Genomic DNA, 55,392 nt, shown 5'->3' on the forward strand with positions numbered 1-55,392 from the left:
CTCGATCGCCCGATCCAGGTCGTCCGGGTAGATGCCGAACTCGACGCGCAGAGTGTCGAACCCCTCGGCGACGCGCCGCTGCCAGTCCGCGTGGTTCCAGCGCATCTCCAGATCGACGATGCCGACGACGCCGCGCGCCGCCGCGTCGGCAGCGGCCTGCGCGACCCAGCGGTCGAGCTCCTCGTTCGTCGAGGCGTCGATCATCGCCGTCACCGCGAAGGCCTCCTCCTCACGGAGGATGCCGTCGGGAGACTCGAAGCCGTAGCGCTCGAGCGCGAGCGTGTTGAGCCACGCGCAGTGCACGTCGCCACTGATGAGAACGACCGGCCGGTCGGGCACGACAGTGTCGAGCAGCTCCGCCGTCGGCTCGTCCGGCCAGAGCCCGTCGCGGAAGCCTCCACCGATGATGACCGACTCGTCCTCGAACTCGCCGTGCACGATCGCCGAGCGCACGATCGCGACCGCCTCGGCCGCCGTCTCGGCGCCGGAGAGGTCGAGCCGCGTGAGGTGCTGCGCCCACTGCGTGAAGTGCACGTGCTCGTCCCACAGGCCCGGCAGCAGCCAGCGCCCCTCGACGTCGACCGCCTCGCCCTCGGCGAAGCCTCGAGGGTCGACCGTGCCCGCGGGTGCGATGCTCGCGATGAGGCCGTCGACGATCGTAACGTCGATCGGGTCGTGACCGCCCAGCGGTCGCGCGTTAAGAATCGCGCGGATCATGCACTGTCCTCTCTGGCCGGCCTCGGAAGATCGTCACGTGGCGTTCCGCGACGACACTACCCGCACGCGTGGGGTCGCCCGCGCCATCGCTGAGTGCCCGCTCCAGAGTCACTGCTGGCACGACGGGCAGTAGTAGAGCTTGCGGGCCGCGGCGAGCTCGAGCACGACGTGCGTGCCGCAGATGCGGCACGGCAGGCCCTCCCGCTTGTAGACCCAGTGCCGGTCGGCACGGTTGCGCCGAGCGCGACGTTGGCCTTCCTCGTCGAGACCGTCCATCGTGAGCATCTGCCCCGTCTCGACACCGACGCCGAGCAGGTACCGCCAGTCGCGCCACAGGTCGCGGATGACCTCCTCCGGCAGGCTCGCCCCCGGCGTGTGCGGGTCGAGCCTGGCCCGGAACAGAAGCTCGGCGCGGTACACGTTGCCGATGCCGCCCACGACCGACTGATCCATGAGCAGCAGGCCGATCGGCACGCGCCGACGGCGCACGCGCGCGAGCATGCGCTCCTCCCCCTCGTCGGGGTCGTCCACGAGAGGGTCGGGCCCCAAGCGATCGACGACCTCCTGCACGGCGGCGGCATCGAGCACCTCGCACGCTGTCGGGCCGCGCAGGTCGGCCACAGCACGATCGGTGAGCAGGCGCACGCGCACCTGGCCCACGGGCTCGGCCGGGAAGGACTCGTGGGCCTCTGTCGTGCTCGACTCCTCGCCCATGCGCAGGCGCGCGCGGCGCGGCGCCCCGATGGAGGCGAGGGAATCCTCGTGCTCGCCGACGACCGTGCCCGGAGCATCCTCGTCGTCATCGACGACGCCGTGCTGACCGGTTTGGCCCATGCGCCCGCGCGCCGCCCGCGTCACCGGGTCCTGTTCGAGGGCGCCAGCGAAGTCCCATGCGCCGTAGATGCCGAGGTGCACGCGCAGGTAGAACGCCTCGTCGAACTCGAGGAACAGCTGCTTGCCGACCGCGCGCGAGGCCGTCATCGTGCGGCCGTCGAGGAGCGCCGCGCCCTCGACGAAGCGGCCCTGCGGCGAGCTCGCGCTCACGCGCTCGCCCACGAAGTGCCGCGCGAACTGCAGCGCGATGCGATGAACGGAGTGACCCTCGGGCACGGCGGCGTCAGTGGATCTCGTGGCCGGCGATGGCGCCCGTCGACTCGTACTCGGCGAGCTGCGCGATGCGGCGCGCGTGACGCTCCTCACCGGGGAATTGCGTCGCGACGAAGACGTCGATGAGACGCAGCACCTCGTCGACCGGGTGCTGACGCGCACCCACCGCGATGACGTTCGCATCGTTGTGCTCGCGCGCGAGGCTCGCCGTCGCCTCGCTCCAGACGAGGGCAGCGCGGATGCCCTGCACCTTGTTCGCCGCGATCTGCTCACCATTGCCCGACCCGCCGAAGACGACGCCGAGCGCCTCCACCCCGGCCGCCTGATCGCGAGCGACGGCGCGAGCAGCGTTGATGCAGAAGCTCGGGTAGTCGTCGAGGGCGTCGTACTCGACCGGGCCGTGGTCGACGACCTCATGGCCCTGCGCCGCCAGGTGGGCGCGCACCGTGGCGCTGAGCTCGAGGCCGGCGTGATCGGTGGCGACGTGGATGCGCATGGCCTCGATTCTAGGCCGGGACGAAAGGCCCTGGACTCGTGGCGCCAGCGGTGGCACCGTGGGGCACATCGAGACGAAAGGAGTCACCTCATGACTCGCACCTACGTCATCACCGGCGCTGCGAGCGGCATCGGCGCCGCCCTCGCCGAGCTTCTGCGCGGCCAGGGCCACACCATCATCGGGGTCGACCTGCACGACGCCGACGTCACCGCCGACCTCACCACGCACGAGGGCCGCGACGCCCTCGTGGCCGAGGTCACGCGGCTCAGCGGCGGCACGATCGACGCCGTCGTCGCCAATGCGGGGCTCGCGACGGAATCCGTCGCGACCGTCGCCGTGAACTACTTCGGCGCGATCGCGACACTCGAGGGGCTGCGCCCGCTGCTGACGGGCGCGGATGCTCCGCGAGCGGTGGCCACGGCATCCATGGCCTCGCTCTTCCCCGTCGACGATGAGCTCGTCGACGCGTGCCTCGCGCACGACGAGAAGGCCGCGCTGCACCGCACGCAAGAGCTCATCGATGCCGAGCAGGGTGGGCTCATCTACGGCTCGACCAAGCGGGCGCTCGTGCGCTGGATTCGCCAGAACGCGGCGACCGGCGACTGGGCGGGGGCGGGCATTCCGCTCAACGCCGTCGCGCCGGGCGTCATCCGCACGCCCATGACGGCCGACCTCACGGCGACCGAGGAGGCGACGAAGGGCCTGCTCGAGATGGTGCCCATGCCGCTCAACGGCATCGCCGATCCGGCGGCCGTCGCGAACCTGCTCGCCTACCTCGTGAGTGTCGAGAACACCCACCTGTGCGGCCAGGTCGTCTTCGTCGACGGTGGCAGCGACGTCGTCATCCGGGGGGATTCGACGTTCTAGGGGAGAGCACGGAGCGCTACGCGATGTAGATCTTGCGCAGCGTCTCGTGCACCTCCCACTCGGTCTCCTCGCCATCCTCGAGCCGGCCGACCGTGCCAGCGACGAGCTCAGACTCGCTGCCGTCCTCACGGCGCAGGGTCGCGTGGCCGCTCAGTACGACGAAGACCTCGTCGACCTCGACATCGGTGACGACGCCCGGAGTGATCTCCCACACCCCGATCTCGATGTCGTCGAGCTCGGCGAGCGCCGCGATGCCCGTCGTCGGGCTGCCCGAGACGACCTGATCGTCGTCGACCGGCTCGTGCTCGAGCTCGATCGACAGCGCCTGCAGCACGGTCGCGGCGTCGAGCGGTAGTCGGGTCACGAGTCGAACCCTAGCCCTACTGCGTCGAGCGTGCGAAGGAAAAGATTGCGGCGGCCCTCACGGTGGTCGGCGCGGTCGAGCGCCCAGCGCACCGACTGCACCGCCGGGTAGGTCGCGGGCTCGGGCGGGAACGGCAGCGGCAGCTCGTTCACCATGCGCAGCGAGGTGCGCTCGGTCTGCTCGCCGGCGAGCTGGTCGAGCATGACGTTCGCCGCGAACCGGGTCGCCGCCACCCCGAGCCCCGTGAAACCCGCCGAGTAGGCGACGCGCCCCTGGTGGGCGGTCGCGTGGAAGGCGCAGAACCGGCTGCAGGTGTCGATGACGCCCGCCCAGCGATGGCTGAACCGCACGCCCTCGAGCTGCGGGAACGTCGTGAAGAAGTGGCTCGCGAGGGTCTCGAAGCTCTCGCGGCGATCGTCGTACTCCGGCTTGATGCGCCCGCCGAAGTGGTAGATGGCGTCGTAGCCGCCCCACAGGATGCGGTTGTCAGCGCTCAGCCGGTAGTAGTGGAACTGGTTGGCGCTGTCGGCGATGCCCTGCCGCCCCTCCCAGCCGATCGAGGCGAGCTGCGCGTCGGTGAGCGGCTCCGTCATGAGCACGTAGTCGTACACCGGCACGGTGTGCAGGCGGTAGCGCTTGAGCAGGGAGGGGAAGGCGTTGGTCGCGAGGGCGACACGATCGGCGCGCAGTGCACCTCCGGCGAGGATGCTCAGCTCGACCCCGTCCGCCTCCGCACGCAGGCCACCGACGGCCGAGAGCTCGAACACCTCGACGCCGGCATCGAGGCACGCTCGCAGCAGGGAGTCGGCGAGCTTGCCGGGGTGCACGAGCGCGGTGTCACGCGTCGACCACAGCCCGCCCTCGTACGTGGGCGAGTGCACCTGCTCGCGCATCGCGGCCGCGTCGTAGAACCGCTCGGTCTCGCCGTCGTGGGCGGCGGCGAGCTCGGCCACCTGGTATGGCTCGGTCGCGACGGCGAAGGAGCCGACTCGCTCGAAGTCGCAGGCCCACGCGCGATCGTGCACGGTGCGCTCGATCGCATCGAGGTTCTCCATGCCGAGGCGATCGAGCGTGTCGAGCTCGGTGGGGAATCGCGCTTCGCCGTTCTTCTCGCCGTGGGTGAGGCTCGCTTCGACGAAACCGCCGTTGCGGCCGCTCGCGGCCCACCCGACGCGCTTGCCCTCGACAAGCACGACCCGCGCGCTCGGGTCGCGCTCCTTCGCGAGCAGCGCCGTCCAGAGCCCCGTGTAGCCGCCGCCCACGACGGCGAGGTCGGCGTGCAGCCGCCCGGTGAGGGCGGGCAGCGCCGGTCGCTCGGGCAGGTCGTCGAGCCAGAAGGGGGAGAGTCGCGAGCCCTCGAGGGCATCGGCGATGAGGCGGGCATCGGGGCGGGCGCGCTCGAACACGGTCGTGGCCATGACTCCATCGTCGCACGCGTTATCCACCTGGACAACACTGTGCTGCGCGGGATGCTCACCGGAGCCGACCTAGACTGGCACCCGTGCCGCCCCTGACGAGCTGGCCGCGCGCGCTCGACGAGGTGCGCCGCCCCGAGACGACCGAGCAGGAGTGGGCCGGCTTCACCGCCCGCGTCGAGCGTGAGCTGCCCCGCCTGACGCGCCTCTTCACGCGCGTCTACGGCGACTCCGACCGCACGAGCCAGCACCTGACGGCCTTGCTCGTGCAGCTCGCCGAGTCATGGCAGGAGCGCCCCGACGACCTGCGCGCCCTCGACGCCGCCCGCGAGGACGACCCCGACTGGTTCCTCAGCAATCGCATGCTCGGGGGCGTCTGCTACGTGGACCGGTACGCGACAGACCTCGAGGGCGTGCGCGCGCGCATCCCGTACTTCCAGGAACTGGGCCTCACCTACCTGCACCTCATGCCGCTCTTCCTCGCCCCCGAGGAGAACAGCGACGGAGGCTACGCGGTGTCGAGCTACCGCGAGGTGAGCCCCGCACTCGGCGACATGGCCCAGCTCACGTCGCTCGCCGCCGACCTGCGCGCGAGCGGCATCGCCCTCGTCGTCGACTTCATCTTCAACCACACCTCGAACGAGCACGAGTGGGCGCAGCGCGCTCTCGCCGGCGAGAAGGAGTTCGAGGACTACTACTGGGTCTTCCCCGACCGCACGATGCCCGACAGGTATGAGCAGACGGTGCGCGAAATCTTCCCCGACGACCACCCCGGCTCCTTCGTGCCGATCGGCGACGACAGCGGCCGCTGGGTGTGGGCGACCTTCCACTCGTTCCAGTGGGATCTCAACTACTCCAACCCCGCGGTGTTCCGCGCCATGGCCGGTGAGATGCTCTTCCTCGCGAACCAGGGCGTCGAGATTCTGCGCATGGACGCGGTCGCGTTCATCTGGAAGCAGCTCGGCACGAGCTGCGAGTCCTTGCCCGAGGCTCACCTGCTGCTGCAGGCCTTCAACGCTGTGTGCCGCATCGCCGCGCCCTCACTGCTGTTCAAGTCGGAGGCCATCGTGCACCCCGACCAGGTCGCCGAGTACATCTCGCTCGAGGAGTGCCAGCTCAGCTACAACCCCCTGCAGATGGCGCTCATCTGGAACTCGCTCGCCACGCGCGACGCCCGCCTGCTGCAGCAGGCGCTCGACCGGCGCCATGCTCTGCCGCCGGGCACTGCGTGGGTCAACTACGTGCGCAGTCACGACGACATCGGGTGGACCTTCGCTGACGAGGATGCCGCCGAGCTCGGCATCAACGGGTTCGAGCACCGGCGCTTCCTCAACAGCTTCTACGTGGGGCGGTTCCCGGGCAGCTTCGCTCGCGGCATCCCCTTCCAGGACAATCCGGCCACCGGCGACTGCCGCATCTCGGGCACCACTGCCTCGCTCGCGGGCCTCGAGACCGGCGACGCGGGCGGGCTCGACCGCATCCTGCTCGCCCACTCGATCGTGCTCTCGACCGGCGGCGTGCCGCTGCTGTACCTCGGCGACGAGGTCGGTCAGCTGAACGACCCCGACTGGGCCGAGGAACCGGGCCACGCCGACGACAGCCGCTGGGCGCACCGCCCCCACTACCCCGCCGATCGCTACCGTGACCGTCTCGATACGACCACCGAAGCCGGGATGCTCTACTCGCGCCTGCGCGCCCTCATCGAGCTGCGCGCCCGCACGCCGGAGTTCGCCGGCGGCACCCTCATCGGCTTCGACGCGAAGGTACCGAGCGTCGTGGGGTACCAGCGGCCGGGCTCGGCCGACGGCGTCGAGACGCTCGTGCTGTGCCTCGCCAACGTCGGCGACGACCCCGCGCGCATCGACCCGCTCACGCTCTCGGGAATGCCGTCGAGCGCCCTCGACCTCGTCACGGGCGAGCATCACGACCTGAGCCGCGGCCTCACGATCGCCGCGCACGGCTTCGTCTGGCTGCGCATCGTGCTCGAGCCGGCCGAGACGGCACCCCTCAGCGGCCCCGACGGTACTCGCCGCTAGGCTGAATCGTCGCGGCCACGAACCGCGCATCGCCCTGCAGCCGAAGGAGGCCACACCCGTGCCCGGAGACAACCTGACCCGCGCCGAAGCGCACGAGCGCAAGAGCATTCTCGAGACCGAGAGCTACCAGGTCGCCCTCGACCTGACGACCGGAGACGAGGTGTTCCGCTCGACGTCGACGGTCACCTTCACCGCGACGGCGGGCACGAGCACCTTCATCGATGCGATCACCCGCACCGTGCACAGCGTCGAGCTCAATGGCGAGCAGCTCGACCCGAACGCGGTGGCCGACGGCACGCGCATCCAGCTGCCGAACCTCGACGAGCACAACGTGCTCACCGTCGTCGCCGACCACGAGTACACCAACACGGGTGAGGGTCTGCACCGCTTCGTCGACCCCGTCGACGGCGAGGTGTACCTGTACTCGCAGTTCGAGGTGCCCGACAGCCGACGAGTCTTCGCGGTCTTCGAGCAGCCCGACCTCAAGGCCACCTTCCACTTCACTGTCACGGCGCCGCAGAACTGGGTCGTCGTCTCGAACTACCCCGTCGCGACCCGCACCGAGCAGGGTGACGCCGCCACGACCGTCTTCGAGCCCACGAAGCCCGTCTCGAGCTACATCACCGCCGTCATCGCGGGCCCCTACCAGAGCGTGCACAGCGAGCTCACGAGCAGCGACGGCCGTACGATCCCGCTCGGCATCTACGCGCGCGCCTCGCTCTTCGAGCACCTCGACGCCGACTACATCTTCGACATCACGCGCAAGGGCTTCGTCTACTACGAGGAGCAGTTCGGCGTCGCCTACCCCTTCGACAAGTACGACCAGCTCTTCGTGCCCGAGTTCAACGCGGGCGCCATGGAGAACGCGGGCGCGGTGACGTTCACGGAGACCTACGTCTTCCGCAGCAAGGTCACCGACGCCATCAAGGAGCGCCGCGTCGTCACGATCCTGCACGAGCTCGCCCACATGTGGTTCGGCGACCTCGTGACCATGAAGTGGTGGAACGACCTGTGGCTCAACGAGTCGTTCGCCGAGTGGGCCTCCACGATCGCGACCGCCGAGGCGACCGAGTGGACGGAGGCGTGGACGACCTTCCAGGCCATGGAGAAGAGCTGGGCGTACAAGCAGGACCAACTGCCGAGCACCCACCCCGTCGTCGCGACGATCAACGACCTGGAGGACGTGCAGGTCAACTTCGACGGCATCACCTACGCCAAGGGCGGCAGCGTCCTCAAGCAGCTCGTCGCGTGGGTCGGCCGCGAGGCCTTCTTCGCCGGTGTCTCCGCATACTTCCAGAAGCACGCCTGGGGCAACACCGAGCTGAAGGACCTCCTCGCCGAGCTCGAGACGACGAGCGGGCGCGAGCTCGGCACGTGGTCGGAGCAGTGGCTCGAGACCGCGGGCGTCAACACCCTGCGCCCCGAGCTCGAGGTCGACGAGTCGGGCGTCATCACGAGCTTCGCCGTGCTGCAGAGCGCGCACCCCGACTACCCGACGATCCGCCCGCACCGTATGGCGATCGGCTTCTACGAGCTGCAGGATGGTGCGCTCACGCGCACCCACCGCCACGAGCTCGACGTGGATGGCGAGCGCACCGACGTGCCCGAGCTCGTCGGCCGCGCGCGCCCCGCGCTCGTCCTCCTCAACGACGACGACCTGGCCTACGCGAAGATCCGCCTCGATGAGGCCTCCCTCGCCGTCGCGATCGAGCACCTCGCGGCCATCGAGAGCCCGCTCGCCCGCGCTCTCGTGTGGGGTGCCGCCTGGGATGCCACGCGCGACGCCGAGACGCCTGCGCGCGACTACGTGCGCCTCGTGCTCAACAACATCGCGACCGAGACCGAGTCGACGACCATTCGCACGACCCTCATGCAGCTCGCCGCCGTCGCCCGCACCTACGTCGACCCGGCGACGCGTGCGGCGATGATCGAGGAGGTCGCCGACGCGCTGTGGCAGCTCGCCCAGGGTGCCGAGGCCGGCAGCGACGCACAGTTCCAGTTCGTGCAGTACTTCGCGAACCTCGCGGCAACTCCCGCGCACGGCGACGTGCTCGCGGGTCTGCGCGAGGGCTCGATCACCCTGCCGGGGCTCGAGATCGACACCGACCTCGACTGGCTGCTGCTCGAGGGCCTCGCTCTCGTCGGCGCCGCGACGGCCGACGACATCGACGCCGCCCTGGCGAAGGACAACACGTCTAACGGCCAGCAGGCCGCCGCACGTGCGCGTGCGGCCCTGCCCGACGCCGCGAGCAAGCGCGCCACCTTCGACCACCTCGTGGGCGACGACACCGTGCCCAACGCGATCGTGCGCATGACGTGCCTCGGCTGGCAGCACGCCAACGACCCGAGCGCGTTCGACGAGCTCGTCGATCCGTACTTCGCCTCGCTCACGTCGATCTGGAACGACCGCAGCTACAAGATCGCCGAGTACCTCGTGCTCGGTCTCTACCCTGCTGCGCTCGCGAACCAGACCCTCGTCGACGCGACCCGTGCGTGGCTCGACGCGAACCCGGGCATCCCGGCCCTGCGTCGACTCGTGACCGAGAACCTCGCGGGAGTCGAGCGGGCGATCGCGGCGCAGGAGCGCGACGCGCGCGGCTGAGTTTCCTGAGGGGCCTGAGTAGGCTGAGCGGCACATGAACGACATCGACTGGGCCGCGATCTGGCAGAACCTCGTCACCTTCGCCGTCACCTACGAGGCACCCCTGCGCATCGTCGGCGTGATCGTGGGGGCTGTCCTGCTGCGCTGGATTCTCCTCCTCTCGATCGGGCGCGTCGTCGACCGTGTCGTGTACGGCGTCAAGAAGGCCCAGAACGTCGAGCACACCACGGAGCTCTCGGCCTCGCCGCTGCACGCAGTGCGCGTCGTGCAGCGCACCCGCACGATGGGCAGCGTCACGCGCAACCTCGTCACGTGGGCGATCGTCTCGGTCGCCTTCGTGCTCGTGCTCAGCGAGCTCAACTTCTCGGTCACGGCGCTCATCGCCTCGGCGGGCATTCTCGGCGCCGCGCTGGGCTTCGGCGCGCAGAGTGTCGTCAAGGACATGCTCAACGGACTGTTCATGGTGTTCGAGGATCAGCTCGGCGTGGGAGACATCGTCGACCTCGGGGAGGCGACGGGCGTCGTCGAGAATGTGGGCGTGCGGGTCACCCAGGTGCGCGACGTCAACGGCACCCTGTGGTTCGTGCGCAACGGCGAGATCCTGCGCGTCGGCAACAAGTCGCAGGGCTGGGCCCGCGTCATCATCGACCTGCCCATCCCTTACTCGAGCGACGTGCACGCCGTCGAGGAGACGATGCTCGCCACCGCCAACGGACTCGCGCAGGACCCGGCGTGGAAGCGCAAGGTGCTCGAAGCCCCCGAGATCTGGGGAATCGAGTCGATCTCGGCGGAGGCGCTCGTCGTGCGCCTGGTCGTGAAGGTGCGCACCGCCGATCAGTGGGAGATCGCGCGCGAGCTGCGACTGCGCCTCAAGCTCGCCCTCGACGACATGGGCGTGAGCCTGCCCGCCCTCAACCGCGTCGTCATGGACGGCCTCGACCGCCCCACGGCGCGCAAGGGCTCGCCGCGCACGAAGCCCATCCCGCTGCCCGACGACGAGGCGCGCTCATGAGCCCCTCCTCGATCCCCGTCGGCCCCCCTGACCCGTTCTTCGAGCAGGTGGGCGGCCACGCCACGTTCGAGAAGCTCGTGCGGCGCTTCTACGAGGGCATCCGCGACGACGAGGTGCTGCGACCCATGTACCCCGACGACGACATGGAGGGCGCCGTGTGGCGCCTCACCGCGTTCCTCGAGCAGTACTGGGGCGGGCCGACCACGTACAGCGAGCAGCGCGGCCACCCCCGGTTGCGGATGCGCCACGCGTCGTTCCACGTCAACCCGGAGGCGCGCGACCGGTGGCTCGCCCACATGCGCGTCGCGGTCGACGAGCTCGAGCTCTCGCCGATGCACGAGGCCGCCCTGTGGGAGTATCTGGAGCGCGCCGCGCACGCCATGGTCAACACCTTCGAGGAGACTCCGTGACCGGACGCTCCGACGCGATCGTCATCGGCGCTGGCCTCGCCGGGCTCGTGGCCGCCGCCGAGCTCGTGGAGGCCGGCAAGCGCGTCACGATCGTCGACCAGGAGCCCGAGGCGACGTTCGGCGGGCAGGCGTGGTGGTCGTTCGGCGGGGTGTTCCTCGTCGACAGCCCCGAGCAGCGACGGATGGGCATCCGGGACTCGATCGAGCTCGCCCAGCAGGACTGGGCCGCCACGGCCGGATTCGACCGACCGGAGGACGACCACGCACAGCAGTGGGCCGAGTCGTACCTCGACTTCGCCTCGGGCGAGAAAGAGGTCGTGGCTGCGCGCGAAGGGCGTGCGGTTCTTCCCCGTCGTCGGCTGGGCCGAGCGCAGCGGCGACACCGCCACGGGGCCCGGCAACTCGGTGCCGCGCTTCCACATCGTGTGGGGCAGCGGGCCTGGCATCCTTGAGCCGTTCATCGCGACCGTGCGCCGCGGTGTCGAGGAGGGCCTCGTGACCCTGCTCTTCCGGCACCGCGTCGACGCCCTCACCGTCACCGACGGTCGCGTGACCGGCACGAGCGGCAGCGTGCGCGCGGCGTGGCCCGAGCGCCTCGGCACTCCCCGACGCGCATGATCAGCGGCGTGCCCGCCCACGTCGACGGGCGCGGGCTCGGCATCGCGGAGGCCGCCGGCGCGCGCCTCATCAACGGCGACCGCATGTGGCACTACGTGGAGGGCATCCAGAACCACAGCCCTGTGTGGGAGCGCCACGGCATTCGCATCCTGCCCGGCCCCTCCAGCCTCTGGCTCGACGCGACCGGGCGCCGCCTGCCTGCGCCCCTCTTCCCCGGCTTCGACACCCTCGGCACCCTCGAGCACCTGCGGCACACCGGGTACGACCACAGCTGGTTCGTCACGACGCAGACGATCATCGAGAAGGAGTTCGCCCTCAGCGGCAGCGAGCAGAACCCCGACCTCACCGGCCGCAGCGTGCGCGAGCTGCTGCGCCAGCGCCTCGGCAAGGGCGCGACCGAGCCTGTCGAGGCCTTCAAGAGGCTCGGCGCCGACTTCATCGTCGCCGACACCCTCCCCGACCTCGTGGAGCGCATGCGCGCCCTCGAACCGGATGCCCCGCTCGACGCGGTGCGCGTCTGCCAGGAGATCGAGGCTCGCGACCGGATGCTCGACAACGGCTTCGGCAAGGACGCCCAAGTCACGGCGATCCGCGGCGCGCGGGCCTACCGGGGCGACAAGCTCATCCGCGTGGCCGCGCCGCACCGCCTCACCGACCCCCAGCACGGCCCACTCATCGCCGTGCGTCTGCACGTGCTCACGCGCAAGAGCCTCGGCGGGGTGCAGACCGACCTCGACTCGCGCGCGCTGACGCCCTCCGGCGACGTGCTGCCCGGTCTGTACGCCGTCGGCGAGGCGTCCGGGTTCGGCGGCGGCGGCGTGCACGGCTACCGCTCGCTCGAGGGAACCTTCCTCGGCGGGTGCCTGCACTCGGGCCTGCGCGCGGGCCGCGCGATCGCGCGCCTCTAGCCCCGCGTCGAGAGTGGCGTCAGCTGCCGAGCGACCAGGCACCCTGCTTGACGAGCACGTGGCCGCGCTGCGTGCTCAGGCGAATCCACGGGCCAGCCGCGAACTGCTGCACGGGGTCATCCCCCAGGAACCCGAGCGCCTCCGCTGCGAACGCGACACCCGCGGGAAGGTGGTCGTGGCCCTCGAGCGGGCGACCCCACACCTCCGAGCGCACACGGTGCACGATCTGCTCCCCCGTGTTCTCGGGAATCGTCGCAGCGACCTCCTCGATGCCCGCACGAGCCGCAGCCGCGAGCGGGGCAGGGTCGAGCGACGTCATCCGCTGCCACCCCCCGCGGGGCGGCGAGATGCCCGCCCAGACGACGGTGTGCACGGCGGTCGGCACGCGCACGGCGACGGGACCCTCCTCGGCAGACGTGAGCGCAGCATCCACTCGCGCCTGCAGCGACGCGATCGGCACGACCGTGTCGAAGGAGCCTTCGAGGAGCGCGGTCGTGCGCAGTCCCAGCACGGTCGGGCCGCGATCGAGGAGGCCCTTCGGCGTGATGACCGCGACGTACATGGCCAGCACCCCCGAGTCGGCGATGAGGCGCACGGCCGCCGCGTCGTCGAGGCGCGCGGCACGCCCGAGCAGCACGGCGAGATCCTGTGCGGCGGCGGCAGTGGGGAGGGTGAACGAGTCGTTCATCGCTCTCTAGACTACGACGGATGACTGATGCGCCTCGCGACCCCGTCGCCGACCTCCTCTCCGCCCTCACGCTCACCGACACGGGGGCGCGCACGAGCGAGGACATCTTCACGGCGCCGAGCCTCTGGACCCCGCAACGTCGCGTGTTCGGCGGACAGGTCATGGCGCAGGCCGTGCTCTCGGCCATGCGCACCGTCGAGCCCGACCGGTTCATCCACTCCATGCACGGCTACTTCCTGCGGCCCGGCGACATCGACCAACCGATCACGTTCTCGGTCGACCGCATCCATGACGGCCGCTCGTTCTCGACGCGTCGCACGCAGGCCTATCAGGACGGCCGCCCGATCCTGTCGATGATCGCGAGCTTCCAGGACGACGACCCCGGCCTCGAGCACCAGGCGGCCATGCCGATCGACGTGCCCTCCCCTGAGACCCTGCCGAGCGCCGCCGACATCCTCGGGGCGATCGATCACCCGGCCGCACAGTACTGGGCGAAGGGCCGCCCCTTCGACATGCGCCACGTCGATACGCCCGTGTACCTGCACGCGAGTGGCGACCAGGTGGCGCACCAGGCCGTCTGGCTCAAGTGCCTCGAGCGCCTCCCGGACGACGAGAACCTGCACCGCGCTGCCCTCGCCTACGCGAGCGACTACTCCATCCTCGAGCCGATCCTGCGCCGGCACGGCCTCGGCTGGTCGACCCCTGGCCTGAAGATGGCGAGCCTCGACCACGCCATGTGGTGGCACCGCTTCGCCCGTGTCGACGAGTGGCTGCTGTACGTGCAGGAATCCCCCAACGCGATCGGCGGGCGCGGCCTGTCGACGGGGCGCATCTTCACGCACGACGGGATGCTCGTGGCCTCCGTCGCTCAGGAGGGAATGGTGCGCGTGCCGGAGTCGCGCGAGTAGCGCGCGCTCACGCCGTTGCTGCGCTCACTCTCGCCTCGAAGTCAGTCGCGGAAAGCGATCGGCGGCTCGACGTAGGGCTGCCAGGCCTCCCGCACCTCGTCGCCGAGTCGGCGGGGAGCGCCCGTCGCACGATCCACGAGCACGATCGTCGAGGCCGCGCGCGTGTAGAGGGTGCGGGGCTCCGCGACCGGAGGGCTGTAGATCTCGTAGCAGACCTCGAGGCTCGCACCCCCGAGCCTGCCGATCCACAGCTCCACGTCGAGCGGCTCGCGGTGGAACGGGATCGGCGCGAGGTACTCGATGCGCTGCGCCGCCACGAGCGTGATCAACGGCGAGCCCGGACCGGTCTCGAGCACCGCGGTGGGCGCGCCGCCCGCCGGGTCGCTCCAGAACGCCGCAATGCGCGCCTCCTCGAGCAGGGTGAGCATGCGCGCATTGTTGACGTGATCGTAGGCGTCGATGTCGCTCCAGCGCACCGGCACGGGCACATGCAGTCGCGTCACGAGGTTCTCCCTTCCAGGATGGTGCGGGCCGCCCTCAACCGCTCGAGGTCGTGCGGCAGCATCGCGGAGGCGTCCGCGCCCTCGACCACACGATCCGCCGCCGCGAGCAGGGCGACCCGCCGCTCGGGGTCCGTCGTGCGCCTCAGCAGGCGCCCGACGCAGTCGATGAGCCGCTCGCCCACCACCGGCTGAGTCGCCGCGTAGACCCGCAGCGTGTCGATCGTGTCGGCAACGAGGTCGATCCACGCGCGGCTCGACGCCCGCGTGCGCACCGCGCCGTCGTCGTCGACGAGCACCGGGTGCGGGTCCGGGTGAGCAGCGGTCGGTGCGAAGGCCGCACTGAGCGCGTCGATGGCGTTGAGCGCCGTGTACGGATCGTTGACCCCCGGGCTCAGCGATCGGGCCGCGACATCGATGAGCTGCCGTGCCAGGTGCTCCACATCCTGATACGGCGTGCGCTGGTCACCGATCGACACCCGGCCCACGGTCGCCCGGCACAGCTGCTCGAGCCGCTCCTCGGCCGTCGCCCGCTCGCGGTCAGCATCGTCGTGTTCGGCGTCGGCTTCCACGGTCACGAGGGCGATCACGTCGCCCCCGCAGACGAACGTCCCGGGGTGCACGAGCACGTCCACTCGCCCCTCGTGGCGCGTCGCGGCCGACACCAGATCGTCGAGCGCGACGCTCGTCACGTATCCGTCCGCGTCGGCGAGCGCCTCGCGGGCGACGCCGCCGCTCGGCCACGAGTCCGCGGGCCGACGACGCGCATCCGCCGTCGCTGGATACTGGTCCGCGAGGCGACCCGCCAGCTCGCGGCGCACTCCCCCGGCGAGGTTGGCGATCTGGATGCCCGCGCTGATGTGATGGATGAAGTAGATGAGCACGCACACGCCGACGAGGGCGAGGGCGAGACCCACCGTGACGGCGAGCTCCGGTACGAACGCCTCAGAGCCGGAGCGGATGCGCCGCAGCACCATGAGCGAGTACAGCGAGCTCGACACGAGCACGGCGAGCACGAGCTGGTTGCCGCGGTCGGCCATGAAGTTCTGCACGAGCCGCGGGCCGTACGCCGAGGAGGTGAGCGCGAGCACGGCGATCGTGATCGAGAACATCGTGGCCGCGGCCGACAGCATCGAGGTCGCGATCGCGGCGAGGAGCCCCCGCGCACCGTCCGGGCCGACTCCGAGCAGCGGCAGCCACTCCCAGTCCGCCGACAGGTCGACCGCCACGAGCGCCTCGGCGAGCGCGAGGGCGAGCGCGATGAGGACGGCGGGGACGAACCAGAACGAGTCGCGGATGCGCGCGAGCCAGTAGGCGATGCGGTTCACGACTCCCCCTTCGATCGATCTGCCGGCCGACCCGGCGCCGGGTCAGTCGCGCGTGAGCTTGCGGTAGGTCGAGCGGTGCGGCTTCGCCGCGTCGGGGCCGAGTCGCTCGATCTTGTTCTCCTCGTACGCCTCGAAGTTGCCCTCGAACCAGTGCCAGTAGCTCGGGTTCTCCTCCGTGCCTTCGTACGCGAGGATGTGCGTCGCGATGCGGTCGAGGAACCACCGGTCGTGCGTGATGACCACCGCGCAGCCGGGGAACTCGAGGAGCGCGTTCTCGAGGCTGCCCAGCGTCTCGACGTCGAGGTCGTTCGTCGGCTCGTCGAGCAGCAGCAGGTTGCCACCCTGCTTGAGCGTGAGCGCGAGGTTCAGACGGTTGCGCTCACCGCCCGACAGCACGCCCGCCTTCTTCTGCTGGTCGGGGCCCTTGAAGCCGAACTGCGAGACATATGCTCGCGAGGGAATCTCCGTCTTGCCGACCTGGATGTAGTCGAGGCCGTCGCTCACGACCTCCCACAGGTTCTTGTTCGGGTCGATGCCGCCGCGACTCTGGTCGACGTACGAGATGTCGACGGTGTCACCGATCTTGAGCGTGCCGCCATCGAGCTCCTCGAACCCGACGATCGTCTTGAACAGCGTCGTCTTGCCGACGCCGTTGGGCCCGATGATGCCGACGATGCCGTTGCGCGGGAGGGTGAAGGAGAGTCCATCGATGAGGATGCGCTCGCCGAAGCCCTTCTTGAGGTTGGACGCCTCGATGACCTGCGAGCCGAGTCGCGGCCCCACGGGGATCACGATCTCCTCGAAATCGAGCTTGCGCGTCTTCTCCGCCTCCGCGGCCATCTCCTCGTAGCGGGCGAGGCGCGCCTTCGACTTCGCCTGCCGGCCCTTCGCGTTCGATCGCACCCAGTCGAGCTCGCCCGCGAGCCGCTTGGCGAGCTTCGCGTCTTTCTTGCCCTGCACCTCCAGGCGCGCGGCCTTCTTCTCGAGGTAGGTCGAGTAGTTGCCCTCGTACGGGTACAGGCGGCCGCGGTCCACCTCGGCGATCCACTCGGCGACGTGGTCGAGGAAGTACCGGTCGTGCGTGATGGCGATGACGGCGCCCGGGTACTTCTGCAGGTGCTGCTCGAGCCAGAGCACGCTCTCGGCGTCGAGGTGGTTGGTGGGCTCGTCGAGCAGGAGCAGATCGGGCTTCTCGAGCAGGAGCTTGCAGAGCGCGACGCGGCGCTTCTCACCACCGCTCAAGTGGGTGATCATCTCGTCTCCGGGCGGGCAGCGCAGAGCATCCATCGCCTGCTCCAGCTGGCTGTCGAGATCCCAGCCGTTCGCCGCGTCGATCTCCTCCTGCAGCGTGCCCATCTCGGCCATGAGGGCGTCGAAGTCGGCCTCGGGGTCGGCCATCGCGAGCGAGATCTCGTTGAAGCGGGCGAGCTTGTCGCTCAACTCGCGCACGCCGTCCTGCACGTTCTCGAGCACCGTCTTCGACTCGTCGAGCTCGGGCTCCTGCATGAGGATGCCGACCGAGTAGCCGGGGCTCAGGCGCGCTTCACCGTTCGACGGCTGGTCGAGACCGGCCATGATCTTGATGATCGTCGACTTGCCAGCACCGTTCGGGCCGACCATGCCGATCTTGGCGCCGGGGAAGAACGACATCGTGACGTCGTCGAGGATGAGCTTCTCCCCGACCGTCTTGCGGGCGCGGACCATGGTGTAGATGAATTCGGCCATGCCTACCAGTCTAGGGAGAGCGTGCGGCCCACCAGGCACCGCCCGGTGCTCAGGGCCGCCGCATCGTCGGCGACGGCAGCACCGTCGGCGACTTGGCCCAGCAGGCAGTCCTCGCCCACGCGCACCGCGACGAGAATCGAGTCGGCCTGCATGCCCGTGGGGGTCGTGTCGGCCGTCACCTCCATGGCGGCCCTGTTGAAGCCCGAGGAGACGAGCTCGTCGACGAGCTCGCGACTCGACGGCGACGCGTTCTGGGCGAGCAGGGCGTCGAGGCGGAAGGCGAAGTAGTCGAGGTTCTCGGCGGCGGTGCCGCCCTCCACGAACTCGGGAACCACCCCGGGCGTGACGCGAGGCTGCTCGACCGGATCGACGGGAGCGTCGCTCGATGGGGTGGGAATCGGGTCGCGTTCGGTGGCACAGCCGGCAAGGGCGAGGCCGCCGACGAGGATGCCCGCCGCGAGCGTCACGACTCGGAGGCTGCGCGGCGACGGGCGCGAGAGCATCCCGAACCTCCGTGATCTGCCTGCGGCGACGAGGCCGCGTCGCGACCCGCGTGCGAGTCTACGCAGGCCGCGTTCGGTAATCGAACACGCCCCACGGGCAACGGTTGCGAGCATCTCGCCGGCTGGAGCAGACTCATCTCAACGCAAGCGGTTGGTGATCGGGGGATCACCGGGGGACCGCGAACCGTGGCAGCGTTTCGGCCCGTTCGGGTCGGGCCAGAAGCGCTGAGACAAGTGCCGGTGGCCTCTGATCTCTTCGGGTGAGATCAGAGGCCACCGCCTTCCTCAAGCTCAGTGGCGTCGAACCGAGTCGGCCTACACTCCCTCTCGGACAAGGGAGGTGAGCGGCGTGGGCGGTCTGACGATCCGCAACGCTCTCGGCGGCCCGTGGGCGTCGCACTGGCTCGTCTGGGTGAGCCTCTACCCGCCGACGACTCTGCTCGTCCTCCTGCGCGAGACGGTCACGCCCTTCCCGCACTGGTGGTGGCCGCTCCTCTCGGCGACCGCGCAGCACCTCGTGGTCGGCGTCGTCATCGCCCTCGGCGCGGCGCTCGGCCGTCGCCGCCATACGGTGCTGCCGCTGGCCGTCGCGGGTTCCATCTGGGGCCTCGCGGCGATCGTTCGCGGTGTCATCGGGGGCGCGGTCGCGGGTAGCGTCGCCGGCGTCGACCCCGAGTACGTGTTCCGCATCGTCACCTGGGTCGTGGCGAGCGCGCTCTGGGTACCGGTGTTCGTCTACACGCTCGCGCAGTTCGATCGGCGGCGCCTTCTGCTCGGTTCGCTCGACGCGGCTCGACGCGAGCTCGACAGTGCGCGAGACATGACCGCCGAGTCGGCCGACGACGTGCAGCGCAGGCTCCGGGAGTCGGTGCGGCAGACGCTGCAGCCCGTTCTCGACGACTTGCAGGGGAGCCTGTCGAACTCGCGCGAGTCGCTGTCGCGTCGTCGTCTGGAAGAGTTGAGCGCTCAATTGAGCCGCGTGCACGATGAGGTCGCGGCGGTCGTCGACGCCGCGGGCAACGGCAGCGCCGAGAGAACAGACTCCGGCGAGCGGGCGTCGGTGCGGCGCGCCTTCGACGTGCGGCCGGGCAGGCCCGCGGTCACCGCCCTGCTCGTGACGGTCGCGACCATCACGCTCATCGTCCCCGATGCATGGCGCGTGTTCGGGCACCTCGCGGCCATCGAGGTCATCGTGGCGACCGTGGTCGCCGGCCTGTTCCTCGGCGTCGGGCCCGCCATCGCGCTGCGCACGGGTCATCGCGTCTCGGTCTTTCCGGGGCAGGCCGTGACCGTCGTCTCCCTCGTCTTCGCGCTCGGTGCCATGACACAGGTCATGCTCGCGAGCGGGATCGATCCGATCACCTGGCACGGACTCCTCATCACCCCGCTCCTCGCCGTATCGCTCATCCTCGCGAGCGTCGTGTTCGCCCTCGCCTCGGCGCTCTTCCGCATCAACGAGGAGGCGTGGCAGCTGATCTCCGAGACCCGCGCCACGATCGAGGCTCTCACGGCCGAGAACGATGAGGTTCGAGAGCGAGAGGGCCGACGGCTCGCCATCCTGATGCACGGCCCGATCCAGGGGCGGCTCGCTGCGTGCGTCATGGCGCTCAACTTCCACACGACTGCCGCGGCCGACCCGGCCGACGAAGACCGCGTCCCCGCGATGCTGGACTCGATACTGGCGCACCTCACCGATGTCTCTGCCGATCTCGTCGCGCTCGCATCGCTCGACGACCGCGCGGCAACCCCCGAATAGGGGTAGTTCTCCCTCCCTAGACGGGCCCCGTAGCGCCATCATGGCGCTTAGACTTGCGCGCATGGCTGACCCGGAGCCGACCGACATCGTCGTTCTCGTCGCGGACGACGACGCCCTCGTGCGATCGGTCCTGCGCATGGCGCTCGCCTCGCGGGGGCTCGCCGTGGTCGAGTCCTCCGACGTCGAGGAGACTCGCCGTGCAGCACAGGCGCAGGCTGTGCACCTGGCGGTGCTCGATATCAACATGCCGGGAGGCTCCGTGCTCGACGCGGTCGCAACGCTGCGTTCCGCGCACGCGCACCTGCCGGTGCTCGTGCTGAGCGGCGACATGTCTCCCCCCGCAGAGTTGGACAACGCCGACTACGAGTTCGCGCGCAAGCCCATCGAACTCGACGACTTCCTGGAGCGTGTGGAACGCCTCCTCTCTCCGACGCGCAACGGCAGCCGGCCATGACGTCGCCGCTGCGCGACCCGGCGGTTCTCGCGGCCGTGCTCGACAGTGCGATCGCGGACCTCGCCGACATCGCGTTCGTGGTCGACATCGAGGGCACGGTCATCGCGGCGAACAAGACTCTGCTGGCGCGGTCCGGTCTCTCACGCGACGATGCCATGGGGCAGTCGTTTCTCGACATCATCCATGGCGAAGACCGCACGATCACCAGCGAGCACCTGAATCGCGCACTGCAGGGCGAGGTGGCGGCGTTCCGCATCGTGAGGACGCTCAACGAGGAAGCCCAGTACGTCTCCGACGTCACGCTGCACCCCGTGCGCGACGGTGACGACGTCGTGGCAGTGCTCGGCACCGCCCGTGACGTCACCGAGGCCGTCACCGTGGCCCGCGAGCGCGAGTCCGCTGAAGAGCTTCTGCAGATCGCCGGCCGCATGGCAGGGTTCGGTGGCTGGTCGATGGATGCGAACGACCGGGTTCTGCGACTCTCCGACGAAGCGCGCACGATTCTCGCGATCGCGCCCGACGCGGAGATCGTGCTCGGCGCGCTGCTCGACGCACAACCTTCTCGCACGCGTGACGAGCTGAGGGGAGCCATGCGCGAATGCCTAGAGGAAGGCCGGGGCTTCGATCTGCAGCTGAACATCGTGACGATCACCGGCTCGCAGGTCGTCGCGCGCATCCTCGGCCGACCAGAACGCGACCACACGGGGGCGGTCGCGCGCGCGCTCGGCGCCATCTGGGACGTGACCGAGGTCGAGGCGGAGAAGGCCAAGCTCGTGGAGTTGGAGGAGCGCTTGACGATTGCGCTCAACACCATCAGCGACGGCATCATGTTCCTCGACCGCGACTGGATATTCACGTTCGCCAACCCTCGAGCACTCGAGCTCACCGGGAAGTCGGAAGCTGAACTGCTCGGGAAGTCGTACTGGGAGGCCTTCCCCGAATCGGAAGGGTCCGAGTGGGAGCAGACATACCGTCGCGCCCTCGAGACGGGTGCTCGCCAACAGGTGAGATCGCTGGACGAGAACCGTGACACGTGGTTCGACATCACCGCGTATCCCACAGCGTCGGGGCTCGCACTGTACGTGCGCGATGTGACCGAGGACGAGCTCACACGCCAGCGCATGGTCGCGAACCAGCGCCGTCTTTCCGACCAAGCCAGATTGCTCGACGCCTCGCGGGACTCGATGATCGTCCGCGGACTAGATCACCGGGTCCAGTACTGGAATCGCGCCGCGACCGAGCTGTACGGGTGGGACGCTGGCGAGGCCATCGGGCAGCCGATCACCGCGCTCATCTTCGACGACACGACCGCTTTCGACAATGCCACCGCTGCGGTTCTGCGAGATGGCTTCTGGAGCGGAGCTCTCGAACAACGGGCCAGGGACGGCCGGTCGCTCGTTGTGGACAGTCGTTGGCAGCTCGTGCTGGACGAGAGCGGTGAGCCCTCTGCGATCTTCGCCGTCAACAGCGACATCACCGAGCAGCGGAAGGCGGAGGAGGCGCGCTTGCGGGCGCAGCGCATGGAGAGCCTCGGAACGCTCGCCGGAGGGATCGCGCACGATCTCAACAACGTGCTCACGCCCATTCTCATGTCGGTTCAGCTCCTCACGCGCCGCACGCACGACACCGACGAGCGTCAGATACTCGACGGCATGGAGGCTGCCGTCAAGCGGGGTGCCGACATGATTCGCCAGGTGCTCGCCTTTGCCCGGGGCGTGGAGGGTCGACGCATCCGCGTCTCCGTCAGCGACCTGCTCGACGATCTCATCGTCTACGCGCGCAATGCGTTGCCGAAGGAGATCACCGTCACGATCGAGCACGATGTCGCCGACGGAGACACGATGGGCGACCCCACGCAGCTGCTCCAGGTGCTCATCAATCTCGTCACGAACGCCAAGGACGCCATGCCTGAGGGCGGCCAGGTGCGCATCAGGGCCAGCCGTGTCTCCATCGATGAGCAATACAGGTCAGTCAGCCACTCCGCCTCGCCCGGTGAATACCTCACGATCGAGGTCGAGGATGACGGATTCGGCATGCCGCCGGACGTCGTCGCCAAGGTCTTCGAGCCGTTCTTCACGACGAAGGAGCCCGGCCGCGGAACGGGGCTCGGGCTCGCGAGTTCGCTCGCCATCGTGCGCAGCCACGGAGGCTTCATGCAGGTGTACAGCGAGGAGGGCAATGGGACGAAGTTCCAGGTGGCTCTGCCCGTTGCGGAAGGCGGTGAGGTGTCGCGACCTCCCGAGATCGCAGGCGAGGAGCGCGCTCCTCGCGGCGGAGGCGAGCTCATCCTCGTCGTCGACGACGAACCGATGATCGTGAAGGTGACGACGCAGACGCTAGAGTCTCACGGCTACCGCGTGGTCACGGCACGAAACGGGCAGGAGGCGATCGACCTCGTCGATCGGGGAGATCACGATATCGACCTCGTGCTCACCGACATGATGATGCCCGTCATGGATGGTGCGGCGGCGAGCGCGTACCTCGAGCATCACCGTCCCGAGATACCCATCGTCGCCATGAGCGGGCTCAACTCCCACGGATCGGCGAAGCGCGCTGTCGGCATGGGCATTGCCCGCTTTCTGCCGAAGCCGTTCACCACGAGCCTTCTCCTCACAACCGTGGCTGAGACCTTGCGCGGCATCCCGCTCGACCTAGAACAGGAGCACGAGCTGTGACCGATTCCGAGAGCCGCGCTCTGCGGGTAGTCGTCGCCGACGACGACCCCTTCACCCTGTCTCTCGTCACGGGCGGGCTCGAAGCGCAAGGCTTCGACGTGACCTCAGCGACGAGCGCTGAGGAGGCCCTCAGTGCCGTCGCCCGCGTCGACCCTCACGCCCTCGTGAGCGACCTCAACTTCGGGCCGGGCCGGACGGGTGCCGCACTCCTCGATCGTGTCGCCGAAGAGTTCCCCTGGATCGGGCTCGTCGTACTGACCTCCCACCGCTCCCCCGAGCTTGCCGTGCCCAACCCCGAGCTCATACCGGCGAGCGTCGTCTACCTCGTGAAATCGCAACTGAGCCGCGTCGACGAGCTCGCCGGCGCCGTTCACCGGGCGATCAGCGGCCAGATCGACGCAGACGTGGTGCGTGACGACGACGATGTGCCCACCGTGACCGCCGCGCAGGCGGAGGTGCTGCGCATGCTCGCCGAGGGTGCGTCGACGCGCGCGCTCGCCGAGCACCGAGGGACGACGGTGCGCGCGGTGGAGACGATGCTCAATCGCCTCTTCCTCGCGCTGGGCCTCGACACGGGCGAGAACGCGAGCCCCCGGGTCGCCGCGGTCACCCTGTGGCAGCGCGGAGGCATCCGCGTGCGTCGGGCGGGCGACTGATCCGAGGGCCCAGCATCATCGGCAGTACCTAGAACGGGGTCGCGGCAAGCGCCTCCTGCCCGCTCTGGTCCGCTGACTCCTCGGCGGGCGACGCATCCTCCTCGGTCGGCCCCTGGGCGGTCCCGTCACTCGACTCCGAAGGGTCATCACGCGTCGTGCTCTTGGCGATGACGCTGCGCGTGAAGGTCGCGCGGCCCCAGGTGAGGTCGTGCCCGATCGCGTCGGCGTCGATCTCGATCGACGTGCCCGATTTCTCGTCGGTCTCCCAGTCGCGGATGCGCACGCGCCCCGTGACGATCACGCGCTGCCCCTTCTCGAGTGAGGTCGCCACGTGAGTGCCGAGCTGTCGGAAGGCGGTCACGGTGTACCAGTTCGTGTCGCCGTCGATCCAGGCGTTCTGGCCGCGGTCGAAGCGGCGCTGGTTCGAGGCGAGGCGAAAACTCGTGATCGTGAGCCCCTCGCTCGTGACGATATGACGAGGGTTCGTCGCGACGAGCCCCGTGAGCGTGATGGTGTCGGTCATGGTGTCCTCCGGTCTGCCAATGGTGGGCGAGACGCCGGACGGTTCGTGCCGGAAGAGCGCCCGGCGTCTCGTACCGGAGAGTGTGGTGGGTCGGGAACCATGCAGAGAGGAGACGCAGCGGCCTGCGGAGGCACGACCGCCACGCGCAACCTGGGGAGGAACGGCCGGGCGGGACCGTCGAGGCGCGCCCTAGACTGGGGCGATGTCGAACCACACGCCGGATCGACACGTCGATGGTGATGCCCCCAGCCCGGTCGACTGGTCCGCGACCCCCGAGCAGGTGCGCTCCTCGATCGAGCAGTTTCCGCACCCGGTGGTGCTCGTCACCCCGGACTGGCGCATCAGCTTCGCCAATGCCGCCGCCATCGCGCAGGCCGGTGTTCCGACCCACGTCCTGACACGCGACGCCATCTGGGAGATCTACCCCGAACTCGCCACGGAAGCCTTCCGTCCCGCGCACGAACGAGCGATGCACGAACGTGAGTCCGCGAGCGTGAGGGCTTTCAGCGAGCACTACGAAGCATGGTTCGAGATCACGGTGCACCCGATCGACGGCGGCATCGCCAGCTATCTGCGAGATGTCACGCGAGACCAGCTCACGCGCCTCAAGCTCGAGGAGAGCATCCGGAGCCTTCGAGAGCAGGCGGCACTCCTCGATGCCACGCGCGATGCGATGATCGTGCGCGACCTGGATCACACGATCCGCTACTGGAACAGTGGGGCGAGCGCGATGTACGGCTGGAGTGCCGATGAGGCCATCGGCCGTTCGGCACGAGACATGCTGTATCACGACGTGCGCGAGTTCGACTCGAGCTGCACCGCGGTACTGCGCGACGGCTACTGGTCAGGGGAGATCCGTGAGCGCGCGCAGGACAACCGTCTCATCGTCGGAGATGGACGGTGGCATCTTCTGCAGGATGACGAGGGTGACCCCATCGGCATCTTCACGGTGACGTCGGATATCACCGACTTTCGGCGGGTGGAAGACATGCGCGAGCGCGCGCAACGCATGGAGAGCCTCGGCACTCTCGCCGGCGGCATCGCCCACGACCTCAACAATGTGCTCACACCGCTCCTCCTCGCTACCCAGGTGCTGCTCGCCGACGACCGCAGCGACCGCGATCGGGAGATGCTGACCACCATCGAGAAGAGCGCACGGCGAGGCGCCACGATGATCCGTCAGATGCTGACGTTCGCCCGTGGAGTGGATGTCGAGCGTGCGCCCATCGACCTCGCCGATCTGCTCGCCGAGGCGCACCGGTTCGCGCGCGACACCCTGCCGGACTCGGTCGACATACTCGTGCGGCACGAGGCGCGCCACGGCACGCTCGGCAGCACCACCCACCTCATGCAGGTGGTGCAGAACCTCATCCTCAACGCCCGCGACGCCATGCCCGACGGCGGCACCTTGACGCTCGCCACGCACAGCGGCTCGCCGCACGAGCCGCCCGAGCACGACCCCCTGCCGCACGCGGTGCTGGAGAAGGACCACGTGGCGCTCTCCATCATCGATAGCGGCGTCGGCATGACTCCCGAGATCGTCGAACGGCTGTGGGAGCCCTTCTTCACCACCAAGCCACTCGGCGAAGGCACGGGGTTGGGCCTGCCGACCTCCGCCGCGATCATCGAGCGCCACGACGGCCGAATATCCGTGCGCACCGAGCCAGGGAGAGGTACGCGATTCGATATCGTCCTCCCCGCGGCCGAGCTCGCCCCCGCCTCAGCGGAGCGCGATGATGATGCCGTGCCGGGCCACGGCGAGACGATCCTCGTCGTCGACGACGAGCCCCTCATCCTGGCCACCACGGCGGAGGCGCTGCAGGCCCACGACTACCGCGTGCTGACCACGAACGACGGGCACGAGGCGCTGCGCATCCTCCGCGACGACGGTCACCGCATCGATCTGGTCTTGACCGACATGATGATGCCGGGCTTCGACGGGGCCTCCCACGCCGCGCATATCGCCGCGTCACCCCACGACATCCCCGTGCTCGCCGCGAGCGGACTCGCCGCAGGCGCCGAGCTCATCCCGAGCGCCACGAGCGGCATCACCGCATTCCTCGCCAAGCCGTACACGGTGCCGACCCTGCTCGGCGCGGTGCGGCTCGCCCTCGACGGCACCGCGTGATGCTGCGCGAGCGTGTCGCCTAGTGCTCCGTGAAGTCGGGTCGCTCAGCACCCGGCCCCAGCGCGGCGTGCAGCGCGCGCTTGGCGACATCGAGCGATTCGTACGGCCCGCGCCGGGCATCCTCACCGGGCAGTGACACGTAGAAATCGTCACCGCTGCGCTGAACGGAGCCGACGGCTCCCGCGGGGCCGTGCGCGGCCCACGTCTGGTCGATCTCGATCGGTGTGCTCATGGTGCGCTCCCTTCGGTCGATGGACGCCTCGTGGTGCGTGATACGAGAATACGCCTGAAGGCGGGCGCCTGTCGAGGGCGCCGAGGAGTCTCTCAGCGCGCCTTCACGTACGGCGCGTAGGCCTTGCGCACCTTGTTGACCTTCGGCAGGGCGACCGCGAGGCAGTACCCCTGGCCGGGGTTCTTCGCGAAGAAGTCCTGGTGGTAGTCCTCGGCGATGATGTAGCGGCCGAGTGGCGAGATCTCCGTCACGATGCCGCCATCCCAGATCTCGGATGCGCGGTCGCGGGCCGCCTCGAACAGCACCTTCTGCTCCTCATCGGCGTAGAACATCGCCGAGCGGTACTGCGTGCCCACATCGTTGCCCTGCCGGTTCAGCTGGCGAGGGTCGTGGAGCGTGAAGAAGACGTCGAGGATGACGTCGGCGGGCACGACATCGGGGTCGAAGGTCACGGCAACAGCCTCGGCGTGCCCCGTCGAGCCGGTGCAGACGAGTTCGTAGCTGGGGTTCTCGACGTGACCGCCCGTGTAGCCCGAGACGACGTCGGAGACGCCCTCGATCGTGCGGTAGACGGCGTCGAGGCACCAGAAGCAGCCTCCGGCGAGGTGGAATGTGCGCATGGAGCGAGTGTACGACCGTCGCCCGTGCACGGGCCGAGCGCTCCCCGGTCGTACGCTGGACGCATGCCCACCGAACACACGCCGTACGCCGCCGCCGATGACCGCTACGACCAGCTCGAGTACGCCCGCGTCGGGCGGAGCGGCCTGAAGCTTCCGCGCATCTCGCTGGGGCTGTGGAACAACTTCGGCGACGACAAGCCGATCGAGACGCAGCGCGCGATCCCGCGCCGCGCCTTCGACCGCGGCGTGACGCACTTCGACCTCGCCAACAACTACGGCCCGCCCGCCGGCAGCGCCGAGAGCAACTTCGGCCGCATCCTCGCCGAAGACTTCCTGCCGTACCGCGACGAGCTCGTCATCTCGTCGAAGGCCGGCTACTTCATGTGGGAGGGGCCCTACGGCGAGTGGGGCTCGCGCAAGTACCTGCTGAACTCCCTCGACGCGAGCCTCAGCCGCCTCGGCCTCGACCATGTGGACATCTTCTACTCGCACCGCCCCGACCCTGACACCCCGCTCGAGGAGACCATGGGGGCGCTCGCCACCGCGGTCACGAGCGGCAAGGCGCTCTACGTCGGCATCTCGAACTACGACGCTGATCAGACGCGCGAGGCGCACCGCATTCTCGGTGAGCTCGGCATCCCCCTCGTCATCCATCAGCCCCGCTACAACATGTTCGACCGGCGCATGGAGGACGGGCTCCTGGATGCTCTGGCCGACCTCGAACTGGGCAGCATCGTGTTCTCCCCCCTCGCGCAGGGCCTGCTCACCAACCGATACCTCGACGGCATTCCCGCCGACTCGCGTGCCGCCGAGGGTCGCTGGATCTCGAGCGACACCATCGACGACACGTATCTCGGGCACGCACGGGCCCTCAACGCGATCGCGGAGGCCCGTGGGCAGTCGCTCGCGCAGATGTCCCTGCTGTGGGTGCTGCGGCACCCGCAGGTCACGAGCGCCCTCATCGGTGCGAGCAGCGTGCGCCAGCTGGACGACAGTCTCGACGCGCTCCACGGCGACGCGCTGACCGACGACGAGATCGCGGCGATCGAGCCGCACGCCGTGCACGGCATCGGCATCCGGTAGCCCGACGGTGGGATACGTCTACGCGCTGCTCGCGGCAGTGCTGTTCGGCGCGAACGGCAGCGTCACGAAGCTCATCATGGAGGCGGGTCTCACCCCCGCGCAGGTGACGCAGTTCCGCCTCGTGGGCGCCGCGCTCATCGCTGGCGCTGTGCTGCTCGCGATCGACCGTCGCGCCTTCCGCATGCCGCGCCGGCAGTGGCCGATCATGATCGTCCTGGGCGTCGTCGGGGTCGCCTTCCTGCAGGGAACCTACGCAGCCGCCGTGCAGCTGCTGCCGGTCGGCATCGCTCTGCTGCTCGAGTACCTGGCGGTGCTCCTCGTCGCCCTCGTGGCGTTCTTCTTCTTCCATGAGAAGGTCAAGGCGCGGCTGTGGGCCGCGATCGGCCTGGTGCTCGTGGGGCTTGCCGTGGTCGCCCAGGTGTGGGCGAGCACGCTCAACGCGCTCGGCGTGCTCTTCGGCCTCGCGGCCGCGATCTGCCTCGCCACCTACTTCCTCGTGGGCGAGAAGCAGGTCGTGCGCACCTCGCCGCTCGCCGTGTCGTTCTGGACGATGTCGTTCGCCGCGATCTTCTGGGCGTTCGTGAGCGGCTGGTGGCAGCTCGACCCGACGGTGTTCACGGCTCACGTGGACCTCGGCGGCCAGGGTGCGGAGCTTCTCGTACCGATGTGGCTGCCGCTCGCCTGGAACGTCGCGCTCGGGTCGTTCGCCCCCTTCATGCTGAGCCTCGCCTCGCTGCGGTACCTGACGGCGACAGCGGCGGGCGTCGTCGCCTCCTCAGAAGTGGTCTTCGCCTTCGCCGTCGCATGGGTGTGGCTCGGCGAGACCCTCGGGCTCGTGCAGATCGTCGGCGCCGCGGTCGTGCTCGCGGGGATCATCCTCGCTCAGACGGCCCGCAGCACGAAGACGGTCGTCGACGCCGATCTGGCCCTCAATACGGGGCCGATCACGACCGTCGACGTATCCCCTCGCTGACCTTTCGTCAGCTCGGGGCTCGCCACGACCCCCGTTCGGGGGTACAGTGCAGGGCATGACATGGGGGAACGACGTCGTCCAATGGTGGGCCTCTGACGAGGGCTGGCGCGTGCTCACGGGCGCGGTAATCCCCGCGCTCGCGATCCTGGTCGCCGGGGTGGTCGCCGCGCTCATCGCGCGCGGCTCCACGAAGCGCCTGCTGAAGCACCATGATCGGGATGCCCTGACCAGCGCCGTCGGAGCGTTCGTGCTCGCGGGACGCACCGCGGCCGAGTGGCACGACCACAGCGACACCGAGCGCCGACACGTCGACGAACTCATCTCGGAGGCCGAGACGCGCCTGCGCCTCCTGCCCATACCCGGCGCGGCTCTCGCCGCGAACTGGGCGACCCACCAGCTCGAGTCAATGAAGGGGCACTCCTCGGGCTTCCGGTTCCAGGCCCAGCAGACCCTCGGCGACTATCGGGATGCGCTCATCGCCTGGTCGCAGAAACCGCGCACAGCCAAGAAGCTCTTCGGCGCCGACCTCGAGCGGTGGCGATACGAGACCGATGACACCGCCGAGCCGCCCGCGGAGGCGCCCTCTGCCCCCTCTTCTGCCTCTGCCTCTGCTTCTGCCTATGCTTCTGCCGAGGCAGCGCCGGAACCTTCGCCCGTGACGACCCCGCCCTCTGCGTCGGTGTTGCCCGAACCGCCCGCCACGACGGGCCCCGTGCGCGACCCGGCCCTGGCGGCGGCCCTCGCGGCGGCGCCCCCGCCGAGCACCCGCACGGCAGCGAGCCCCGCGATCGTCGACGACGCGGAGGACGCCCCGCGCCCGATGGCCGCGTCGGTCGTGCGCGAGCGCATCGACTCGACCGACCACGACTGACGATTGGCACAGCGGGCGCAAGCGCAGCGTCGCGACCGCGCTCGTGACGCGGAGCGTGGTGCGCCGCAGGAGCGGCGGCGCACCCAGGAATCGGCACAGCGCCCCCGGCAGGAGTCGAACCTGCGACCAAGAGATTAGAAGGCTCCTGCTCTATCCGCTGAGCTACGGGGGCATCCAGCTCCCCCAGGATACTGGTCGAGTAGCGCCACTGGCCGAGCCGCGCATCGATTACGTAGCCTCGGGGGATGACCTACGCTCACTGGACCCGCGTCTCGGAGTGGCCTCTCGCGGCCGCCGCCCTCGTCTTCTTCGGCATCTACGCCTGGCTCGTGATCGGCGAGCCTCCTACCGCGCTGGAGATCACCATCGAGGTTGTTCTCGTGATCATCTGGGCAATGTTCGTTGTGGATTACGTGGCGCGCCTCGTGCTGACCACGAACCGGCTGCAGTGGTTCGTGCGTCACCTGCATCTGCTGGCGATCGTGATCCTGCCGTTCTTCCGCCCGTTGTACCTCATTCGCCTCGTGAGCCTCGTGGGGCTGCTGAGCAAGGCGAGCGCGTTCCGCGGCCAGGTGACGATGTACTTGGTGACGGCGTCGAGCATGCTCATCCTCATCGCGTCGGTCGCGATCCTCGATGTGGAGCAGGATGCTCCCGGGGCGCTCATCACGTCGTTCGGCGACGCCATCTGGTGGGCGTTCGTGACGATCACGACGGTCGGCTACGGCGACCTGTACCCGGTGACCACGGCGGGGCGACTGGTGGCCGCGGGGCTCATGGTGGCGGGCATCGCGCTGCTGGGCTCGGTGACGGCGACGTTCGCCTCGTGGTTCGTCGAGCGCGTCGCGGCGCCCGCGACCTCGGAGTCGGCGACCGCGGCGGTGGCGCGTGGCGACGAGCCCGACCAGGAGGCCGGGAACGCACCTCAGTCGGCGGCGGAGGCGAGCGCGGCGAGCAGCCGCGGCAGCGGGGGAACGCCCTCGGCCTGAACGACGACGGCACCCCCGTCGTCGAGGACGACGACGGTGGGGGTGCGGGTGACACCGCGCGCTTCGGCGCGCTCGAGGTGGTGGGCCACGTCGAGCTCGTCCCACTGCAGGGTCGGCACGAGCCGCGCGGCCTCGGCGACGACCTCACGGGCCCGGTGGCAGGGCTCGCAGAAGGCTGAGGTGTAGAGCTCGAGGCGCATGCGTGAAGCCTAGAGGCGGAGCATCCGTGCCCCCTGATCGCCGCGGGCGACGCGAACGGCCGGACCTTCGCGTTCCGGCCAACGCCGGGTGAATTCTGCGTGACGTCTGCCCCACGGTCGCGCGCGCGTCGCCGCATGTTCACCGTCGCGGGCGAGACTCCTGCAATGGCACGGTGGGGGAATTATCGCGCGCTCGGCGACTCGGTGAGCATGATGCGCCGCGACGCGAGCGACCTCACCTTCGATTCCCCGACCTGGTCGTGGACCGATCGGGTCGCCCTCGCCGTCGAGAGCGTCGCCCGGCTGCGCGGGGAGGCTGCGCAGGGATGCTCGCTCGCGAGCCCCGGCGCGACCGTCGAGCAACTCGTGCACGACCAGGTGCCGCGCGCGCTCGAGGCGGGCGCCGACCTCGTGACGATCCTCATCGGCACGTCGGAGCTGCTCGACGGCTCCGCGCGGCCGGCCGCGCTCGCCCGTCGTCTGGAGTCGGGCGTGCGCACGCTCACCGCGGCAGGCGTGGACGTCGTGCTCGCGACGTGCCTCAACCCGCCGACGGCGATCGTGCCCAGACGGCGGCGCGTGCGCACGGCCGAGTTCACGGCAGAGCTGTGGTCGATCGCCCGCACGCACGACGCCTCGGTCGTGGATGCCTGGTCGTTGCGCGATGCGCGCCTGCGCCCGCTCGGCACGGGTGATCGCGTGCATCTCGGCGAGGAGGGCCACCGCCAGCTGGGCACGCGGGCCGTGCATGTCCTGGGGCTGCCGTTCGTCGAGCTGGGCGGCCGCCCTCGAGCGTCGGCGGCCGGCGGCTAGACTGCCGGAGTGAGTGCCGCCACTGATCGTCTCGTCTGGATCGACTGCGAGATGACGGGGCTCGACCTCGCCGTGGACGACCTCATCGAGGTCGCCGTGGTCATCACGAACTACGACCTCGAGCCCGTGCACGAGGGCTTCTCGATCGTCATCGCCCCCACCGAGCGGGGGATGGCGAACATGAGCGACTTCGTGCGCGACATGCACGCCTCCAGCGGGCTGCTCGACGAGCTGCCGCAGGGCGTGCCGCTCGAGGATGCTCAGGCGCAGATCATGGCCTACCTCACCGAGCACGTTCCGACCGCCGGGCAGTCTCCCCTCGCGGGCAACACGATCGGCACCGACCGCGCCTTCCTCGCGCGCTCTCTGCCGCAGGTCGACGCCCACCTGCACTACCGCAGCGTCGACGTCTCCTCCATCAAGGAGCTCGTGCGCCGGTGGTTCCCCCGCATCTACTTCAACGCGCCCGCGAAGGATGGCGGGCACCGGGCGATGGCCGACATTCTCGAGTCGATTCGCGAGCTCGACTACTACCGCAGGGCGGGGTTCGTCGCCGAGCCGGGGCCCAGCTCTGACGACGCTCAGGCGATCGCGGCCGACATCGTGCAGAAGTGGGAGCCCCGGCTGTAATACACTGGGGCGGCAGCGTGCGCGAGCACGGTGACACGGTGGGTATAGCTCAGCTGGTAGAGCGCCTCGTTGTGGTCGAGGAGGCCGCGGGTTCAAGCCCCGTTACTCACCCCACTGGCCGATCGGGTCCGGGTTCTTCCCGGGCCCGATTGGCGTCTCTGGGGCACCCTCGTGCGGCGCCACCCCCGCGTCCTCCCCGCATGTTCAGTCGCCTGCGCGACACTAGGAGCGTGACTCCCCCCGCCGGCACCTCCTCGTCCGTGGCCGAGAGGCTCGACGAGCAGACCCTGCACGCCTCGCAGGTGCCGTGGTCGACGGTCATCTGGAACGACCCGGTGAACCTCATGAGCTATGTCTCGTGGGTGTTCCGCCGCCACTTCGGCATGACGCGACAGGACGCCGAGCGGGCGATGCTCGCCGTGCACCACGACGGTCGCGCGACGGTCGCGGAGGGGAATCGTGAGGCCATGGAGCGCCACGTGGAGGCGATGCACGAGTACGGATTGTGGGCGACCGTCGAGAAGGCTCCGCGATGAGGGGCTTCCAGGCGACGGAGGCGGGCTGGCAGGCGATCCTCGAGCCGGAGGAGGCGCGCATCCTGCTCTCGCTGAGCCGTCAGCTGCAGTCGCTGCTCGCCGACAGTCTCGAACCGGATGCCCTCGCCGACGGCGCTGTGCGTCGCCTGCTGCCCGATGCCTACCGCGATGACGCCGAGGCCGCCGAGGAGTGGCGCCGCTTGAGTCGGCGCAGCCTCGTCGAGCGCAAGGTCGCGCACGCTGCGACCCTGAGCCGGGCGCTCGCGGCTCCCGCGGTCGCCTCGGAGCCGACGACGATCACCCTCGACGCCGACGACGCCCTCGACTGGGTGCGGGCGGTGGGCGACCTGCGGCTCGTGATCGCCGACCGCATCGGGATCGTCGTCGACGGCGACGAGGGCACGACCTCGGAGCCGGGGCTGCGAGAGCTCTACGACTGGCTCGCGTGGATTCAAGACGACCTGGTGCGGGTGTTCGAGGCGGGCGAGAGCGGTGCCGACGGTGGCGAGTGAGCCCGCCGAGCTCGACCTCGACGAGGCCGCGTTCGAGCGGCTCGTCGTGGAGGAGCTCGACGCGCTGCCCGACGAGATGGTGGACGGGCTCGACAACGTCATCTTCGTGACCGAGGCGAGGCCCGAGGACGGCTCTCTCGACCTGCTGGGGCTGTACGAGGGGGTCGCGCTCACCGACCGCGGCCAGTACGGCTTCGGCGAGCTTCCCGACCGCATCATCCTCTACCGGGAGCCGCTGCTCGCCGCGGCCGAAGGGGACCTCGAGGAGCTGCACGAGCAGATCCACATCACGCTCGTGCACGAGATCGCCCACTTCTACGGGATCGACGACGACGAGCTGCACCGGCTGGGCTGGGCATGAGCAGAGGTGCGCGTCGGGCGCGGGCGATCGTGAGCGGCGTCGTCACCGTCGTGATCGTCGGCGGCGCCGCCTACGCGGCGGCCGCGCTGCTCAGCCCGCTACCGGCGCTCGAGGTGCAGCCGCGCGACCTCGACACGAGCGCCGTGGGCGCCTCGCTCGACCAGCTCGTGCTGCCGGACGCCGGCGCGACGGCCGTCTCCCTGCCCTCGGGCGAGCCGATTCTCGCCGGCGCGCAGGAGCCTCGCCCCATGGCGGGCGTCGCCAAGCTCGTGCTCGCGCACGTCGCCCTCGACGCGGAGCCTCTCGAGGCGGGGCGCACGGGCGAGACGGTGCAGATCGATGCGGCGACAGCATCCCGCTACCGCGAGCTCACGACGGCGGGTGCTCGTACCGTGCCCGTGGTGCAGGGTCAGGTCTGGACGCGCCGCGACCTGCTCGCGGCGACCGCCATCGGTTCGGGCAACAACATCGCCGAGCTGCTCATGCTCGAGGTCTTCGGCGGCCTCGACGCCTACACGGCGGCGGCCTCGACCTGGCTCGACTCGGTCGGGCTCGCCGACACCGCGGTCGTCGACGCGACGGGGCTGGACTCGGGCAACATCTCGACCGCGCGCGACCTCGCGCGACTCGCCCAGCTCACTCTCGCCCACCCGGTGCTCGGCGAGCTCATGACCGACCGTCCGCGCACGGCGACCGCGGGCGCCTCGTGGGGCGACGAGGCCGCGTACGTGGTCGATACCGGCGCGATCGGCCTCGCCCGCACCTACACGGATGCGGCCGGAGTCGTGCTGCTCCTGGCCGTGCCCGTCGTGGCCGCCGGCACGGGGGGCGAGTCGGCCACTCCCGTCGCCCTCGCACTGCTCGGCCAGCCGGGCTACGCGCAGGCCGAGGTCGCGGTGCGCGCACTCATCGCCTCCCTCGCCGACGTCGTCGCACCCACCACCATCGTGGAGGCCGGTGCGACGGTCGGCGAGCTGCGGGCGGCGTGGGGGCCGAGCGCGAGCATCCTCGCCCGCGACGCGATCACGGTCACCCAGCTGGACGCCGCCACGATCGAGGTGCGCCTGAACGTTCCCGAGCGCCAGACGGTGCTCGAGGGCACCACGATCGGGCAGCTCGTCGTGACGACTCCCGACGGCGAGCAGGTGTCGAACCTCGTCGCCGGTGCCACGATCGCGCAGCCGGGGGTCGCCTGGCGCTTCGCCGACCCCGCGACGGTCATCGGCCGCTGGACGGACTGAGCCGCCGACTCAGCCCGGCACGTGCTCGTCGGCGGTGCCGCGCGGATCGTGGAGGTGCGCGTGCCAGTCCTCCTGGCGCGCCCACCGCTGCCAGTTGCGGGCGAAAGCCTCGCCGTCCCGCGCGATCGCCCGGCGTCGCCGCTCGGCGTCGTCGGGCAGCTCGATCCAGAGGGCGTAGTCGGCGAGGGCGCGCGCGGCCGGGCTAATGGCACCGCACCCCTCGATCACGAGGGGCCGCCGCGGGTCGAGATCGTGCCAGGTGCCGGGTCGGGAATCCGGCCAGTTCCACGACCTCCAGCGGGGCGGGCGCCCCTCCGCGATCGCCCGCAGCACGTGGTGGAGCACGTGCGCCTCCGCCGCCTCGAGGCCGTCCCAGCCCGGGTAGACGTCGTCGAGTCTCAGCAGCTGCGCGCCGGTCGACCGCGCGAGCTCCGTCGCGAACGTCGTCTTGCCCGAGCCCGAGCGCCCGTCGACGAGCGTCAGGCGCGGTCGGGAGCGCTCAGCGGAGGACACCTGTGAAGCTTCCCGTGAGCACGGCCGCGAGCAGCGCGATGCTCGAGACGAGCATCCCGATCACCACCACGACGGTGTCGAGCGTCGTCCACGGAGCGGGCCTCGTCCACGTGCGGGCGACGGGGGCGCCGAAGCCGCGCGCCTCGAGGCCGATCGCGAGAGCGGAGCCGCGCCTCAGCGACAGCACGAGGAGGCCGAGCAGGATGCCGGCGAAGCGCCGGATGCGCCCACGGTCGCCCACGCCGCGCGCTCGCCGCGCCCGCTCGAGCGTCGCCGCGTCGCCGCGCAGCAGGGTCACGAGACGCAGCGCCGCGACCGCGCCGAGCACGAAGCGGGCCGGCAGGCGCAGGGTCTGCCCGAAGGCATCGCCGAGCCGCGTCGCATCGGGTCGCGAGAACAGCGCGATCGCGGGCAGGCCGATCGCGAGCACGCGCAGGAGGGTCGCGAGGGCGAGCTCGATCGATCCGTCGCTGATGCGCACCAGGAGGAACTCGACGTGCACCTCGCCGGAGGGGCGACCGTAGAGCACGATCGTGAGCGCCGTGAAGGGCGCCGCGATGAGGATCGGGATGCTGCGCAGCGCGAGCGTGCGCAGGGGCACGCCGAGCAGCGGCAGCAGCAGCAGCTGCAGCGCGAGAGCCGTCGCCGCCGAGACCGGATCGATCGAGACGACGAGCAGCAGGGCGGGGATGAGCGAGGCGGCGAGCGCCGCGACCGGGTTGATGCGGTCGACGAGGGGTCGGCGGGCTGCCGTCGTCGAGGCGGGCTGCCCGGGCGCCGCACCGTCGACGCTGGTCTCAGCGGGTTCGGCGGCGGGCAGCCGCACCTCGCGCGCGCCGAGCGCGTCGACGAGGGCGCGATCGTGCGTCGCCATGACGACCGCTCCCCCGGCGTCGCGGTGCGCGGCGAGCAGGGCGGCGAGCTCGGCCCACGTGCGGGAGTCCTGCCCGAAGCTGGGCTCGTCGAGCAGCAGGATCGGCGGAGCGGTCGCGAGCGCGGTCGCGACCGAGAGCCGGCGCTGCTCGCCGCCGCTCAGCGTGAACGGGCTCGCGGCGGCACGCGCGGTGAGCCGCAGCTGCTCGAGGAGCGCCGCGGAGCGCTCCTCGATGCGTGCGGGATCCTCGCCGGTGACCCGTGGCCCCACCGCGAGCTCCTCGCGCACGGTGGCGGCGACGAACTGGTGCTCAGGGTTCTGGAACACCACTCCGAGTCGCTCGACGAGCTCGCGTGAGCTCCACAACGCGGGATCCCCGTGATCCGCCACGTGCGATGCCCCTTCGGCCGCGGGCAGCAGCCCGGCGAGGGCGAGCAGCAGCGTGCTCTTGCCCGAACCGTTGGGCCCCGTCAGCGCGACCACCTCGCCCGCGCGCACCTCCAGATCGATGTCCCTGGCGAAGACCGTGCCGCCGGGGCGTCGCAGGGCGAGCCCGCGCGCCGACAGCAGCGTCGCCCCCGGCGCCTCGGGAGCGGGGGCGGGATGCTCGGGCTCCTGCCCGGGCACCCACACTCCCCCGGCCGCGAGGTCGGCGCCGCGCACCTGCAGCACCTCCTCGATCGGGCCGTCGGCGACGACGCGGCCCTCCTCGAGCACGATGACCCGGTCGACGAGCGGCGCCCACACGTCGACGCGGTGCTCGACGACGACGAGCGTCATCGATCGCTCCTCGGTGAGCGCGGCCACGGCCGCCGCCACCTCGCGCACCCCGGCGGGGTCGAGCTGCGCCGTCGGCTCGTCGAGCAGCAGGGCGCCGGGCCGCATCGCGAGCACGCCCGCGAGCGCGAGCCGCTGCTTCTGGCCGCCCGAGAGCTGCGTCGTGTCGTGGTCGGCCCCGAGGTGCTCGAGACCGACGGCGTTCAGTGCCTCCGGCACACGCTGGGCGATGTGCTCGAGCGGCACGCCGAGGTTCTCCGGGCCGAAGGCGACATCGTCTCCCGCACGCGCGAGCACGAGCTGAGCATCCGGATCCTGCAGCAGCAGGCCGGTGCGCCCGCGCACCGTGCTCACGGCCGCCCCGTCGACCGTGAGCGCGCCGCTCTGCAGCCCCTCGTCGTCACCGCCGAGCACCCCGGCCCAGGCCTGCAGCAGCGTCGACTTGCCGCTGCCGGAGGCACCCAGCAGCAGCACGCGCTCGCCGGGCGCGATGCTCAGCTCGATGCCCTCGAGCACGGGTTCGGCGCGGCCCGCAGGAGTCCAGCTCCAGTCGTGCGCGGCGAGCGATGCGGCGCCCGGGTTCGACCCGAGCGCCGCATCCGGCGTCATCGGGTCAGGATGCGGCACGCGACCCGAGCTCGCGACCGGCCGCGAAGCGGCTGAGCGCACCCGTGCGGGCGAGCCCGCGCATGATGAGCCACGAGCCGAGTCCCGCGAAGATCGCGCCGGAGACCACGCCGCTCACGGCGTAGATGCTTGCGAACTCGACCGCCGCGCCCGGGTACCAGACGATGAGGTCGAGAACGACCATGCCCACGCCGGCGCCGGCACCCGCGACGATCGCGGGCACGAGACCCCAGGCCTTGTAGAGCAGGATCGCGAAGACGAGCTCGGCGCCGAGACCCTGCACGAGGCCGGAGAGCAGCGTGAGCGGCCCCCACTCGGTGCCGCTGATGAGCACCGACGCGCTGGCCGCGACGATCTCGCCGTACAGCGCGGCACCGGGCTTGCGCACGATGAGGGCGACGAGCACGCCGGGGAACAGCCAGATGCCGTGGAAGAGCGCCTGAAGCCCCGGCAGGAAGGCCTCGAGCGGGGCCGTCACGGGGTTGTAGGCGAGATTCCACAGCACGAAGATGAGCCCGCCGGCGACGCCGAGGACGCTCGCGATCACGATGTCGACGACCCTCCAGCGCAGCGAGGGACGGGCGGGGGCGGTGCTGGTGGTGTCGGTTGCGGGTGCAGCCATGATGATGTGCCTTTCGCTCTGCGCGGGCACGCTCGCACGGCCCGCGAATCGGTATGGCACGGGTGATGTGAGATGTAGTCCTCCCTGCGCCGGCATGATCCGGATCAGGTTCGACGGTCGAAGCGTGAGTTGCGCTTCCTCTCAGCCCGGTTCACCGGACTCCCGTGTACGAGCCCAGTCTATGCGCAGTCAGTAGGATCGCGACCATGGACCTCGCCTTCAGCCCCGAGCTGCTCATCGCCTTCGCCACGCTGCTCGTGCTGGAGATCGTGCTCGGCATCGACAACGTCGTCTTCATCTCGATCCTCGCCGCCAAGCTCCCGGCCGAGCAGCAGAACCGGGCGCGCATCGTCGGGCTGAGCCTCGCGATGCTCATGCGCATCGGTCTGCTCTTCGCCGCGAGCTGGATCATCGGGCTCACCGCCGACCTGTTCAGCGTGCTCGGCATGGGCATCTCGGGCCGCGACCTCATCCTCATCCTCGGCGGGCTCTTCCTCGTCTACAAGGCAGTCATCGAGATTCACGAGAAGCTCGAGGGCGAGGAGGAGCACGCGCGCGGCGGCAAGGCCGCGACCTTCGGCGGCGTCATCGTGCAGATTCTGCTCATCGACATCGTGTTCTCCCTCGACTCGGTCATCACCGCCGTCGGCATGGTCGACGAGCTCTGGATCATGATCGCCGCCGTCGTCATCGCGATCGCGCTCATGCTCTTCACGGCGAAGGCGATCAGCGACTTCGTCGCGAAGCACCCGACCGTCAAGATGCTCGCGCTCGCCTTCCTCGTCCTCATCGGCGCGACGCTCATCGCCGAAGGTGTCGACGTGCACATCGACAAGGCGCTCATCTACGGGCCCATCGCCTTCGCGATCGGCGTCGAGGTGCTCAACCTGATCTACCGCGGGCGCCAGGCGAAGCGGCGCGCGGCCGAGCCGCAGCCCGTGACGCTGCGACCCTTCATCATCAAGGACGCCCCCGAGGGGCGCATCACGCCGGTACCGGTCGGCGCGGAGCGCCGGGCCGTCTCCGACTCGATGAACCACCCAGACGGGGCCCCGTGAGCCCCAGCTCCTCCCGCACTCCGCCCGCCGACCGCTCGTCGGGCGCACCGTTGAGCCCGAACATCGTGACGCTCATCACGCGCGTGCTCGATCGTGCCGCGAGCCCCGAGGAGGGGCACCGTCGGCTCGCCGTGCTGCTGAGCGCCGCAGGATCGGTCACGCAGGAGCTCGACCTCACTGCCGCTCTGCAGCGCATCGTCGAGGTCGCGCGCGAGCTCGTCGGAGCCCGCTACGGCGCGCTCGGCGTCATCGCCCCCGACGGCGGGCTCGAGCGGTTCCTGCACGACGGCTTCACACCAGAGCAGGTGGAGGCGCTCGGGCCCCCGCCGAGCGGCCGGGGCATTCTCGGCGCGGTCATCACCGAGAGGCAGAGCATCCGCCTCGACACGCTTTCCGATGATGCGCGCTCGGTGGGGTTCCCCGCCCATCATCCGCCCATGGGATCGTTCCTCGGCGTGCCGATCCCCGTCGGCGACGCCGTCTTCGGCAACCTCTACCTCACCGAGCGCGCCGACGGCCCCTTCGACGAGGTCGACGAAGCGGTCATCGCCTCCCTCGCCGCCATGGCGGGCACGGCGATCGCGAACTCCCGCCGCTACGAGCAGTCACGGGATGACCGGCGCTGGCTCGCCGCCTCCGAGCGCCTCAACCAGCGCCTGCTGGCGGGCGAGCTCGACCCCGACGACCTGACCGTCGTCGCCGACGTGGCCTCAGAGCTCTCCGGTGCCGACGTTGTCGTCGCCGTCGACTCGGCCGGCGGCTCGGCGGGCGACGCTCTCGCGCACGCCCGGCAGGAGCTCGACCGTCGCGCCGACGGCGCCCCGCTCGGGCCCGTGCTGCTCGTGCCGCTCGAGGGCGGCCCCGATCGGGAGTCCGGCGCCCTCGGCATCGCGCGCGGCGAGCGCGGGCACCCCTTCACGACCGCGGAGCGGGAGACCATCACGCGGTTCGCGCGCTCTGTCGCGATCGCGCGCGACCTCGCCCGCACGCGCAGCGATGAGGAGCGCATCGCCCTCGCCGACGAGCGCGACCGCATTGCGCGCGACCTGCACGACCACGTGATCCAGAGCCTCTTCGCCGTCGGGCTCTCGCTGCAGAGCGTGGTCGGCGACCCCCGCACACCCGTCGGCAGCCGCATCGCCGCTCAGGTCGAGGCGATCGACGCGACCATCCGGCAGATCCGCCACGCGATCTATCGGCTGGAATCGCCGGCCGGCGCGAGCGACTACAGCCTGCGCGCCCGCATCAACACGCTCGTGCGGCAGACCCTCGAGGGTGAGGATCTCGATTCGAGGCTCGAATTCTCGGGCCCCGTCGACACGCTCGTCGACACCGAGCTCGGCGACGAGGTGGCCGCAGTCGTGCGCGAGAGCCTCTCCAATGCGGTGCGGCACGCCCGGGCGTCGAGCGTCGCCGTCTCGATCGCCGTGCGCGGAGCCCACGTCACCGTGACCGTGTCCGACGACGGCGTCGGCATCGGCCCGCACTCGCGTCGCAGCGGCCTCGACAACCTGGCCGCTCGTGCGCGGCAGCGGGCGGGAGAGTTCTCGGTGGCGAGCGCCGACCCGCACGGCACCGTGCTGAGCTGGACGGTACCGTGGGAGGCACGATGAGCGAACCCGTCACCGTCTTCCTGCTCGACGACCACGAGATCGTGCGTCGTGGGCTCAGCGACCTGCTCGAGCACGAGGACGGCATCACCGTCGTCGGCGAGGCGGGACTCGCGCACGGTGCCGCCGACGCCATTCTCGCCTCGGGCGCCCGCGTCGCCGTGCTCGACGGTCGCCTGCCCGACGGCAGCGGCATCGATGTGTGCCGCGACGTGAAGTCGCTCGACCCCGGTATCGGCTGCCTCATCCTGACCTCGTACGACGACGACGAAGCGGTCCTCGCCGCCGTGCTCGCGGGGGCCAACGGGTATCTGCTCAAGGAGCTGCGGGCGACGGCTCTCGTCGACGCGATCCGACGCGTCGCGGCGGGCGAATCGCTGCTCGAGCCCGGCGTGACCGAGCGCGTCACCGCGCGCCTGACGCAGCCCGTCGACGGGCCTTCGCCGCTCGACGCGCTGACGCCGCGCGAGAAGGACGTACTGGGTCTCATCGCCGAGGGCCTGTCGAACCGCGAGATCGGCGATCGGCTCTTCCTCGCCGAGAAGACGGTCAAGAACAATGTGAGCGCGATCTTCGCGAAGCTCGGCATGCAGCGCCGCACGCAGGCCGCCGTGCTCGCCGCCGAGTGGCTGCCGCGCGAGCGCCCCGGCGGGTGAGTCCGCGCTCGCAGCGGCGGGCACGCCTGATGCACCCCTGATCGACTCTCGAAGGCTGGTTGAGCGAAACCTGGGAGCCGCCCAGACTGCCTCACTATCGTGGGCGCCCCGCGTCGGGATACCGGCGCGCCGCCGACGAGAGGAGCGCAGCATGATCAGTCGAGCCGACGTCACCGACCTCATCACCGCGACACCCGACCCGGGAGTGTCCATCCTCCTGCCGATGCACGTCACCGGCACCGAGACGACGCAGAACCCCATCCGATTCACCAACGCCCTGCGCGACGCGGAGAGCGAGCTCGCGCAGTCCGGGGTCGAGGGAGACACGATCGCGGAGCTCCTGGCGCCCGCGCGCGAGCTTCTCGACGACCACGACTTCTGGCAGCACCAGAGCGCGGGCCTCGCCGTCTTCGCGAGCGAGCAGGGAGCGCTGGTGCACCGCGTCCCGTACACCCTCGAGGAGCGGGTCGTCGTCGGGCAGCGATTCCACACCGCCCCCCTCCTGCCCCTCCTCGGCGAGAACGAGAGCGCGCTCGTGCTGACGGCCACCGCCTCGGGCGCGCATCTCTACCGGGCCACGCGCGACTCGCTCACCGAGCTGGATGCGGACCTGCCCGGCGGCGTCAGCGAGGACGCCGCGGAGAACGACTACGAGGCGCCAGCGCAGGCGAGCCCTCCCGCACGCCCCAACACGGGGTCGGCGAACATCAGCCGCGCCCAGGTCTACGGCGACGGCCCCCCGGAGTGGCGCGAGACCCGTCTCGACGACTTCGTGCAGAAGATCGCGAGCGAGCTGGAGCGCGCGACCGCCGCGGAGAAGCCCCCCGTCGTCCTCCTCGCCGGAGCCGACATCATCGGCCGACTGCGCTCGACCGGGCTGCTGACGGCGGACGTGGAGGTCAACCCCGACGTGCTCGATGAGGACGACGCCCTGCACGCACGGGCCTGGGAGGCGCTGCGGCCCGCGGCGGAGCAGAGCCTCCTCGAGCTTCTCGACCGCTACCGCTCCCTCGCCGGCTCCGGTGATGACCGCGCAGCGAGCCGCCCCGGCGCCGTGCGCGCTGCGGCGAGCGACGGCCGCGTGGAGACCCTCATCGTGCCGCGCTCGAGTCTCGACGAGCCGGACGAGAGCCTCGCCGAGCTCGTGGCCGACACGGTGAGCACGAGCGGCAGCATCCACCTCGTCGACGAGGAGGCCGGGATCGAGCATCCCGTCGCGATCCTGCGCTACTGAGTCGCGGCGAGCGCCGGGCCCGCGGGAGGCGCCGCGGGCCCACGGCGCGCGGCGATCTCGTTCTGTCCCCAGCGGATGCCCTTGAGCGCCGGATACACGGCCAGGAACACCCACGCGGGCACGCGCAGGGCCCGGTTGCGCACGTGGTGGTGGGTGTAGGTGCGGTCGAAGCGGCCCACGTACGAGTAGTAGTCGCGCGGGCTGTCGTCGATGCGCCGCGCCGACATGCCCGTGACCATCGTCGAGACGTAGACCGCCTTCAGCCCGCAGTCGTGCAGGTGCACCGAGATGTCGATGTCCTCGTGGAACAGATCCTCCTCGTCACGGCACACCTCCCCGCGGATGCGCTGCCACGCCGAGTCGCGCAGCGCCATGTTGCTGCCGAACACGAAGTGGTACTCCCTGGCGAGCATGAGCATCGCCCGCCGCAGGGTGTCGTCGGCCTTGAGGCCGAAGCGCCGCAGCGGCATGTCGTAGTAGATGACCGGCCCCGTGGCCGCCGCCACCGTCTCGTCGGCGAACGCCTTCTGCACCTCCTCGACCCACGTCGGCTCGAGCACCGAGTCGGCGTCGATGCGCCCGATCACCCGACCGGTCGCCGCGTCGAGACCGAGATTGCGCGTGGGCACGAGACCCTGCTCGTCAAACTGCTGCAGGTAGTGCAGTGGGGCATCCGGATGCTCGGCCTGCAGCTCGGCGACGATCTCCGCCGTGCGATCCGTCGACCGGTTGTCGACCACGATGATCTCGTGGGCGGGAGTGGTCTGCGCGAGCGCGGCGAGCACGCACGGCCCGATCGTGAGCTCCTCGTTGAACGCGGGAATGACGATCGAGACGGTGAGCGGTGCTGGGCCCGCCTCGGAGGGCGCGGGCGGTGGAGGTGCCGTCGTCACAGCGGAGCGCTCAGGAGCGCCACGGTCACGGTGCCGCCCTTCGTGTGCTGGCTGCCCAGCTCGCGGAAGCCGCGGCGACGGTGGAAGGCCATGCTGCCCGGGTTGGGCGGGTCGAGGTTGACCTCGCACGTGACCTCGGTGCGGCCCTGCTCGCGCGCGGTATCGAAGACGGCGTCGTAGAGGATCGCACCGAGCCCACGGCCGCGCTCCGACTCGGCGATAACGATGCGGTCCACGTAGAGGTGGTCGACCTCGCGCGACTCGAAGAAGCGGTAGTTCTCGCTCTCGTAGGCGGCACCGGGCGCGATGGCGAGCACGAAGCCCACGAGCTGCCCGTCGCGCTCGACACCGAGCGCGAGGGAGGAGAGCGCGATGAGGGAGGCGAGCTCGCGCGCCGGGGTGACCGGCACCGCGGGTGCAGCGGCATCGTTGAGGGGTTGCAGCGCGGCCGCGTCCGCGACGACGAGGGGTCGTACTCGGTGGCCTGTGGAGGCGTCGCTGCCGCGAAGAGTGGTCACGATCGGTCAGCGTAGCAATCACGGGGGCTGGCAAGCGTACGGTGCGCGCGGCGGCTCGCTCGCGAGACAGCGGAGGACGCTACTCTCTGCCCATGACTGAGACTCACTCCGGCTCTGCTGTCGACCTGCTCGTGATCGGCGGCGGCAGTGCCGGGATCGTCGCGGCCAAGACGGCCGCGCGCTTCGGAGCCGACGTGCTGCTCGTCGAGCGCGACCGGATGGGCGGGGACTGCCTGTGGACCGGCTGCGTGCCCTCCAAGTCGCTCATCGCCGCCGCGGACGCGGCGACGCGCGCCCGCTCGAGCGTCGAGCTCGGGGTGAGCGCGAGCAGCGTGACCGTCGACTTCGCCGCCGTCATGCGGCACGTGCGCGCGGCCATCAGCGTCATCGAGCCCACCGACGCCCCCGAGGCCCTCGGCGCCGTCGGAGCGCGCGTCGAGCGCGGATCAGCGCGCTTCGTCGGCCCTCGCGAGGCGGAGGTGGGCGGTCGGCGCATCCGGTTCGGTCAGGCGATCATCGCCACGGGCTCCGCCCCCGTCATGCCGGGCATCGAGGGGCTCGACCGGGTCGATGCGCTCACGAGCGAGACCGTGTGGGATATCGACGAGCTTCCGGCCCGGCTCCTCGTGCTCGGCGGCGGGGCGATCGGCTGCGAGCTCGCGCAGGCCTTCGCGCGACTCGGGTCGCACGTGACCCTCGTGCAGCGCAATGCGCGCCTGCTGCCGAAGGAGGACGAGTCCGCGTCGGCGATCGTCGCCGCCGCTCTGCGCACCGACGGCGTCGACGTGCTCACGGGTACCGAGCTCGAGTCGATCGACGCCGGGAGCGGCGGGGGCGGAACCGCGGCCCTCTCCACGGGCGCCACGGTGCCCTTCGACCGCATTCTCGTCGCTCTCGGGCGCACCCCGCGCGTCGGCGACCTCGACGTCGCCGCCGCGCACGTGCGCCTCGACGATCGGGGCTACGTCGCTGTCGACCATGCACTGCGCTCGAGCAATCGGCGCATCTGGGCCGCCGGCGATGTGACCGGGCTGCCCGCCTTCACCCACCTCGCCGGCGTCGGCGGCAGCACCGCCGCGACCAACGCCGTGCTCGGACTGCGTCGGCGAATCGACCGGGACGCCGTGCCGCGCGTGACCTTCACCCACCCCGAGGTCGCCGCCGTCGGCGTGCTGCCCGACGATGCGGCCTCGCAGGGGTGCACCGTGAGCGAGATCCAGCACGCGCACACCGACCGTGCGATCGCGGAAGGCCAGACGGGCGGCTACACGCGGCTCGTGATCGACCGCCGAGGTCGCGTGCGCGGCGCCACGATCGTGGGCCCCCGCGCGGGCGAGTCGATCGGCGAAGCCTGCCTCGCCGTGAGTGCTGGACTGACGTCGAGTGCGATCTCGCGCGCCACCCACCCCTACCCGACCTACAGCGACGCCCTGTGGAATGCCGCGATCGCCGACGTGCGATCGCGGCTCGAGTCTGGAGCACTCGCGACCGTCATCGGGGTGCTCGCGCGCGTGCGCCGCCTCGTGACGCGGTAGCCGCGCGGGCGCGAGCCGGGCATCCCGCCTCAGCGCAGGGCGCGGAAGCCCGCGATCATGCGCTGCACGGCGCTGACCGCCACGAGAGCCGCCCATCCGACCGCGATCGGCGCAGCCCAGAACGGCAGGATGAACCACAGGCTGTGCACGACGATCGTCTCGGTGCCCTCGGCGATGCGCCCGAGGAAGGAGAGCGAGCGGCCGTCGTCGATCGTGCGGCCCGTGCGCTCCGCGATCGACGAGAAGGCGAGGAACGCCGTGCCGTTGATGTAGTACGCGAACAGGACGAGCAGGAACGGCCACCACGGGGCGTTGTAGCCCGCCGTCGCGCCCACCGCGACGCCGACGACCGTCGCCCCATAGGCGACGAAGTCGGCGGTGATGTCGAGGAAGCCGCCGGCCTCGCTCTCACCCGCCCGGCCGTCCGCCTTGCGCAGGCGCGCGAGAGCGCCGTCGAGTCCGTCGACGACGCGCGAGACGAGCCACAGTGCGAGAGCCGCACCCCACCACTGCAGACCGGCCGCGACCGCCGCCGCGAGGCCGAGGGCGAGACCCGACATGGTGAGGCCGTTCGGTGAGATCCACCGACGATCGAGGCCACGCGCCATCGCATCGACGGGGCGGGCGAGCACGGCGCGCAGGGGTCGATCGAGCATCAGCGGCTCTCCTCCGGGTCAGCGGATGTCGACTCGGATGGCGTCGAGGTCGCAGGCAGATCGGCCCCGCGTCGACGTCGCACGCTCGCGAACACCGCGCCGGCGAGAGTCAGCGCGCCGAGCACGCCGATCGCCGTCCACGCGGGCCAGCCGAGCTCGAGCCCGTAGGCGCCGAGCGCGACGTAGGCGACGGTGCCGGGGATGATGCCGAAGGCGGTGCCGAGCGCGTAGTCGCGGCGCCGCACCGCCGTCAGACCTGCGCCGTAGTTGATCGCGGTGAACGGCAGCACGGGGATGAGCCGCACCCCGATCACGGCGAGGAGCCCTCGCCGGCGCAGCAGGTCGTCGAGCCGCGCGACGCGGGCGCCGGTGAAGCGCTCGACGGCGTCGCGGCCCAGACCCCGGCCGAGGGCGAAGGCCGCCGCCGCGCCGAGGAGCGCGCCCCCGTACACCGCGGCGAGCGCCCAGCCGAACCCGAAGGCGAGCCCTGCCGCCACGGAGAGCACGTTCTTCGGTGCCGGTGTGAGCGTGACCGCCGCGTAGAGCAGCGCGAACCCGACGCCGCCGACCACACCCAGCTCGGCCGTCCAGTCGCGCACAGCCTCGAGCTTCGGCAGCGGCACGAGAAACCCAACCGCGATCGCGACGGCCACGAATACCGCGAGAGTGATCGCGCGCACCAGGACGGCACCTCGACGAGCACTACCGTCGTCAGAGTCGCGCAATACCGGCAAACCGCTCATCACCAGTCAGTGTAGGAGCAGGCGAGGAGAGTGCCGTCTCCATCGACCCCGCCGCACCCTCCCCCACCTCCAAGGAGAATCGTGAACAGTCACCACCCCGCTCGCGCCGGTCTCGCCGCGAGCCTGACGCTCGGCCTCGTCGCCGCGCTCGCGGCCTGCTCGGCCGAGGCGGGCGCCTCGAGCGAGCAGAGCTACGAGAGCTGGGACGAGGTCGTCGCGGCGGCCGAAGGCCAGACCGTGAAGCTGTGGATGTACGGCGGAGACGAGCAGGGCAACGCCTACGTCAACGATGTGCTGGTGCCCGCGGCCGCCGAGCAGGGCGTGACGCTCGAGCAGGTTCCGATCGCCGACACTCCCGACGCGCTCAACCGCATCCTCAGCGAGGTGCAGGCGGGCGAGACCGATGGCGAAGTGGACCTCGTGTGGGTCAACGGCAACAACTTCGGCACGGGCAAGGAGGCGGGAGCCTGGGAGTGCGGCTGGACCGACCTTCTGCCCAACATGGCGCTCACCGACCCCGCCGACCCGCTGCTGCTCGACGACTTCGGCACCCCCGTCGACGGCTGCGAGGCTCCGTGGCACAAGGCGCAGTTCACCTTCGTGTACAACAGCGATACGGTCACCGACGTGCCGAGCACTCTCGACGAGCTGCTCGACTGGGCCCGCGCGAACCCGGGGCGCTTCACCTACCCCGCGCCGCCAGACTTCACCGGCTCGGTCTTCGTGCGCGAGGTTCTCTACAGCGTGAGCGGCGGCTACGAGAATGTGCCCCTCGCCTACAGCGAGGATGCCTTCGCCGAGCTCACTCCGACGCTCTACGACGAGCTCACCGACCTCGCACCCTCCCTGTGGCGCGGAGGCGAGACCTACCCGCAGAACTCGAACGAGCTCAACGAGCTCTTCGCGAACGGAGAGGTCGACTTCACGATGACCTACGGCCCGGCGACGCTCACCGAGCTCGTCGCCGACGGCACCTACCCCGCCGGCACGAAGGTGCTCACGCTCGACGAGGGCACCGTCGGCAACGCGAGCTTCCTCGGCCTCGCCTCGACCTCGGGCAGCAAGGCGGGTGCGATGGTCGTCGCGAACCTGGCGCTCTCGGTCGAGCAGCAGGTCGCCAAGGCCGAGCCGGATGTGTGGGGCCAGTTCACCGTGCTCGACCTCGACCAGCTCAGCGACGAGGAGCGTGCGCTGTTCGAGGCGCTGCCCTCGTCGCCCGTCGTGCCGAGCTACGACGTGCTGAGCGAGAACGCGAACCCCGAGCTCGCCGCCGCGTGGGTCACGCCGATCGACGAGGCGTGGCGCGCTCAGGTGCTCGCGCGGTAGGGACGACCATCACCGCGCTCGACAGGCAGGCGGCGGGAGTCTCCCCGAGAGGCTCCCGCCGCTGGTCGTCGATCGCGCTCGTGGCCCCCGCGGTGCTCATCGCGCTGTTCGTCGTGGGCGGCGGCATCGGCTTCTCCCTCGTGCAGAGCCTCGGCCTGCTCCCCCTCGTGGGCGAGGCATCGCTGAGCCTCGACGCCTACGTCGCCAACGGAGACGATCTCGCGCGGGGCATCGGCCTCTCGCTCGCGATCGCGACCGCGTCGACCGTGCTGTCGTGCATCATCGGCCTCACCGCCGCGCTCGTCATCACGCAGGGCCGCAGTACCGGCCGGCTCGTGGCGGGGCTCAGCGCCCTCACGATCCCCATTCCTCACCTCGTCGGCGCCGCATCCGTCGGTCTCCTGCTGAGTGACGCCGGCATCATCCCCCGCCTGTTCGGCATCCCGGGAACCGAGTGGCCCGCCATCGTGGGCGGAACCTGGTGGATCGCGGTCGTGCTCGAGTACACCTGGAAGGAGTCGGCGTTCGTCGCGCTCGTGGTCGCCGGGGTGCTCGCGAGCCGCGTCGCGCGCTACGACGAGACGGCGGCACTGCTGGGCGCATCCCGTGCCCGTCGCCTGCGCCACGTCGTCATCCCGCTCGCACGCCCCGCCGTCATCGTGAGCGCGATCATCATCTTCGTCTACACGCTGGGCTCCTACGAGGTCGCGTGGCTGCTCGGCCGCCCGTACCCCGAGCCGCTGCCCGTGCTCGCCTTCCGCCTGTTCACCTCGATCACGCTCACGGCGCGCCCCGAGGCGGCCGCCGTCGCGGTCGTGACGACGCTCATCTCCCTCGCCGTCGTGGCGCTCGGCATGGCGGCGCTGCGGCGCACGCCCCTGTGGAAGTAGGGCCGAGCGATGACGATGATGATCCCCTACGGCCAGCGCGTCACCCCCGACCGCCAGGCGACCTCGCGCGGCCTCATGCGCCCGCGCCCCGTCGGCCGCGCCGCGCGCATCATCCTGAGCGGGATGCTCGCCCTCTGGTTCGCGCTGCCCCTCGTGCCCCTGCTGCTGTGGTCGGTCGCGAACCGCTGGTCGTTCCCCGCCCCACTGCCGACCGAGTGGGGATTCGACGGGCTCGGCACGGCGCTCGCGCAGGGCGGGGTCGAGGCGTTCGGGCGCTCGCTGCTGCTGAGCCTCGCGGTCGCGGCCATCGCGACGCCCGTGGGGGCCATGGCGGCCCGCGCGCTCGCGGTGGGCTCGGTGCCGGCGCCGCGGCTCGTGAGCGGCATCCTGCTCGCCCCTCTCGCCCTGCCCGCCTTCGTCGCCGTCATGGGCCTCACCGTCGTGCTGCTGCGGATGCGCGTGCCCGCGGTCGTCGGCGTGCTCCTGCTGCTCGTCGCTGCGGCCCTTCCCTACACGGTGTACACGATGCGCGTCACCTACGCCGCGCACGACCTCGCCTTCGAGGAGGAGGCTCGCACCCTCGGCGCCTCGCGCTGGCAGGTTCTGTGGCGCGTGCACCTGCCGCTCGTCGCGCCGGGGTTCGCGCGAGCCGCCTTCCTCGCCTTCCTCGTCGGCTGGAGCGACTACGTCATCACGGTGCTCGTCGGCGGCGGCACGATCGTGACCCTGCCCTTCCTCGTGGGGTCGTTCGCCGCGGGGGTCGGCAACGATGCGATCGTCGCGGTGCTCTCCCTCAGCGCGATCGTGCCGCCGCTGCTGCTGCTGCTCGCGCTCGGCCGATTCGGCCGCCGATACGCGGGCGGCACCCGCACTCCGAGCGCCTCGCCGCTCGCCCGATCAGAGAAGGGCTTCCTGTGAGCGCCACGCTGCGCCTCGACGCGCTGACCAAGAGCTTCGACGGCCGCGCCAATGCCGTCGACGAAGTGTCGCTGACGGTGGAACCCGGCGAGTGCCTCGCCATTCTCGGCCCCTCCGGCTCGGGCAAGAGCAGCGTGCTGCGGGCCATCGCGGGTCTCGACTCGCCGACGAGCGGGCGCATCCTCGTCGACGGCACCGATGTCGCGGGTGTCGCGCCGGAGCGCCGCGGCATGGCCATGGTCTTCCAGCGACCCCTGCTCTTTCCGCACTTGAGCGTGCTCGACAACGTCGCGTTCGCCGCGACGGTCGCGGGCACTCCGCGGGGCGAGGCGAGAGAGTATGCGCGCCAGTTCCTGGCGCTCGTGCAGCTCGAGGGCTTCGGAAGCCGACCCGTCACGGCCCTCAGCGGTGGGCAGGAGCAGCGCGTCGCGCTCGCGCGCGCCCTCGCCGCACGGCCGCGCGTGCTGCTGCTCGATGAGCCGTTTAGCGCTCTCGACCCCGAGCTGCGGGCCGACATGCACGAGCTGCTGGGTCAGCTGCGCGAGCGCCTCAAGCCCACCGTCGTCATGGTCACGCACGATCGGGACGAAGCGGCGATCGTCGCCGACCGCGTCGCGCTCCTGCGCACGGGGCGGCTTCTGCAGCACGACACCGTCGAGCGGCTCTACACGCGGCCGGCATCCCTCGACGTCGCGCGCCTCATGGGCGGTCGTATCGAGGTGGCGGGTGTCGTGCGGGAGGGCGTGCACCGCTCGCCCCTCGGCAGCATCGAGGCACCCGCTGGGGAGTCGTGGGCGGAGGGCGGGGGCGTGCTCGTCGTGCGGCATGAGGCGGTGCACCTCGCCTCGCCCCCGGTTCCCGCGCCGCAGGGCATGACCGGGGTCACGGCTGTCGTGACGGCGCGGCACGCTCGGGGGCCGCGCGCGGCAATCGAGCTCGCGGTGGGCTCAGCGACGCTCGCCGCCGAGGTGCCCGCGAGTCGGCCTCTCACCATCGGCCAGGAGGTCGCCGCGCACATTCCGCGCTCAGCATGCACGGTGGTAACGCCGGTACCCGGGTAGCGGGAGACCGGCAGCTGCGCTACCAGCGCGAGGCCGGCTCCTTCATGAGCTCGTCGACGCGGCCGTTCGAGATGCCGGTCGCGGCGTTGTTCTTCGCCGCCTTGTCCTTGGGCTCGAGAGGCAGCAGCTTGCGCAGGCCGATGTTCTCGATCGGGTCGAGAACCGAGTGCTGCGTGCACGCCGGCACGAGCTCGCCCGTCTCGGGGTGGCTCATGGCGTACATGCACGAGCCGAGGCGCTCCTGAGTCTCGAGCAGCTTCGGGTCCTCCGCCACAATGCCCTTCTTCATCATCTCCCACGCCGGCTTGACCTGCTCGGCGTCCATGAAGTTGTGCACGACGAAGGTCTTGAAGCTCACCTTGCCCTTGCGCGCGGCGCGCAGGACGGCGCGCAGGCCACCGGCGCGGCGCAGGATGCGCGTCATGAGACCGACGAGCGGGGGGAGGTCTTGCGGGTGGCTCAGAACCGCACGCATGACTTTGACGGTGAGCGCCCAGCGGGGGATGTCGCCGAAGATCATGCCGCCGTAGTGCTTCAGGAAGCGATCGCGCGCCGCGATGTCCTTGGGCTCATCGGCGTCGAGCACGCTCGCGAACCGGTTCTCGACCATGACGCCGACCGTGTGGCGGTTGCAGCGCGGGTCGCCGAACTGCACGGCCTTGTGCGGCAGCTCCTGCCCGACACCGGCCTCGATGCGCTCCCACACGGCGTCGATCGTGACCTCTTCGAAGTTCTCCTTCCAGCGGCGGTCGTCGCCGATGAAGGCGGCCGGCTGGAACGACATCATGTCGTAGGGCATCTGCAGCACGTCGCGCGTGACCTCCTCGACCTCGTCGAGGTTGGTGGGCGTCACGGTCATGTTGTGCGCGAGGTAGGAGTCGACCTTGTGCTGCTTCTTGAGGTCGAGGAACATCTGCGCGAACTTCTCGCGGAACGGGTTCAGCTCGGCCTCGTTCTTGGGGCGCACGGCGCCGGTGCGTCCGCGCATGAGCGAGTCGAAGTGCGCGGCGAACGACACCTTCTTGAAGGCGGGCTTTCCGGTCTCGTCGAGGACGACGTCGAGCAGGTACTGGTAGTCGAAGTCGCCGTGCGTCATCGACATGGGCTCGCGGCCGACGGCGCGCATGGCCTGCAGCGCCGCACGGTGGTCCTCGGGCGCGAGCAGGCTCACCTCGCCGCCGATGAGCTGGGCGTGCGCGCGGGGGCCGCGGATCTCGCGCAGGTAGTTCATCTGCTTCGTGACCTCGGTAACGGTGTGATTGCCGTCGATGCGCACCTTGTTCGCGTCGGCCGAGTGGTAGCACGGCGAGCACGTCAGGTTGCACTTGGGGAAGACGCCGTGCGTGCCCTCGCAGCCGACGGCGCACTTGCCGAGAAGTTGCTCCGGCGTGCGGGCGTGCTCCGGCAGCTCTGCCCAGCGCTTGTCGAGGGCCCGCCGAGTGTCCGGGTGGATCGGGCGCGTCTCCAGCTCGATGCGACGGGCGAATGAAACCAGTGACATGGGGGCTCCTCGTGCAATCGGTCGGCGGTGGCCTGACTGTGACGCGCTCGCGCCAGTCTATGCACGGGGTATTCGGAGCGGTCCCTTCCGCAGGTTGGTACCGCACGAGATCTGGTGAGACGCCTGCTATCCAGCCGCCCGATTGGCGCGCAACCACGGGAGCGGACTGATTTTGACTCCGTCGAGTTCTAGCTCGAAATGCAAGTTCGGTGCGGTCGTCACACCCGTGGAACCCAGCAGGCCGATCACGTCTCCGCCCCGTACGTCGTCGCCGACTTGATAGGGATTCGAATCCTCGATCAGGTGAGCGTAGAGGCTCACGACGCGCTGCCCATTGACGACATGCTCGATCGTCATCCAATACCCCAGGCTACCGGCGATGCCTGCGGGAGTACCGACCTCTGTCACCACGCCGTCTGCCATGGCTCGAATCTCCGTTCCATAGGACAGAGCCCAGTCCACTCCGCGGTGATTCGTCGAGCACGCCCCGCAGGCTGCCTCACGGAGGCCGAACCCACTCGACACAGCAAAGTCACCCACGGGGTACATGATCGGCGGCCGAACATCCATCGTGATCTCCTCCCGCTCGAGCAGGGGCATCGTCGCCAGCTCGCTCGGCTCGAAGGTCTGCTCGGGAGGCGCAGCGGCAGCCCTCTCCTCGCTCGAGGTCGCGGCGATCGCCGTCATGCCGGTCGGCAGGACGGCCGCGGTGGCGACGATCACGGCGGCGGCGGCCAGCAGCCGGTGCCGAAAGCGATAGGGGTCGAGGTGCGCAGTGCGCACGGCAGAGACGTAGAGCGAGTGGAGCATAAGAGGTATCGGCAATCTTGGTGGCGGCCATCGGGGCCGGGGACACGGTCGGTGCACGTCGTTGCGCAACTGCTCCTCGGTAGGGAGCCGGAGGTCATCGTGACGGGCCCGGCGGATCATTCACACCGGGAGCACTCGCTCCTCGCCGACCCATCTGGTCGACCCTCCACGGTACGACGCGAACATGGGAAACCCCTGATCGGGGCACCCAGACAGTGTTCGCTAGACGAATGCCGCGCCGAAGAGGAGGCCGAGAAGATAGGTCACGGCCGCCGCGCCGTAGCCGATCGCGAGCTGCCGCAAGGCGCGCTTGCCGGGCGAGGCGCCCGAGAGCACCCCGACGATCCCACCGGTGAGCAGGAGCGCGGCGCCGACGAGGACCGCCGCGGTGAGAACCGCGATGATGCCCTCCAGGCCCACGAGATACGGGATGACGGGGATGACCGCCCCAGACGCGAAAAACGCGAAGCTCGACCCGGCAGCACCCCACGCCGACCCCACTGCCTCGTGCTCGTCGACAGGCGCCGCGGGGCCGAGCCGCTCACGCCGGCCTGCGCCCGTCGCGCCGATGACGGCCGCCGCCCGCGCTTCGGCATCCGCTTCGCTCATGCCGCGCGCTCGATAGACGAGCGCCAGCTCGTTCGCGTCGACGTCGAGATCGGCGACCGCCGTGTGCGCATCAGGGTCGGGGGTGGAGGCCGCGAGCAGTTCGCGCTGCGAGCGCACCGACACGAACTCGCCCGCCGCCATGGAGAGTGCACCCGCCAGGAGCCCCGCGAGGCCCGTGAACAGTACCGTCCCGGTCGCCACGCCCGTCGCTCCGATGCCGAGCACGAGTGCCAGGTTGCTCACGAGGCCGTCGTTCGCGCCGAACACCGCTGCCCGGAAGGAACCGGCCAGCCGTTGCCGCCCGCGCGCCGCGAGCCCGCGCACCACCTCGCCGTGGATGCGCTCGTCGGCGGCCATCGCGGGCGTGGCATCGGCATCCCGCTCATAGGGCGACCGCGACTCGGCACGCTGAGCGAGGGCGAGCACGAAGACGCTGCCGAATCGGCGCGCGAAGAAGGCGAGGATGCGCGTGCGCACCGAGACTGCGGGCACGCGCGCGGCATG

Annotated in this window: 54 protein-coding genes, 2 tRNA genes, 1 pseudogene and 1 riboswitch (2 of these 58 only partly in view); of the genes and pseudogenes, 32 read left to right on the forward strand and 25 right to left on the reverse strand. The window is 70.5% G+C overall.

Features of this window, described 5'->3' with window-relative positions; all coding sequences use genetic code 11:
* The 3 genes from HUJ41_RS08540 to HUJ41_RS08550 form a co-directional block, all read right to left on the reverse strand.
* Positions 1-717 carry the 5' portion of an amidohydrolase gene (locus HUJ41_RS08540; RefSeq protein WP_179872213.1) on the reverse strand. The gene continues 780 nt to the left of window position 1, outside the view, so only the first 717 of its 1,497 coding nucleotides appear in the window; it begins with the start codon at positions 715-717; the stop codon falls past the left edge of the window.
* 108 nt (positions 718-825) lie between these two features.
* On the reverse strand, positions 826-1,827 hold the full coding sequence (locus HUJ41_RS08545; RefSeq protein WP_179872214.1) for an Fpg/Nei family DNA glycosylase: 1,002 nt from the start codon (positions 1,825-1,827) through the stop codon (positions 826-828).
* A gap of 7 nt (positions 1,828-1,834) precedes the next feature.
* The gene (locus HUJ41_RS08550; protein WP_179872215.1) at positions 1,835-2,320 is read right to left on the reverse strand and encodes a ribose-5-phosphate isomerase; all 486 of its coding nucleotides are present in this window, start codon (positions 2,318-2,320) and stop codon (positions 1,835-1,837) included.
* Positions 2,321-2,410: 90 nt separating this feature from the next.
* Here HUJ41_RS08550 and HUJ41_RS08555 point away from each other — a divergent pair, with 90 nt between their 5' ends.
* Positions 2,411-3,187 carry an SDR family oxidoreductase gene (locus HUJ41_RS08555; protein WP_179872216.1) on the forward strand — a complete coding sequence of 259 codons (777 nt, stop codon included), beginning with the start codon at positions 2,411-2,413 and terminating at the stop codon, positions 3,185-3,187.
* A 16-nt stretch (positions 3,188-3,203) separates the two neighbouring features.
* Here the strand turns inward: HUJ41_RS08555 and HUJ41_RS08560 are convergent, their stop codons facing one another.
* Together HUJ41_RS08560 and HUJ41_RS08565 are read right to left on the reverse strand one after the other, a co-directional pair.
* Entirely contained in the window at positions 3,204-3,551 is a 348-nt protein-coding gene (locus tag HUJ41_RS08560; protein ID WP_179872217.1) for a cupin domain-containing protein, read from the reverse strand.
* Positions 3,548-4,969, reverse strand: coding sequence for an NAD(P)/FAD-dependent oxidoreductase (locus HUJ41_RS08565; protein ID WP_179872218.1), 1,422 nt, complete (start codon positions 4,967-4,969; stop codon positions 3,548-3,550). Before HUJ41_RS08565 ends, HUJ41_RS08560 begins: the two co-directional genes overlap by 4 nt.
* Before the next feature lie 122 nt (positions 4,970-5,091).
* Here HUJ41_RS08565 and HUJ41_RS08570 point away from each other — a divergent pair, with 122 nt between their 5' ends.
* The 5 genes and pseudogenes from HUJ41_RS08570 (at position 5,092) to HUJ41_RS08590 (ending at position 12,552) form a co-directional block, all read left to right on the forward strand.
* Positions 5,092-7,002: an alpha-amylase family protein gene (locus HUJ41_RS08570; protein WP_246299361.1), complete on the forward strand. Its 1,911-nt coding sequence runs from the start codon at positions 5,092-5,094 to the stop codon at positions 7,000-7,002.
* A 58-nt stretch (positions 7,003-7,060) separates the two neighbouring features.
* Positions 7,061-9,604 (forward strand): aminopeptidase N, encoded by a 2,544-nt coding sequence (gene pepN, locus HUJ41_RS08575; protein WP_179872219.1) that lies wholly within the window; start codon positions 7,061-7,063, stop codon positions 9,602-9,604.
* A gap of 34 nt (positions 9,605-9,638) precedes the next feature.
* Positions 9,639-10,616 carry a mechanosensitive ion channel family protein gene (locus HUJ41_RS08580; protein WP_179872220.1) on the forward strand — a complete coding sequence of 326 codons (978 nt, stop codon included), beginning with the start codon at positions 9,639-9,641 and terminating at the stop codon, positions 10,614-10,616.
* A complete protein-coding gene (locus HUJ41_RS08585; protein ID WP_179872221.1) occupies positions 10,613-11,026 on the forward strand; it encodes a globin in 414 nt (137 codons plus the stop codon). Before HUJ41_RS08580 ends, HUJ41_RS08585 begins: the two co-directional genes overlap by 4 nt.
* A pseudogene (locus tag HUJ41_RS08590) lies at positions 11,023-12,552 on the forward strand (FAD-binding dehydrogenase). Before HUJ41_RS08585 ends, HUJ41_RS08590 begins: the two are co-directional and overlap by 4 nt.
* Positions 12,553-12,571: 19 nt before the next feature.
* Here the strand turns inward: HUJ41_RS08590 and HUJ41_RS08595 are convergent.
* The gene (locus tag HUJ41_RS08595) at positions 12,572-13,240 is read right to left on the reverse strand and encodes a DUF8185 domain-containing protein (protein WP_179872222.1); all 669 of its coding nucleotides are present in this window, start codon (positions 13,238-13,240) and stop codon (positions 12,572-12,574) included.
* A gap of 20 nt (positions 13,241-13,260) precedes the next feature.
* Here HUJ41_RS08595 and HUJ41_RS08600 point away from each other — a divergent pair, with 20 nt between their 5' ends.
* On the forward strand, positions 13,261-14,148 hold the full coding sequence (locus HUJ41_RS08600) for an acyl-CoA thioesterase (protein ID WP_179872223.1): 888 nt from the start codon (positions 13,261-13,263) through the stop codon (positions 14,146-14,148).
* A gap of 41 nt (positions 14,149-14,189) precedes the next feature.
* On the opposite strand, the gene HUJ41_RS08605 is transcribed toward HUJ41_RS08600, so the two are convergent.
* Genes HUJ41_RS08605 through HUJ41_RS08620 form a run of 4 tightly spaced genes read right to left on the reverse strand, consistent with a single transcriptional unit; the run spans position 14,190 to position 18,168 of the window.
* Positions 14,190-14,651 carry an acyl-CoA thioesterase gene (locus tag HUJ41_RS08605; protein WP_179872224.1) on the reverse strand — a complete coding sequence of 154 codons (462 nt, stop codon included), beginning with the start codon at positions 14,649-14,651 and terminating at the stop codon, positions 14,190-14,192.
* Positions 14,648-15,976 (reverse strand): DUF2254 domain-containing protein, encoded by a 1,329-nt coding sequence (locus HUJ41_RS08610; RefSeq protein WP_179872225.1) that lies wholly within the window; start codon positions 15,974-15,976, stop codon positions 14,648-14,650. Before HUJ41_RS08610 ends, HUJ41_RS08605 begins: the two co-directional genes overlap by 4 nt.
* 42 nt (positions 15,977-16,018) lie before the next feature.
* On the reverse strand, positions 16,019-17,701 hold the full coding sequence (ettA, locus tag HUJ41_RS08615) for an energy-dependent translational throttle protein EttA (protein ID WP_179872226.1): 1,683 nt from the start codon (positions 17,699-17,701) through the stop codon (positions 16,019-16,021).
* A gap of 2 nt (positions 17,702-17,703) precedes the next feature.
* Positions 17,704-18,168 carry a DUF6993 domain-containing protein gene (locus tag HUJ41_RS08620; RefSeq protein ID WP_179872227.1) on the reverse strand — a complete coding sequence of 155 codons (465 nt, stop codon included), beginning with the start codon at positions 18,166-18,168 and terminating at the stop codon, positions 17,704-17,706.
* A gap of 385 nt (positions 18,169-18,553) precedes the next feature.
* On the opposite strand from HUJ41_RS08620, the gene HUJ41_RS08625 reads away from it, so the two are divergent.
* The 4 genes from HUJ41_RS08625 (at position 18,554) to HUJ41_RS08640 (ending at position 23,745) form a co-directional block, all read left to right on the forward strand.
* Complete coding sequence (locus HUJ41_RS08625; protein ID WP_179872228.1) at positions 18,554-19,960, forward strand: hypothetical protein; 1,407 nt, start codon at positions 18,554-18,556, stop codon at positions 19,958-19,960.
* Between the two features lie 61 nt (positions 19,961-20,021).
* Positions 20,022-20,414, forward strand: a complete 393-nt coding sequence (locus HUJ41_RS08630; protein ID WP_179872229.1) for a response regulator — start codon at positions 20,022-20,024, stop codon at positions 20,412-20,414.
* The gene (locus HUJ41_RS08635; RefSeq protein ID WP_179872230.1) at positions 20,411-23,089 is read left to right on the forward strand and encodes a hybrid sensor histidine kinase/response regulator; all 2,679 of its coding nucleotides are present in this window, start codon (positions 20,411-20,413) and stop codon (positions 23,087-23,089) included. The genes HUJ41_RS08630 and HUJ41_RS08635 overlap by 4 nt, the downstream gene beginning before the upstream one ends.
* The gene (locus HUJ41_RS08640) at positions 23,086-23,745 is read left to right on the forward strand and encodes a response regulator (RefSeq protein WP_152583777.1); all 660 of its coding nucleotides are present in this window, start codon (positions 23,086-23,088) and stop codon (positions 23,743-23,745) included. Before HUJ41_RS08635 ends, HUJ41_RS08640 begins: the two co-directional genes overlap by 4 nt.
* Positions 23,746-23,773: 28 nt before the next feature.
* Here the strand turns inward: HUJ41_RS08640 and ssb are convergent, their stop codons facing one another.
* A complete protein-coding gene (gene ssb / locus HUJ41_RS08645) occupies positions 23,774-24,268 on the reverse strand; it encodes a single-stranded DNA-binding protein (RefSeq protein ID WP_179872231.1) in 495 nt (164 codons plus the stop codon).
* Between the two features lie 202 nt (positions 24,269-24,470).
* Between ssb and HUJ41_RS08650 the strand changes: the two genes are divergently transcribed.
* Positions 24,471-26,396, forward strand: a complete 1,926-nt coding sequence (locus tag HUJ41_RS08650; protein WP_179872232.1) for a hybrid sensor histidine kinase/response regulator — start codon at positions 24,471-24,473, stop codon at positions 26,394-26,396.
* A gap of 19 nt (positions 26,397-26,415) precedes the next feature.
* Here HUJ41_RS08650 and HUJ41_RS08655 read toward each other — a convergent pair whose 3' ends face one another.
* Positions 26,416-26,628, reverse strand: a complete 213-nt coding sequence (locus HUJ41_RS08655; RefSeq protein WP_152583774.1) for a methyltransferase — start codon at positions 26,626-26,628, stop codon at positions 26,416-26,418.
* Between the two features lie 92 nt (positions 26,629-26,720).
* Complete coding sequence (msrA, locus tag HUJ41_RS08660; protein WP_179872233.1) at positions 26,721-27,248, reverse strand: peptide-methionine (S)-S-oxide reductase MsrA; 528 nt, start codon at positions 27,246-27,248, stop codon at positions 26,721-26,723.
* Positions 27,249-27,311: 63 nt separating this feature from the next.
* Here msrA and HUJ41_RS08665 point away from each other — a divergent pair, with 63 nt between their 5' ends.
* From HUJ41_RS08665 to HUJ41_RS08675, 3 genes are read left to right on the forward strand one after another with little or no spacing between them, the layout of a single operon-like run.
* Complete coding sequence (locus HUJ41_RS08665) at positions 27,312-28,331, forward strand: aldo/keto reductase (RefSeq protein ID WP_179872234.1); 1,020 nt, start codon at positions 27,312-27,314, stop codon at positions 28,329-28,331.
* 7 nt (positions 28,332-28,338) lie between these two features.
* The gene (locus tag HUJ41_RS08670) at positions 28,339-29,304 is read left to right on the forward strand and encodes an EamA family transporter (protein ID WP_179872235.1); all 966 of its coding nucleotides are present in this window, start codon (positions 28,339-28,341) and stop codon (positions 29,302-29,304) included.
* A gap of 55 nt (positions 29,305-29,359) precedes the next feature.
* On the forward strand, positions 29,360-30,175 hold the full coding sequence (locus HUJ41_RS08675) for a hypothetical protein (protein ID WP_179872236.1): 816 nt from the start codon (positions 29,360-29,362) through the stop codon (positions 30,173-30,175).
* Positions 30,176-30,274: 99 nt separating this feature from the next.
* Here HUJ41_RS08675 and HUJ41_RS08680 read toward each other — a convergent pair.
* A tRNA-Arg gene (locus tag HUJ41_RS08680) sits at positions 30,275-30,347 on the reverse strand.
* Between the two features lie 73 nt (positions 30,348-30,420).
* On the opposite strand from HUJ41_RS08680, the gene HUJ41_RS08685 reads away from it, so the two are divergent.
* Positions 30,421-31,164 (forward strand): potassium channel family protein, encoded by a 744-nt coding sequence (locus tag HUJ41_RS08685; RefSeq protein ID WP_179872237.1) that lies wholly within the window; start codon positions 30,421-30,423, stop codon positions 31,162-31,164.
* Here HUJ41_RS08685 and HUJ41_RS08690 read toward each other — a convergent pair.
* A complete protein-coding gene (locus HUJ41_RS08690; RefSeq protein ID WP_179872238.1) occupies positions 31,101-31,364 on the reverse strand; it encodes a thioredoxin family protein in 264 nt (87 codons plus the stop codon). The genes HUJ41_RS08685 and HUJ41_RS08690 overlap by 64 nt on opposite strands.
* Before the next feature lie 165 nt (positions 31,365-31,529).
* Here HUJ41_RS08690 and HUJ41_RS08695 point away from each other — a divergent pair, with 165 nt between their 5' ends.
* The 7 genes from HUJ41_RS08695 to HUJ41_RS08725 all read left to right on the forward strand — a co-directional run bounded on the left by HUJ41_RS08695 (position 31,530) and on the right by HUJ41_RS08725 (position 35,457).
* A complete protein-coding gene (locus tag HUJ41_RS08695; protein WP_179872239.1) occupies positions 31,530-32,177 on the forward strand; it encodes a GDSL-type esterase/lipase family protein in 648 nt (215 codons plus the stop codon).
* 9 nt (positions 32,178-32,186) lie between these two features.
* Positions 32,187-32,807 (forward strand): oligoribonuclease, encoded by a 621-nt coding sequence (gene orn / locus HUJ41_RS08700; protein WP_179872240.1) that lies wholly within the window; start codon positions 32,187-32,189, stop codon positions 32,805-32,807.
* 38 nt (positions 32,808-32,845) lie between these two features.
* Positions 32,846-32,921: transfer RNA gene (locus HUJ41_RS08705), tRNA-His, on the forward strand.
* An 86-nt stretch (positions 32,922-33,007) separates the two neighbouring features.
* Entirely contained in the window at positions 33,008-33,343 is a 336-nt protein-coding gene (gene clpS, locus HUJ41_RS08710; RefSeq protein WP_179872241.1) for an ATP-dependent Clp protease adapter ClpS, read from the forward strand.
* Positions 33,340-33,855 carry a DUF2017 family protein gene (locus tag HUJ41_RS08715; protein WP_179872242.1) on the forward strand — a complete coding sequence of 172 codons (516 nt, stop codon included), beginning with the start codon at positions 33,340-33,342 and terminating at the stop codon, positions 33,853-33,855. Before clpS ends, HUJ41_RS08715 begins: the two co-directional genes overlap by 4 nt.
* A complete protein-coding gene (locus tag HUJ41_RS08720; protein ID WP_246299197.1) occupies positions 33,845-34,216 on the forward strand; it encodes a metallopeptidase family protein in 372 nt (123 codons plus the stop codon). Before HUJ41_RS08715 ends, HUJ41_RS08720 begins: the two co-directional genes overlap by 11 nt.
* Positions 34,213-35,457: a D-alanyl-D-alanine carboxypeptidase family protein gene (locus tag HUJ41_RS08725; protein ID WP_179872243.1), complete on the forward strand. Its 1,245-nt coding sequence runs from the start codon at positions 34,213-34,215 to the stop codon at positions 35,455-35,457. The genes HUJ41_RS08720 and HUJ41_RS08725 overlap by 4 nt, the downstream gene beginning before the upstream one ends.
* A gap of 9 nt (positions 35,458-35,466) precedes the next feature.
* On the opposite strand, the gene HUJ41_RS08730 is transcribed toward HUJ41_RS08725, so the two are convergent.
* The 3 genes from HUJ41_RS08730 to HUJ41_RS08740 are packed head-to-tail and all read right to left on the reverse strand — an operon-like array spanning position 35,467 to position 38,870.
* Complete coding sequence (locus HUJ41_RS08730; protein ID WP_179872244.1) at positions 35,467-35,970, reverse strand: nucleoside/nucleotide kinase family protein; 504 nt, start codon at positions 35,968-35,970, stop codon at positions 35,467-35,469.
* A complete protein-coding gene (locus HUJ41_RS08735; RefSeq protein ID WP_179872245.1) occupies positions 35,957-38,230 on the reverse strand; it encodes an ATP-binding cassette domain-containing protein in 2,274 nt (757 codons plus the stop codon). The genes HUJ41_RS08730 and HUJ41_RS08735 overlap by 14 nt, the downstream gene beginning before the upstream one ends.
* Positions 38,231-38,234: 4 nt before the next feature.
* Positions 38,235-38,870: an ECF transporter S component gene (locus HUJ41_RS08740; protein WP_179872246.1), complete on the reverse strand. Its 636-nt coding sequence runs from the start codon at positions 38,868-38,870 to the stop codon at positions 38,235-38,237.
* A gap of 64 nt (positions 38,871-38,934) precedes the next feature.
* A riboswitch (TPP riboswitch) is annotated at positions 38,935-39,046 on the reverse strand.
* Positions 39,047-39,076: 30 nt separating this feature from the next.
* Here HUJ41_RS08740 and HUJ41_RS08745 point away from each other — a divergent pair.
* From HUJ41_RS08745 to HUJ41_RS08760, 4 genes are all read left to right on the forward strand, one after another.
* Positions 39,077-39,928, forward strand: coding sequence for a TerC family protein (locus tag HUJ41_RS08745; RefSeq protein WP_179872247.1), 852 nt, complete (start codon positions 39,077-39,079; stop codon positions 39,926-39,928).
* Positions 39,925-41,541: a GAF domain-containing sensor histidine kinase gene (locus HUJ41_RS08750; RefSeq protein WP_179872248.1), complete on the forward strand. Its 1,617-nt coding sequence runs from the start codon at positions 39,925-39,927 to the stop codon at positions 41,539-41,541. Before HUJ41_RS08745 ends, HUJ41_RS08750 begins: the two co-directional genes overlap by 4 nt.
* Positions 41,538-42,194, forward strand: coding sequence for a response regulator (locus tag HUJ41_RS08755; RefSeq protein WP_179872249.1), 657 nt, complete (start codon positions 41,538-41,540; stop codon positions 42,192-42,194). Before HUJ41_RS08750 ends, HUJ41_RS08755 begins: the two co-directional genes overlap by 4 nt.
* Before the next feature lie 151 nt (positions 42,195-42,345).
* Positions 42,346-43,428, forward strand: coding sequence for a baeRF3 domain-containing protein (locus HUJ41_RS08760; protein WP_179872250.1), 1,083 nt, complete (start codon positions 42,346-42,348; stop codon positions 43,426-43,428).
* Here HUJ41_RS08760 and HUJ41_RS08765 read toward each other — a convergent pair.
* Both HUJ41_RS08765 and HUJ41_RS08770 read right to left on the reverse strand, forming a co-directional pair.
* Positions 43,422-44,321, reverse strand: coding sequence for a glycosyltransferase family 2 protein (locus HUJ41_RS08765; protein ID WP_179872251.1), 900 nt, complete (start codon positions 44,319-44,321; stop codon positions 43,422-43,424). The genes HUJ41_RS08760 and HUJ41_RS08765 overlap by 7 nt on opposite strands.
* On the reverse strand, positions 44,318-44,839 hold the full coding sequence (locus HUJ41_RS08770; RefSeq protein WP_179872252.1) for a GNAT family N-acetyltransferase: 522 nt from the start codon (positions 44,837-44,839) through the stop codon (positions 44,318-44,320). Before HUJ41_RS08770 ends, HUJ41_RS08765 begins: the two co-directional genes overlap by 4 nt.
* A gap of 92 nt (positions 44,840-44,931) precedes the next feature.
* Between HUJ41_RS08770 and HUJ41_RS12870 the strand changes: the two genes are divergently transcribed.
* Positions 44,932-46,374: a dihydrolipoyl dehydrogenase family protein gene (locus HUJ41_RS12870; RefSeq protein WP_179872253.1), complete on the forward strand. Its 1,443-nt coding sequence runs from the start codon at positions 44,932-44,934 to the stop codon at positions 46,372-46,374.
* 29 nt (positions 46,375-46,403) lie between these two features.
* Here HUJ41_RS12870 and HUJ41_RS08780 read toward each other — a convergent pair whose 3' ends face one another.
* Together HUJ41_RS08780 and HUJ41_RS08785 are read right to left on the reverse strand one after the other, a co-directional pair.
* Positions 46,404-47,030: a CDP-alcohol phosphatidyltransferase family protein gene (locus tag HUJ41_RS08780; RefSeq protein ID WP_179872254.1), complete on the reverse strand. Its 627-nt coding sequence runs from the start codon at positions 47,028-47,030 to the stop codon at positions 46,404-46,406.
* Positions 47,030-47,773, reverse strand: a complete 744-nt coding sequence (locus HUJ41_RS08785; RefSeq protein ID WP_179872255.1) for a TVP38/TMEM64 family protein — start codon at positions 47,771-47,773, stop codon at positions 47,030-47,032. Before HUJ41_RS08785 ends, HUJ41_RS08780 begins: the two co-directional genes overlap by 1 nt.
* A gap of 81 nt (positions 47,774-47,854) precedes the next feature.
* Here HUJ41_RS08785 and HUJ41_RS08790 point away from each other — a divergent pair, with 81 nt between their 5' ends.
* Genes HUJ41_RS08790 through HUJ41_RS08805 form a run of 4 tightly spaced genes read left to right on the forward strand, consistent with a single transcriptional unit; the run spans position 47,855 to position 51,968 of the window.
* Entirely contained in the window at positions 47,855-49,099 is a 1,245-nt protein-coding gene (locus tag HUJ41_RS08790; RefSeq protein ID WP_218925596.1) for an ABC transporter substrate-binding protein, read from the forward strand.
* Positions 49,072-49,989 (forward strand): ABC transporter permease, encoded by a 918-nt coding sequence (locus HUJ41_RS08795; RefSeq protein ID WP_246299198.1) that lies wholly within the window; start codon positions 49,072-49,074, stop codon positions 49,987-49,989. Before HUJ41_RS08790 ends, HUJ41_RS08795 begins: the two co-directional genes overlap by 28 nt.
* Before the next feature lie 9 nt (positions 49,990-49,998).
* Positions 49,999-50,907 carry an ABC transporter permease gene (locus HUJ41_RS08800; RefSeq protein ID WP_218925597.1) on the forward strand — a complete coding sequence of 303 codons (909 nt, stop codon included), beginning with the start codon at positions 49,999-50,001 and terminating at the stop codon, positions 50,905-50,907.
* Positions 50,904-51,968 (forward strand): ABC transporter ATP-binding protein, encoded by a 1,065-nt coding sequence (locus tag HUJ41_RS08805; RefSeq protein WP_179872256.1) that lies wholly within the window; start codon positions 50,904-50,906, stop codon positions 51,966-51,968. Before HUJ41_RS08800 ends, HUJ41_RS08805 begins: the two co-directional genes overlap by 4 nt.
* A 19-nt stretch (positions 51,969-51,987) precedes the next feature.
* Here the strand turns inward: HUJ41_RS08805 and HUJ41_RS08810 are convergent, their stop codons facing one another.
* The 3 genes from HUJ41_RS08810 to HUJ41_RS08820 form a co-directional block, all read right to left on the reverse strand.
* A complete protein-coding gene (locus HUJ41_RS08810) occupies positions 51,988-53,469 on the reverse strand; it encodes a radical SAM domain-containing protein (RefSeq protein ID WP_179872257.1) in 1,482 nt (493 codons plus the stop codon).
* 126 nt (positions 53,470-53,595) lie between these two features.
* Positions 53,596-54,279: a M23 family metallopeptidase gene (locus HUJ41_RS08815; RefSeq protein ID WP_165638052.1), complete on the reverse strand. Its 684-nt coding sequence runs from the start codon at positions 54,277-54,279 to the stop codon at positions 53,596-53,598.
* 222 nt (positions 54,280-54,501) lie between these two features.
* Positions 54,502-55,392, reverse strand: partial view of a VIT1/CCC1 transporter family protein gene (locus tag HUJ41_RS08820; RefSeq protein ID WP_152583242.1) — the 3' portion only. The gene runs 189 nt beyond the window's last position; 891 of the gene's 1,080 nt are visible here — the last part of the coding sequence; its start codon lies beyond the right edge, outside the window — the gene reads right to left on this strand; the stop codon is at positions 54,502-54,504.

This window comes from Microcella indica (genome assembly GCF_013414345.1).
In the GTDB taxonomy this organism is placed as follows: domain Bacteria; phylum Actinomycetota; class Actinomycetes; order Actinomycetales; family Microbacteriaceae; genus Microcella; species Microcella indica.

Coding starts and splice junctions, on each gene's coding strand:
- HUJ41_RS08550 (WP_179872215.1), bottom strand. CDS start 2,320: ATGCGCATCCACGTCGCCACCGATCACGCCGGCCTCGAGCTCAGCGCC.
- HUJ41_RS08555 (WP_179872216.1), top strand. CDS start 2,411: ATGACTCGCACCTACGTCATCACCGGCGCTGCGAGCGGCATCGGCGCC.
- HUJ41_RS08565 (WP_179872218.1), bottom strand. CDS start 4,969: ATGGCCACGACCGTGTTCGAGCGCGCCCGCCCCGATGCCCGCCTCATC.
- HUJ41_RS08580 (WP_179872220.1), top strand. CDS start 9,639: ATGAACGACATCGACTGGGCCGCGATCTGGCAGAACCTCGTCACCTTC.
- HUJ41_RS08585 (WP_179872221.1), top strand. CDS start 10,613: ATGAGCCCCTCCTCGATCCCCGTCGGCCCCCCTGACCCGTTCTTCGAG.
- HUJ41_RS08595 (WP_179872222.1), bottom strand. CDS start 13,240: ATGAACGACTCGTTCACCCTCCCCACTGCCGCCGCCGCACAGGATCTC.
- HUJ41_RS08600 (WP_179872223.1), top strand. CDS start 13,261: ATGACTGATGCGCCTCGCGACCCCGTCGCCGACCTCCTCTCCGCCCTC.
- ettA (WP_179872226.1), bottom strand. CDS start 17,701: ATGGCCGAATTCATCTACACCATGGTCCGCGCCCGCAAGACGGTCGGG.
- HUJ41_RS08630 (WP_179872229.1), top strand. CDS start 20,022: ATGGCTGACCCGGAGCCGACCGACATCGTCGTTCTCGTCGCGGACGAC.
- HUJ41_RS08635 (WP_179872230.1), top strand. CDS start 20,411: ATGACGTCGCCGCTGCGCGACCCGGCGGTTCTCGCGGCCGTGCTCGAC.
- ssb (WP_179872231.1), bottom strand. CDS start 24,268: ATGACCGACACCATCACGCTCACGGGGCTCGTCGCGACGAACCCTCGT.
- HUJ41_RS08650 (WP_179872232.1), top strand. CDS start 24,471: ATGTCGAACCACACGCCGGATCGACACGTCGATGGTGATGCCCCCAGC.
- HUJ41_RS08655 (WP_152583774.1), bottom strand. CDS start 26,628: ATGAGCACACCGATCGAGATCGACCAGACGTGGGCCGCGCACGGCCCC.
- msrA (WP_179872233.1), bottom strand. CDS start 27,248: ATGCGCACATTCCACCTCGCCGGAGGCTGCTTCTGGTGCCTCGACGCC.
- HUJ41_RS08665 (WP_179872234.1), top strand. CDS start 27,312: ATGCCCACCGAACACACGCCGTACGCCGCCGCCGATGACCGCTACGAC.
- HUJ41_RS08675 (WP_179872236.1), top strand. CDS start 29,360: ATGACATGGGGGAACGACGTCGTCCAATGGTGGGCCTCTGACGAGGGC.
- HUJ41_RS08685 (WP_179872237.1), top strand. CDS start 30,421: ATGACCTACGCTCACTGGACCCGCGTCTCGGAGTGGCCTCTCGCGGCC.
- HUJ41_RS08690 (WP_179872238.1), bottom strand. CDS start 31,364: ATGCGCCTCGAGCTCTACACCTCAGCCTTCTGCGAGCCCTGCCACCGG.
- HUJ41_RS08695 (WP_179872239.1), top strand. CDS start 31,530: ATGGCACGGTGGGGGAATTATCGCGCGCTCGGCGACTCGGTGAGCATG.
- clpS (WP_179872241.1), top strand. CDS start 33,008: ATGTTCAGTCGCCTGCGCGACACTAGGAGCGTGACTCCCCCCGCCGGC.
- HUJ41_RS08715 (WP_179872242.1), top strand. CDS start 33,340: ATGAGGGGCTTCCAGGCGACGGAGGCGGGCTGGCAGGCGATCCTCGAG.
- HUJ41_RS08725 (WP_179872243.1), top strand. CDS start 34,213: ATGAGCAGAGGTGCGCGTCGGGCGCGGGCGATCGTGAGCGGCGTCGTC.
- HUJ41_RS08735 (WP_179872245.1), bottom strand. CDS start 38,230: ATGACGCCGGATGCGGCGCTCGGGTCGAACCCGGGCGCCGCATCGCTC.
- HUJ41_RS08740 (WP_179872246.1), bottom strand. CDS start 38,870: ATGGCTGCACCCGCAACCGACACCACCAGCACCGCCCCCGCCCGTCCC.
- HUJ41_RS08745 (WP_179872247.1), top strand. CDS start 39,077: ATGGACCTCGCCTTCAGCCCCGAGCTGCTCATCGCCTTCGCCACGCTG.
- HUJ41_RS08755 (WP_179872249.1), top strand. CDS start 41,538: ATGAGCGAACCCGTCACCGTCTTCCTGCTCGACGACCACGAGATCGTG.
- HUJ41_RS08760 (WP_179872250.1), top strand. CDS start 42,346: ATGATCAGTCGAGCCGACGTCACCGACCTCATCACCGCGACACCCGAC.
- HUJ41_RS12870 (WP_179872253.1), top strand. CDS start 44,932: ATGACTGAGACTCACTCCGGCTCTGCTGTCGACCTGCTCGTGATCGGC.
- HUJ41_RS08780 (WP_179872254.1), bottom strand. CDS start 47,030: ATGCTCGATCGACCCCTGCGCGCCGTGCTCGCCCGCCCCGTCGATGCG.
- HUJ41_RS08785 (WP_179872255.1), bottom strand. CDS start 47,773: ATGAGCGGTTTGCCGGTATTGCGCGACTCTGACGACGGTAGTGCTCGT.
- HUJ41_RS08800 (WP_218925597.1), top strand. CDS start 49,999: ATGACGATGATGATCCCCTACGGCCAGCGCGTCACCCCCGACCGCCAG.
- HUJ41_RS08810 (WP_179872257.1), bottom strand. CDS start 53,469: ATGTCACTGGTTTCATTCGCCCGTCGCATCGAGCTGGAGACGCGCCCG.
- HUJ41_RS08815 (WP_165638052.1), bottom strand. CDS start 54,279: ATGCTCCACTCGCTCTACGTCTCTGCCGTGCGCACTGCGCACCTCGAC.